General features: G+C 71.0%; 54 protein-coding genes, 1 tRNA gene, 1 pseudogene and 1 riboswitch. Of the genes and pseudogenes, 42 read left to right on the forward strand and 14 right to left on the reverse strand.

Features of this window, described 5'->3' with window-relative positions:
* A pseudogene (locus CF8_RS22260) lies at window positions 1-294 on the reverse strand (hypothetical protein); the annotation flags it as partial.
* Between the two features lie 435 nt (window positions 295-729).
* Here CF8_RS22260 and CF8_RS02830 point away from each other — a divergent pair.
* Window positions 730-1,140, forward strand: coding sequence for a VOC family protein (locus CF8_RS02830; protein WP_010831628.1), 411 nt, complete (start codon window positions 730-732; stop codon window positions 1,138-1,140).
* On the opposite strand, the gene CF8_RS02835 is transcribed toward CF8_RS02830, so the two are convergent.
* The gene (locus CF8_RS02835) at window positions 1,137-2,945 is read right to left on the reverse strand and encodes a glycoside hydrolase family 13 protein (RefSeq protein ID WP_010831629.1); all 1,809 of its coding nucleotides are present in this window, start codon (window positions 2,943-2,945) and stop codon (window positions 1,137-1,139) included. The genes CF8_RS02830 and CF8_RS02835 overlap by 4 nt on opposite strands.
* A gap of 53 nt (window positions 2,946-2,998) precedes the next feature.
* Here CF8_RS02835 and CF8_RS02840 point away from each other — a divergent pair.
* A tRNA-Thr gene (locus tag CF8_RS02840) sits at window positions 2,999-3,070 on the forward strand.
* Between the two features lie 31 nt (window positions 3,071-3,101).
* Window positions 3,102-3,503: an HNH endonuclease signature motif containing protein gene (locus tag CF8_RS02845; protein ID WP_010831630.1), complete on the forward strand. Its 402-nt coding sequence runs from the start codon at window positions 3,102-3,104 to the stop codon at window positions 3,501-3,503.
* Window positions 3,504-3,507: 4 nt separating this feature from the next.
* Here the strand turns inward: CF8_RS02845 and pdxY are convergent, their stop codons facing one another.
* The gene (gene pdxY / locus CF8_RS02850) at window positions 3,508-4,350 is read right to left on the reverse strand and encodes a pyridoxal kinase PdxY (RefSeq protein WP_010831631.1); all 843 of its coding nucleotides are present in this window, start codon (window positions 4,348-4,350) and stop codon (window positions 3,508-3,510) included.
* A gap of 140 nt (window positions 4,351-4,490) precedes the next feature.
* Here pdxY and CF8_RS02855 point away from each other — a divergent pair, with 140 nt between their 5' ends.
* A complete protein-coding gene (locus CF8_RS02855) occupies window positions 4,491-6,119 on the forward strand; it encodes a GMC family oxidoreductase (protein WP_010831632.1) in 1,629 nt (542 codons plus the stop codon).
* Between the two features lie 4 nt (window positions 6,120-6,123).
* Window positions 6,124-7,677 carry a succinic semialdehyde dehydrogenase gene (locus tag CF8_RS02860; protein ID WP_010831633.1) on the forward strand — a complete coding sequence of 518 codons (1,554 nt, stop codon included), beginning with the start codon at window positions 6,124-6,126 and terminating at the stop codon, window positions 7,675-7,677.
* 28 nt (window positions 7,678-7,705) lie between these two features.
* Here CF8_RS02860 and CF8_RS02865 read toward each other — a convergent pair whose 3' ends face one another.
* The 3 genes from CF8_RS02865 to CF8_RS02875 form a co-directional block, all read right to left on the reverse strand.
* Window positions 7,706-8,479: a dioxygenase family protein gene (locus CF8_RS02865; protein ID WP_010831634.1), complete on the reverse strand. Its 774-nt coding sequence runs from the start codon at window positions 8,477-8,479 to the stop codon at window positions 7,706-7,708.
* A 102-nt stretch (window positions 8,480-8,581) separates the two neighbouring features.
* Entirely contained in the window at window positions 8,582-9,271 is a 690-nt protein-coding gene (locus CF8_RS02870) for a uracil-DNA glycosylase (protein ID WP_051204351.1), read from the reverse strand.
* 44 nt (window positions 9,272-9,315) lie between these two features.
* A complete protein-coding gene (locus tag CF8_RS02875) occupies window positions 9,316-10,521 on the reverse strand; it encodes an alpha/beta fold hydrolase (RefSeq protein WP_036490040.1) in 1,206 nt (401 codons plus the stop codon).
* 75 nt (window positions 10,522-10,596) lie between these two features.
* Here CF8_RS02875 and CF8_RS02880 point away from each other — a divergent pair, with 75 nt between their 5' ends.
* Entirely contained in the window at window positions 10,597-12,135 is a 1,539-nt protein-coding gene (locus CF8_RS02880) for an FMN-binding glutamate synthase family protein (protein ID WP_010831637.1), read from the forward strand.
* A 13-nt stretch (window positions 12,136-12,148) separates the two neighbouring features.
* Here CF8_RS02880 and CF8_RS02885 read toward each other — a convergent pair whose 3' ends face one another.
* A complete protein-coding gene (locus CF8_RS02885) occupies window positions 12,149-13,603 on the reverse strand; it encodes an alpha,alpha-trehalose-phosphate synthase (UDP-forming) (RefSeq protein WP_010831638.1) in 1,455 nt (484 codons plus the stop codon).
* Between the two features lie 137 nt (window positions 13,604-13,740).
* On the opposite strand from CF8_RS02885, the gene CF8_RS02890 reads away from it, so the two are divergent.
* The 6 genes from CF8_RS02890 (at window position 13,741) to CF8_RS02915 (ending at window position 18,161) form a co-directional block, all read left to right on the forward strand.
* The gene (locus tag CF8_RS02890) at window positions 13,741-14,037 is read left to right on the forward strand and encodes a DUF3263 domain-containing protein (protein WP_010831639.1); all 297 of its coding nucleotides are present in this window, start codon (window positions 13,741-13,743) and stop codon (window positions 14,035-14,037) included.
* 47 nt (window positions 14,038-14,084) lie between these two features.
* On the forward strand, window positions 14,085-14,588 hold the full coding sequence (locus CF8_RS02895; RefSeq protein ID WP_036492033.1) for a LytR C-terminal domain-containing protein: 504 nt from the start codon (window positions 14,085-14,087) through the stop codon (window positions 14,586-14,588).
* A gap of 55 nt (window positions 14,589-14,643) precedes the next feature.
* Window positions 14,644-15,480: a trehalose-phosphatase gene (otsB, locus tag CF8_RS02900; RefSeq protein ID WP_010831641.1), complete on the forward strand. Its 837-nt coding sequence runs from the start codon at window positions 14,644-14,646 to the stop codon at window positions 15,478-15,480.
* A gap of 3 nt (window positions 15,481-15,483) precedes the next feature.
* Window positions 15,484-16,389: a cation diffusion facilitator family transporter gene (locus tag CF8_RS02905; RefSeq protein ID WP_010831642.1), complete on the forward strand. Its 906-nt coding sequence runs from the start codon at window positions 15,484-15,486 to the stop codon at window positions 16,387-16,389.
* A 64-nt stretch (window positions 16,390-16,453) separates the two neighbouring features.
* Window positions 16,454-16,591: riboswitch (SAM riboswitch) on the forward strand.
* 13 nt (window positions 16,592-16,604) lie between these two features.
* Entirely contained in the window at window positions 16,605-17,876 is a 1,272-nt protein-coding gene (gene thrC, locus CF8_RS02910) for a threonine synthase (protein ID WP_036490042.1), read from the forward strand.
* A 9-nt stretch (window positions 17,877-17,885) separates the two neighbouring features.
* Window positions 17,886-18,161 (forward strand): MoaD/ThiS family protein, encoded by a 276-nt coding sequence (locus tag CF8_RS02915; protein ID WP_010831645.1) that lies wholly within the window; start codon window positions 17,886-17,888, stop codon window positions 18,159-18,161.
* A gap of 18 nt (window positions 18,162-18,179) precedes the next feature.
* On the opposite strand, the gene CF8_RS20620 is transcribed toward CF8_RS02915, so the two are convergent.
* Window positions 18,180-18,650, reverse strand: a complete 471-nt coding sequence (locus CF8_RS20620; RefSeq protein ID WP_010831646.1) for a GDYXXLXY domain-containing protein — start codon at window positions 18,648-18,650, stop codon at window positions 18,180-18,182.
* Window positions 18,647-19,861, reverse strand: a complete 1,215-nt coding sequence (locus CF8_RS02925) for a DUF2157 domain-containing protein (protein ID WP_156887130.1) — start codon at window positions 19,859-19,861, stop codon at window positions 18,647-18,649. The genes CF8_RS20620 and CF8_RS02925 overlap by 4 nt, the downstream gene beginning before the upstream one ends.
* A gap of 165 nt (window positions 19,862-20,026) precedes the next feature.
* On the opposite strand from CF8_RS02925, the gene CF8_RS02930 reads away from it, so the two are divergent.
* The 24 genes from CF8_RS02930 (at window position 20,027) to CF8_RS03040 (ending at window position 43,683) form a co-directional block, all read left to right on the forward strand.
* Window positions 20,027-21,172, forward strand: coding sequence for a ferredoxin reductase (locus CF8_RS02930; protein WP_010831648.1), 1,146 nt, complete (start codon window positions 20,027-20,029; stop codon window positions 21,170-21,172).
* Window positions 21,169-21,870: a fatty acid desaturase family protein gene (locus CF8_RS22900; RefSeq protein ID WP_232211565.1), complete on the forward strand. Its 702-nt coding sequence runs from the start codon at window positions 21,169-21,171 to the stop codon at window positions 21,868-21,870. The genes CF8_RS02930 and CF8_RS22900 overlap by 4 nt, the downstream gene beginning before the upstream one ends.
* On the forward strand, window positions 21,837-22,373 hold the full coding sequence (locus CF8_RS22905; protein ID WP_010831650.1) for a fatty acid desaturase family protein: 537 nt from the start codon (window positions 21,837-21,839) through the stop codon (window positions 22,371-22,373). Before CF8_RS22900 ends, CF8_RS22905 begins: the two co-directional genes overlap by 34 nt.
* 54 nt (window positions 22,374-22,427) lie before the next feature.
* Entirely contained in the window at window positions 22,428-23,258 is an 831-nt protein-coding gene (locus CF8_RS02940; protein WP_010831651.1) for an SGNH/GDSL hydrolase family protein, read from the forward strand.
* A gap of 42 nt (window positions 23,259-23,300) precedes the next feature.
* Window positions 23,301-23,906 carry a LysE/ArgO family amino acid transporter gene (locus CF8_RS02945; RefSeq protein WP_010831652.1) on the forward strand — a complete coding sequence of 202 codons (606 nt, stop codon included), beginning with the start codon at window positions 23,301-23,303 and terminating at the stop codon, window positions 23,904-23,906.
* Between the two features lie 21 nt (window positions 23,907-23,927).
* Window positions 23,928-25,172 carry a low temperature requirement protein A gene (locus CF8_RS22265; protein WP_010831653.1) on the forward strand — a complete coding sequence of 415 codons (1,245 nt, stop codon included), beginning with the start codon at window positions 23,928-23,930 and terminating at the stop codon, window positions 25,170-25,172.
* A 9-nt stretch (window positions 25,173-25,181) separates the two neighbouring features.
* The gene (locus CF8_RS22270) at window positions 25,182-26,003 is read left to right on the forward strand and encodes a hypothetical protein (RefSeq protein WP_198016936.1); all 822 of its coding nucleotides are present in this window, start codon (window positions 25,182-25,184) and stop codon (window positions 26,001-26,003) included.
* A complete protein-coding gene (locus CF8_RS02960; RefSeq protein ID WP_010831655.1) occupies window positions 26,000-26,860 on the forward strand; it encodes an ATP-grasp domain-containing protein in 861 nt (286 codons plus the stop codon). Before CF8_RS22270 ends, CF8_RS02960 begins: the two co-directional genes overlap by 4 nt.
* Before the next feature lie 112 nt (window positions 26,861-26,972).
* Complete coding sequence (locus tag CF8_RS02965; RefSeq protein ID WP_036490045.1) at window positions 26,973-27,488, forward strand: SigE family RNA polymerase sigma factor; 516 nt, start codon at window positions 26,973-26,975, stop codon at window positions 27,486-27,488.
* Window positions 27,485-28,642 (forward strand): hypothetical protein, encoded by a 1,158-nt coding sequence (locus CF8_RS02970; protein WP_010831657.1) that lies wholly within the window; start codon window positions 27,485-27,487, stop codon window positions 28,640-28,642. The genes CF8_RS02965 and CF8_RS02970 overlap by 4 nt, the downstream gene beginning before the upstream one ends.
* Before the next feature lie 193 nt (window positions 28,643-28,835).
* Complete coding sequence (gene groL / locus CF8_RS02975) at window positions 28,836-30,473, forward strand: chaperonin GroEL (RefSeq protein WP_036490046.1); 1,638 nt, start codon at window positions 28,836-28,838, stop codon at window positions 30,471-30,473.
* Window positions 30,474-30,696: 223 nt separating this feature from the next.
* A complete protein-coding gene (locus CF8_RS02980) occupies window positions 30,697-31,209 on the forward strand; it encodes an SRPBCC family protein (protein ID WP_036490047.1) in 513 nt (170 codons plus the stop codon).
* The gene (locus CF8_RS02985; protein WP_010831660.1) at window positions 31,206-31,736 is read left to right on the forward strand and encodes a nucleotidyltransferase family protein; all 531 of its coding nucleotides are present in this window, start codon (window positions 31,206-31,208) and stop codon (window positions 31,734-31,736) included. Before CF8_RS02980 ends, CF8_RS02985 begins: the two co-directional genes overlap by 4 nt.
* A 54-nt stretch (window positions 31,737-31,790) precedes the next feature.
* Entirely contained in the window at window positions 31,791-32,672 is an 882-nt protein-coding gene (locus tag CF8_RS02990) for an AAA family ATPase (RefSeq protein WP_010831661.1), read from the forward strand.
* Entirely contained in the window at window positions 32,669-33,781 is a 1,113-nt protein-coding gene (locus tag CF8_RS02995) for a vWA domain-containing protein (RefSeq protein ID WP_010831662.1), read from the forward strand. Before CF8_RS02990 ends, CF8_RS02995 begins: the two co-directional genes overlap by 4 nt.
* The gene (locus tag CF8_RS03000) at window positions 33,774-34,907 is read left to right on the forward strand and encodes an XdhC family protein (protein ID WP_010831663.1); all 1,134 of its coding nucleotides are present in this window, start codon (window positions 33,774-33,776) and stop codon (window positions 34,905-34,907) included. Before CF8_RS02995 ends, CF8_RS03000 begins: the two co-directional genes overlap by 8 nt.
* A 53-nt stretch (window positions 34,908-34,960) precedes the next feature.
* A complete protein-coding gene (locus CF8_RS03005; RefSeq protein WP_010831664.1) occupies window positions 34,961-36,190 on the forward strand; it encodes a transcriptional regulator in 1,230 nt (409 codons plus the stop codon).
* An 82-nt stretch (window positions 36,191-36,272) separates the two neighbouring features.
* A complete protein-coding gene (locus CF8_RS03010) occupies window positions 36,273-36,737 on the forward strand; it encodes a (2Fe-2S)-binding protein (RefSeq protein WP_010831665.1) in 465 nt (154 codons plus the stop codon).
* Window positions 36,734-39,205: a xanthine dehydrogenase family protein molybdopterin-binding subunit gene (locus CF8_RS03015; protein WP_010831666.1), complete on the forward strand. Its 2,472-nt coding sequence runs from the start codon at window positions 36,734-36,736 to the stop codon at window positions 39,203-39,205. The genes CF8_RS03010 and CF8_RS03015 overlap by 4 nt, the downstream gene beginning before the upstream one ends.
* On the forward strand, window positions 39,202-40,056 hold the full coding sequence (locus CF8_RS03020; protein ID WP_010831667.1) for an FAD binding domain-containing protein: 855 nt from the start codon (window positions 39,202-39,204) through the stop codon (window positions 40,054-40,056). Before CF8_RS03015 ends, CF8_RS03020 begins: the two co-directional genes overlap by 4 nt.
* A gap of 4 nt (window positions 40,057-40,060) precedes the next feature.
* Entirely contained in the window at window positions 40,061-40,741 is a 681-nt protein-coding gene (locus CF8_RS03025; RefSeq protein WP_010831668.1) for an SRPBCC family protein, read from the forward strand.
* Between the two features lie 78 nt (window positions 40,742-40,819).
* Window positions 40,820-41,275, forward strand: coding sequence for a hypothetical protein (locus CF8_RS03030; protein WP_036490049.1), 456 nt, complete (start codon window positions 40,820-40,822; stop codon window positions 41,273-41,275).
* A 28-nt stretch (window positions 41,276-41,303) separates the two neighbouring features.
* Window positions 41,304-43,064: a DUF2207 domain-containing protein gene (locus tag CF8_RS03035; protein ID WP_010831670.1), complete on the forward strand. Its 1,761-nt coding sequence runs from the start codon at window positions 41,304-41,306 to the stop codon at window positions 43,062-43,064.
* Between the two features lie 46 nt (window positions 43,065-43,110).
* Entirely contained in the window at window positions 43,111-43,683 is a 573-nt protein-coding gene (locus CF8_RS03040) for a LemA family protein (RefSeq protein WP_010831671.1), read from the forward strand.
* 3 nt (window positions 43,684-43,686) lie between these two features.
* Here CF8_RS03040 and CF8_RS03045 read toward each other — a convergent pair whose 3' ends face one another.
* Window positions 43,687-44,310 carry an alpha-ketoglutarate-dependent dioxygenase AlkB gene (locus CF8_RS03045; protein ID WP_010831672.1) on the reverse strand — a complete coding sequence of 208 codons (624 nt, stop codon included), beginning with the start codon at window positions 44,308-44,310 and terminating at the stop codon, window positions 43,687-43,689.
* Between the two features lie 100 nt (window positions 44,311-44,410).
* Between CF8_RS03045 and CF8_RS03050 the strand changes: the two genes are divergently transcribed.
* The 3 genes from CF8_RS03050 to CF8_RS03060 all read left to right on the forward strand — a co-directional run bounded on the left by CF8_RS03050 (window position 44,411) and on the right by CF8_RS03060 (window position 48,533).
* Window positions 44,411-45,193, forward strand: a complete 783-nt coding sequence (locus CF8_RS03050) for an ABC transporter ATP-binding protein (protein WP_198016937.1) — start codon at window positions 44,411-44,413, stop codon at window positions 45,191-45,193.
* Entirely contained in the window at window positions 45,193-47,727 is a 2,535-nt protein-coding gene (locus CF8_RS03055) for an ABC transporter permease (RefSeq protein ID WP_010831674.1), read from the forward strand. Before CF8_RS03050 ends, CF8_RS03055 begins: the two co-directional genes overlap by 1 nt.
* Window positions 47,728-47,810: 83 nt before the next feature.
* On the forward strand, window positions 47,811-48,533 hold the full coding sequence (locus CF8_RS03060) for a GntR family transcriptional regulator (protein WP_010831675.1): 723 nt from the start codon (window positions 47,811-47,813) through the stop codon (window positions 48,531-48,533).
* Here the strand turns inward: CF8_RS03060 and CF8_RS03065 are convergent.
* The 4 genes from CF8_RS03065 to CF8_RS03080 are packed head-to-tail and all read right to left on the reverse strand — an operon-like array spanning window position 48,530 to window position 53,356.
* Window positions 48,530-49,141, reverse strand: a complete 612-nt coding sequence (locus CF8_RS03065; RefSeq protein WP_010831676.1) for an HD domain-containing protein — start codon at window positions 49,139-49,141, stop codon at window positions 48,530-48,532. The genes CF8_RS03060 and CF8_RS03065 overlap by 4 nt on opposite strands.
* Window positions 49,113-50,759: a DNA repair helicase XPB gene (locus CF8_RS03070; RefSeq protein ID WP_010831677.1), complete on the reverse strand. Its 1,647-nt coding sequence runs from the start codon at window positions 50,757-50,759 to the stop codon at window positions 49,113-49,115. Before CF8_RS03070 ends, CF8_RS03065 begins: the two co-directional genes overlap by 29 nt.
* Window positions 50,756-51,280, reverse strand: a complete 525-nt coding sequence (locus CF8_RS03075; protein WP_010831678.1) for a CGNR zinc finger domain-containing protein — start codon at window positions 51,278-51,280, stop codon at window positions 50,756-50,758. Before CF8_RS03075 ends, CF8_RS03070 begins: the two co-directional genes overlap by 4 nt.
* A gap of 9 nt (window positions 51,281-51,289) precedes the next feature.
* Complete coding sequence (locus CF8_RS03080) at window positions 51,290-53,356, reverse strand: helicase-associated domain-containing protein (RefSeq protein WP_010831679.1); 2,067 nt, start codon at window positions 53,354-53,356, stop codon at window positions 51,290-51,292.
* Between the two features lie 282 nt (window positions 53,357-53,638).
* Here CF8_RS03080 and CF8_RS03085 point away from each other — a divergent pair, with 282 nt between their 5' ends.
* The 3 genes from CF8_RS03085 to CF8_RS20625 all read left to right on the forward strand — a co-directional run.
* A complete protein-coding gene (locus CF8_RS03085) occupies window positions 53,639-54,457 on the forward strand; it encodes a PP2C family protein-serine/threonine phosphatase (RefSeq protein ID WP_010831681.1) in 819 nt (272 codons plus the stop codon).
* Window positions 54,454-55,575 carry an FHA domain-containing protein gene (locus CF8_RS22275; RefSeq protein WP_010831682.1) on the forward strand — a complete coding sequence of 374 codons (1,122 nt, stop codon included), beginning with the start codon at window positions 54,454-54,456 and terminating at the stop codon, window positions 55,573-55,575. The genes CF8_RS03085 and CF8_RS22275 overlap by 4 nt, the downstream gene beginning before the upstream one ends.
* A 17-nt stretch (window positions 55,576-55,592) precedes the next feature.
* A partial coding sequence (locus tag CF8_RS20625; RefSeq protein WP_010831683.1) for an RDD family protein occupies window positions 55,593-56,380 on the forward strand: 788 nt, incomplete at its 3' end.

Below are 56,380 nucleotides of genomic sequence, written 5' to 3' on the forward strand. Positions count from 1 at the left end.
GCACCATGCGGTTTGCTGGTCCACGAACGTTGCTGCTTCGGGGGTGAGTCCGACGGTGGTCTGAGCGATCCGTCGTGCCCGCCACGGGGTGACATCACCGGCCAGCACGCCGGCCCACAGTTGCGGGAGTCGGTAGCGGAGCTCGATCACGTCGGTGAGGTAGGACCCGACCGCATCGCAGGTCTGGCCGAGCATGGTCGCGACATCGGGAATGGTGAACTCGTCGATGGCCGGTGACCCGTCGCCGGCGAGTGTCTTCGGGGACTGGAAGCACGGCGCCCGGATCAGACGCATCGAGCACGGGGTGCAGCGCGACCCAGTGGGCTGCAAGCTGCATCGAGCGGATCTCGGAGGCGTGGCGCTGGTCCTGTTCGGCCCGCAGCGCGACCAGCACCTGCGCCGGGGTCTCCGGCAGGGTGTCGGTGCTGCTGTGGGTCGTGGTCGCCATACGAAAATCCAAGGGGACCACCGACAACCAGAGCCCGAAAACAGCCGATTCCGGGGGTCTGGGGAAAAGAATCTCAGAAAGTTTTCGGGCCGCCCCGACCACCGAGGCAACCTCTGTCCTGGGCCTTGATGACGTCGTCGACTCTCGCCGCGGTGCTCGAGGCTGCAGGGGCCGCCGAGCTGGCGTCAGGTCATGGTCTTCATGGTCGTGACCTTCGTTGGGGCGGGGTGACACCTGCTTGACGAGCGCGACGCGCGAGTCGTGACAGCTAGGATCGCCGGGTGCTGAGACTCACCGATTTCATCATCGACTGCCCCGACACGATGAAGTTGGCGGCGTTCTACTCCGAGGTGACGGGCCTCCCGGTCAAGGCTGGCAGCAACGAGCACTGGGCCGGCATTCAGCTCGCCGAGATCGAGCTGGCCTTCATCCAGGTGGAGGTCTACCGCGCGCCGCAGTGGCCCGACAATGAGCACCCCAAGCAGTTCCACCTCGACTTCGAGGTCGACGACATCGAGGCCGAGCAGCGCCGTGTCCTGGCCCTCGGCGCGACCGTGCAGCGGGACAGCACGGATCCCGACGGCTACGGCTTCCGCGTCTACACCGACCCGGTCGGTCACCCCTTCTGCCTGTGCCGCAACAAGGGCGTCGTGTGGACCGATGGCAGCCCCGTCTGGCCCACGCGCGACTAGTCGATCGCCCAGATGTCCAAGCGGGCGCCGGCGGCCTCGGGGACCGTAGATCCATCCGCACCGAGATCTCCGGGTTCTGTCCCCAGCAGATGCCTACCGAGCGTCAGCGGGAGAGAGAACGCCGGGCCCGCCGCGCGCCGCGCGACGACCAGAACGGATCCGTCGGAGTGCTCGCGCACGAACGCGATGGTGTCGTCGTCGACGTACGCCCATCGCTGTCCGCCGCGGCGGAGGGCGGCGCGACTGCGGCGCACGCGCGCGAGCGATGCATAGACGTCGAGGGTTGCCCGGTCCCACGACGACGAGGACGACCACGGCATCGGGCGACGCGAGTCCTCACCGTTGACGCCCTCCAGGCCGAGCTCGTCGCCGGCGAAGAGCATCGGCACGCCGGGCATCGTGAACTGCAGCCCGGCCGCCACGCGGTGCAGCGAGGGCGAGCCGACCATCGTGCGGATGCGGGCGGAGTCGTGGGAGCCGAGGATGTTCCAGCTCGCGGTCGTGGCCTGCCAGCCGAGGGCGCCCTGCCAGGCGCGGAACGTGTCCACGACGGCCGGCCCAGACCGCCGGGCGACCTGGACAGGTCGCCCGAACGCTCGCGCGGGCGTGTCCGGGGACCGCAGCCACGACCACACCGGCCACGAGAAGCCGGAGTAGTTCATGGTGCCGTGCCAGCCGTCACCGTCGACGTCGCCTGACGCGTCGTGGTTGTGCTCGCCGATGACGAGCGGGTCCTCGCGGAGCGAGTCCGCCGTGCGGCGTACGGCGCGGGCGACCTCGTGAGCGACATCGAGCGCGCCGAGGCGTCCGGTCATGTTGGCGACGTCGATGCGCCAGCCGTCGACGTCGAAGGGCGGCTGCAGCCAGCGCCCGACGATCGAGTCGGGCCCCTCGACCATCGCCGCGCGCAGGTCGGGATCACCGTGGTTGACCTTCGGCAGCGTGCCGTGGCCCATCCAGTTGGCGTAGGAACCGTCGTCCTCGAAGTAGTAGTAGGTCCGGGTCGCCGACTCCGGGTCGGCCTGCGCCGAGCGGAACCACTCGTGCGTGTCGCCCGTGTGGTTGGTCGTCAGGTCGCCGAGGATGCGCCAGCCGCGCGCGTGCACCGCGCTGCTGAGTCGTTCGTACGCCGCGTCGCCGCCCAGCAACGGATCGACCTCGCTGAACGTGGTGGCGTTGTAGCGGTGGTTGCTCTCGCCGGGGAAGACCGGAGTCGTGTAGACGATGTCGGCGCCCACCCGCTCGACGTGGTCGAGGTGGTTGGTGATGCCGTCGAGGTCGCCGCCGAAGAACTGCACCGGGGTGCGCGGATCCGAGCCCTCGAAGACGACGGTGTCGTCCCAGGCCGCCGGGACCGCCCAGGCGGGCGTCGGGCGCTCGTCGGCGGCCGCCGAGCGGGCGAAGCGGTCGGGGAAGATCTGGTAGACGACGCCGTCGCGGGCCCAGTCCGGGGCGGGGGCGTAGGACGTGAGCTTGAAGTCCGCCGCGTCGGGCGCATCGATGTCCACCAGGCCGTTGCCCGCCAGCCACTCCTGCCCGTCCGGGCGCGCGATCAGGAAGCGGTAGTGCGTCACCGGGTTGTGCACGAGCAGCGCGCACTCCCACCACACGGCCTCGCCCTCGGTGGTGCGCGTCGCCGGCACGTAGACCGGCTCCGCGTCGTACGTCGTGCGCAGCCAGACACCCTCGATCGGGTCCTCGACGTGGCTGCACATCCGCACCGTGACGGTGTCTCCGAGCCGGGGCGCCTCGTCGTCGACGTAGGTCGGCGAGCCGTCGTGGTGGGGTTGGTGGAGCAGGGTCATGGGTCAAGTCTCGCAGCCGCTCCGACTAGGATTGCGCCGCTGCTTGCAGCGCCGCCGCGTTAGCTCAGGGGTAGAGCACCAATCTTGTAAATTGGGTTGCGAGAGTTCGAATCTCTCACGCGGCTCGATGTCGGTGCGCCGCCGTACCTTCCCGGCATGACATGTCTCGGATGCGGTGTCGAGCTGACGAAGCGACACCAGAAGGTCTTCTGCAGCAATCGCTGCCAGCGCGCGATGGAGCGATCCCAGAACGTCGCTCGCTGGCTCGCCACCGGGATCGGTACGCCGGCATCGGGGATCCGCCACTACATCCGGACCTACCTCCTGGCTGACCAGGGCGGCCGCTGCGCCATCTGCGCGGCCGGCACCGAGTGGAACAACCTCGAGCTGCGATTCGTCCTCGATCACATCGACGGCGACTCAGAGAACAACCATCGCGAGAACCTGAGACTCATCTGCCCCAATTGCGATTCTCAGCTCCCCACCTTCAAGGCGCGCAACCGGGGCAGAGGACGAGCCTCGCGTCGTCAGCGCTACGCAGAGGGCAAGTCCTACTGAATCCTCACCGCACCTGCCGGACCTCGAACTCGCACTCCGGGTGCGCGATCGCGTCCTGTGCGGCGATCAGGCGCAGCTCGCGCTCGCCCGACTCGAGCGTGGCCTTGAGCACCGCGAAGACGGACGACGCCGTGCGGGCCAGGGCGGAGGCAGCCGACCCGGTCTCGTGCAGGTGGGCGGTGAAGAGGGCGGCGGTGATGTCGCCGGAGCCGTTGGCCTTCATCGGCAGCCGTGGGGTCTCGACCAGCCACGCGCCGTCGCCGTCCACGGCCAGCATCCCGATGGAGCCCTCGGTGAAGAGGACCGACGTGACGAGCACGGTCGAGGGCCCCATCGCCAGTGCGAGGTCCGCCGACTCCAGCGTCGAGGCCAGCGACACCGGCGAGGTGTCGGTGAGGAACCCGAGCTCGAACTGGTTGGGCGTGATGATGTCCGCCCGCGGCACGACGAGCTCACGGATGATCGGCGGGATCGCCGGGTCCACGAAGCAGCCGGACGTCGCGTTGCCCATCACCGGATCACAGGTGTACGTCGCCGCGGGGTTCGCCGCCTTGACCTGCTCGACCGCGTCCAGGATCACGGACGCGATCCCGGCACCGCCCTGGTAGCCGGAGAGGACCGCGTCGCACGAGCCGAGCACGCCGCGCTCGGCGATCCCCGTGACCACCGCCGCGACGTCGTCCGGCGCGAGCAGCGGGCCGCGCCAGGCGCCGTACCCCGTGTGGTTGGAGAAGACCACGGTCGACACCGGCCAGACCTCGTGGCCCAGCCGCTGGAGCGGGAAGACGGCGGCGGAGTTGCCGACGTGGCCGTAGGCGACCGAGGACTGGATCGACAAGATCTTCACGGGCACAGGTTAGGCCGGGGTTTCGTGACGGCGCTGGCGCGCCTCCTCAACCGCCGGACCCCTTCCCGGCGAAACTAGAACGAGTTACAGTTTCGGTTGACGCACGCCCAGCCAGTGCCCGTAGTGAAGGTGGATCCGACATGGCCAAGTCCCAGCCGCAGGTCAGCGAGGCCGACTACGTCGTGGTGGGGGCGGGCAGCGCCGGGTGCGCGGTCGCGGGGCGGCTCGCGGACGCCGGTCACAGCGTGGTGCTGCTCGAGGCGGGTGGTCCGGACACGTCGATGATGTTCAAGACGCCCGGCATGATCGCGATGATCCACGCGGAGCCGAAGCTGAAGGCGAAGTTCGACTGGGGTTTCTACCACGTCCCTCAAGCCAACTTGAACAACCGCAAGGTGCCCGCTACGCGCGGTCGCCTGATGGGCGGCTCGTCCTCGGTCAACGGGATGATCTTCGTCCGCGGCAACCGTGCCGACTTCGACTCCTGGGCCGACGAGGGCAACAAGGGCTGGTCCTACGACGACGTGCTGGCGACGTACAAGAAGCTCGAGAACTGGGAGGGTGGGGCCAGCGACTACCGCGGCTCTGGCGGACCGGTGCAGGTGATCGAGAACCACCACATCACCGACGCGGCGAAGGCGTTCGTGACCGCCGGGCGAGAGGCGCTCGGTGTCGACCAGACGCCGGACTACAACGGCGCCGAGCAGTCCGGCATGCACGTCATCCAGGAGAACACCAGCAACGGTGTGCGCTTCTCCGCCAGCAGGGCCTACGTCACCGAGAACACCTCGCCCGGCCTCAGCGTCACGACCGGTGCGACCGCCGCCCGCGTCGTCATCGAGGGCGGCCGCGCGACCGGCGTGGAGGTGATCGAGGGCGGCGCCCGGCGCACGATCCGCGCCACCAAGGAGGTCATCGTCAGTGCCGGTGCCTACGGCTCGCCGCACCTCCTCCAGCTCTCCGGGATCGGCCACCCCGACCACCTCGGCCAGTTCGGGATCACCGTGCACGCCGACCTGCCCGTCGGCGACAACCTCCACGACCACCTCTTCGTGCCGACGACCTGGCACGTCGACAACTCGCCCAACAAGGGCAACGCCTTCTACTTCGGCAAGGGCATCGTCAAGGAGCGGCTCCAGAAAGGGCGCACCTTCATGGCCCACTCGGTCTTCGAGTCGGGTGCGTTCGTGAGTACGTCGCACGCGCCGGCCGGGCTCCCGGACATGCAGCTGCTCGCGCTGCCCTGGAGCTATCCGGCTCCCAACCAGGACGCGCCGGTGCGGATGAAGTCCGACCAGCGCCCGTCGTGGTCGGTCTTCTCGACGCTGATCCAGCCGAAGTCGCGCGGCACGCTGCGGCTGGCGAGCGCCGACCCCATGGTCGCGCCGCTGATCGACCCGCAGTTCCTCGCCGAGCCCGACGACCTGGCCGTGCTCCGCGAGGGCCTCGACATGATCCGCGAGACGATGAGCCACCCCTCGATCGCCCGTCACGTGAAGGGCGAGTACGAGCCCGGCCCGGCCTACTCCGGTGACCGGCTCACCGACGAGATCCGCAACCGCGCGACCACCGTCTACCACCCCGTCGGGTCCTGCCGGATGGGCGTCGACGAGCGCGCGGTGGTCGACCCCGAGCTCAAGGTGCGCGGCATCGACGGCCTCCGCGTCGCCGACGCCAGCATCATGCCGACGATCATCCGCGGCAACACCAACGCACCCTCGATCATGATCGGCGAGAAGTGCGCCGAGCTGATCCTCCAGAAGGACTGATCCCATGCGTCCCGCTTCGCTGACCGACGACTTCCTGCAGGGCCTCGTGGCGCGCGTGCCGTCCACCAGCGGCGGCACCTGGAAGCTCACCGAGGTCTACACCGGCGAGCTGCTCGTCGAGCTCCCGCAGTCGACGCCGGAGGACATCGCGGCGGCGTTCGGCCGGGCCCGCGCCGTACAGGCCGAGTGGTCGCAGTGGCCGTTGCGCAAGCGGCTCAAGGTGTTCAAGAAGTTCCACTCGCTCGTGATCGACGCGCAGGAGCGGCTCGCCGACGTGATCCAGGCCGAGTCGGGCAAGAACCGCCGGATGGCCGTCGAGGAGACCTGCGACATCCCGATGGTGACCGCCCACTACCTCCGCCGCGCGCCCAAGCTGCTCGCCGACAAGTCGCGGCCGGGGCCGGTGCCGGTCATCTCCGGGTCGACGGAGATCCGCCAGCCCAAGGGCGTCGTCGGCATCATCGCGCCCTGGAACTTCCCCTTCGCCACCGCCATCTCCGATGCGATCCCCGCGCTCATCGCCGGCAACGGCGTCGTGGTCAAGCCCGACAACAAGACAGCTCTCTCCGGCCTGTACGGCGTCGAGCTGCTCGAGCAGGCCGGGCTGCCCGCCGGCCTCGTGCAGGTCGTGTGCGGCGAGGGCGCCGACGTCGGGCCGACGCTGATCGACAACGCCAACTACGTCATGTTCACCGGCTCGACCGCCACCGGACGGGTCGTCGGCGAGCGCGCCGGGCGCAACCTGATCGGCTGCTGCCTCGAGCTCGGCGGCAAGAACCCGATGATCGTGCTGCCCGACGCCGACCTCGACGACGTGGTCAAGGCGTCCCTGTTCGCCGCCTTCGGCAACACCGGCCAGATCTGCATGCACATCGAGCGGATGTACATCCACGACTCGTTGTACGACGCCTTCCGCGCGCGCTTCGTGGAGGCGACCGAGTCGCTGGTGATCGGCGCGACCTACGACTACACGCCCGAGCTCGGCTCGCTCGTCTCCGTCGACCACCTGGAGCGCGTGCGCTCCCACGTCGACGACGCGGTGGCCAAGGGCGCGACCGTGCTGACGGGCGGCCACCCGCTGCCCGACATCGGCCCCGCCTTCTTCGCGCCGACGATCCTCGAGGGCGTCACCGCCGACATGCTGACCGGCTCGTGCGAGACCTTCGGCCCGGTGGTCGCTCTGCACCGCTACTCCGACATCGAGGACGCGATCCGGCTCGCCAACGACACCGACTACGGCCTCAACGCGTCGGTGTGGGGGACCGACCTCGACGCCGCGATGGCAGTCGCACGCCGCATCCAGTCGGGCAACGTCAACATCAACGACATCCTCGCGACGGCCTATGCGTCCAAGGGCACGCCGTCGGGCGGGGTGAAGCAGTCCGGCGTCGGCGGGCGGCACGGCGACCAGGGGCTGCTGAAGTACACCGACTGCCAGAACATCGGGGTGCTCAAGAAGCAGGTCATGGGCCCGCAGCCCGGGCAGGACTACGCCGCCTACGCCAAGCAGACCCGGATCTCGCTGAAGATCATGCGGCGACTTCCCTTCGGCGGTTGAGGAGGCGCGCCAGCGCCGTCACGAAACCTCACGCGACTTGCAACGACCTCTTCGACAACCCCATCCAGAACCCGTCGATGACCTGGATCCCCGGCTCGTCGGGGGTGGTCGCCGCGCCCAGCGTGACGAACAGCGGGATGTAGTGCTCGACGGTCGGGTGCGCGTAGGGCATGCCGGGGGCACTGGCGGTGTAGTTGGCCAGCGCGTCGACATCGCCACGGGCCAGCGCCTCACCCGCCCAGGCGTCGAAGTCCTGGGACCAGCCCGGGGCCTTGGCGTTGATGCTCCAGTCCTTGAGGAACGGCAGTCCGTGGGTGAGGAAGCCGGACCCGATGATCAGCACACCCTCGTCGCGCAGCGGCTTGAGCCGCTCGCCGAGCTTCATCAGCTTGACCGGGTCGGAGGTGGGCAGCGACATCTGCAGCACCGGGATGTCGGCCCGGGGATACATGATCTTGAGCGGCACCCATGCGCCGTGGTCGAGGCCGCGGCTGGTGTGCTGGTGGACGGGCTCGTCCTTCGGCATCATCGCGGCGACCCGTTGCGCGAGCGCGGAGGCGTCGGGGGTCTCGTAGGTCATCTGGTAGTACTTCGGCGCGAAACCGCCGAAGTCGTAGACCAACGGTGCGTAGTTCGCGGTCAGGCTGACCGGCGCCGACTCCCAGTGGGCGCTGACGATCAGGATCGCCTTGGGCCTCGGTAGGTCCTTGGCCAACGTCGCCAGCTGTCCCGACCACACCGGGTCGTCGAGCAGTGGCGGCGCGCCGTGGCCGATGTAGAGGGCAGGCATTCGGTCGGTCATGCCACGAGAATAGTTGAATCCCGGACTATTCTCAAGGTCGGCCATCTGCGGGCGGTAGTTGAGTGCGACTTTGTGGAGATCTGGCCGTCAGCCGACAAGTTCTCACTCAACTACCGGGGGGAGGGGAGGAGAGGGGGCCGCCGGTGGGAGCGACCAGTCGACCGGGGGCGCGCCCTGGTCGGCGAGCAGCTTGTTCACGCGGGAGAACGGCCGGGATCCGAAGAAGCCGCGCGACGCCGAGAGCGGGGAGGGGTGGGCCGACTCGACCCACGGTATCGGGCCGAGCATCGGCTTGAGGGACTGCGCGTCGCGGCCCCAGAGGATCGCCGCGCACGGCCCTCCGCGCTCGGCGAGGGCGGTGATCGCGCACTCGGTGACGGCCTCCCAGCCGCGGCCGCGGTGCGACGCCGCGGCACCCGGGGCGACCGTGAGCACCCGGTTGAGCAGCATCACGCCCTGGTCGGCCCAGGCCGACAGGTCGCCGTGGGCGACCGGCGCCAGGCCGAGGTCCGAGCTGAGCTCGGCATAGATGTTGGCCAGCGACCGCGGCACCGGTCGCACGTCCGGCGCGACCGCGAACGACAGCCCGATCGGGTGTCCCGGGGTCGGATAGGGGTCCTGCCCGACGATCAGCACGCGTACGTCGCCCAGTGGCCGCGCGAAGGCCCGCATCACGTGGTCCCCGGCCGGGAGGTAGTCCCGCCCGGCGGCGATCTCGGCCCGCAGGAACTGCCCGAGCACCGCGATCCTGTCGTCCACCGGCGCCAGTGCCGCCGCCCAGTCGGGCGCCATCAGCCCGCGCTCGACCAGGCCCTGCAGAGCACTCACGGCGGCGGTCAGCGACCGAGCGAGCGCGAGCCGGCGGACCCGTAGCGACGGTGGGGGTTGGCCCCGATCGCGTCAGGGTCGGCCGTCTTCTTCTTCTTCGCGGTGGCGGCCTTCTTGCTCGCGGGGGCCTTCCGGGTCGGGGTGGACCACTGCTCGATCCACTCGTCCAGCACCCGCCACGTGGTGCCCCGGGCGGCTCGGCCGGTGAGCATCCCGAGGTGGCCACCGGGGACGATCTCGAAGCGGACGTCGACCGATCCGGTGAGGAGCGCGACAACGGGCTTGACCGCCTTGACCGGTGCGATGCCGTCGGTCGCGCCGCCGAACACCAGCACCGGCGCCGTGATCGAGGAGAGCTCGATCGTCCGGTCGCCGAAGGGCATCGAGCCCCTGGCGAGCGCGTTGCCCTTGACCATCCGGTGGTAGAGCTGGCCGAAGGTGCGGCCCGGGTAGGCGATCATGTTGGCCGAGAAGCGGTCCACCGCCTCGATCTGCGCGAGGAAGTCGGCGTCGTCGAGGTTGGTCAGCAGGGCGAGCGGCTTGGTGATGACCTTCTGCGCGGAGGCGGCCGTGAAAGCCCAGTTGACGAGCGGCTTCGGGATGCCGCCCATCGCTTGGTAGCCGCGGGTGACGAGGCCGTTGCCCTCCATGAAGTTGAGGTTGAGCAGGGGCCGCACCGGCGCCATCAGCGGCACCTTCTTCACGTCGACCGGCGAACCGACGACCGTGAGCGAGGCGATCGGCAGCGCGGGCTGGTCGGCCGCGGTCAGCAGCGCGAAGATGCCGCCGAGGCTCCAGCCGATCACGTGCACCGGGCGTCCGCCGGCGTGCTCGGAGACAGCCTTGATCGCCTCGGGCAGCACCTCGTCGACCCAGTGCTCCATGCCGAGGTTGCGGTTCTTGAACGACACCTCGCCGTACTCCACGAGGTAGGTCCGGCGCCCCTCGGTGACGAGGTGCTCGACGAGCGAGCAACCGCGGCGCAGGTCGAAGCAGATGGCGGGCGCGGCCAGCGGCGTCACCAGCAGGACCGGATCGCCCGTCTCGACGACTCCCGCGGCCGGCCGGTAGTGGTAGACCTCGCGCAGCTCCCCGTCGTCGATCAGCGTGCGCGGCATCGGCCTCAGGTCCGCCAGTCCGCCGTAGAACACCTTGTGGGCGACGTTGCTGGCAGCCGAGACCACTTGAGCAGGCTTGGGAGGCAGGAGATCCATGTGCCTGAAGATACGCCCGCCCGACTCGGGCCGAGCAGGTTGCTTGGAGGTCGGACGCAGGACTAGACACGACCCATGAAGAAGACGCTCGCCGCCCTCGGGGCGGCCGCTGTCGGTGCGCTCGCCGCTCACGACCTGCGCCAGAAGCAGCACGCCATCACCCGCAACTTCCCGGTCCTGGGCCACGCGCGCTTCGCGCTGGAGCGGATCGGCCCCGAGCTGCGGCAGTACATCGTGGCGGGCAACGACGAGGAGCGCCCCTTCAGCCGCGACCAGCGGCGCTGGGTCTATGCCAGCTCCAAGCTGCAGAACAACTACTTCGGCTTCGGCACCGACAACGACATCGAGGGCCACGTCGGCTACCCGATCATCAAGCAGCGCACCTTCGCCGACGTCGCGCCCTCGACCAGCGCCCACTCCGGCGAGGAGACCCCGCTGCCCTGCGCCAAGGTCGTCGGCCTGGCGCGCGGGAGGGCCAAGGCCTTCCGGCCGCAGTCGGTCGTGAACATCTCCGGCATGAGCTACGGCTCGCTGAGCAGCAACGCGATCACGGCGCTCAACCGTGGGGCCGAGCTCGCGGGCTGCCTGCAGAACACGGGGGAGGGCGCGCTGTCGCCGTACCACCGTGAAGGCGGCGACCTGGTCTTCCAGATCGGTACGTCGTACTTCGGCTGTCGCGACGAGGACGGGGTCTTCGACCTCGACCGCCTGGTCGCGCTGTGCGCCGGAGCGCCGGTGCGGATGATCGAGATCAAGCTGTCGCAGGGCGCCAAGCCCGGTCTCGGCGGGATGCTGCCGGGCGTCAAGGTCACCGACGAGATCGCGGAGATCCGGGGCATCCAGGCCGGCGTGGACTGCGCCTCCCCGAGCCGGCACGCGATGTTCAACGACGTGGACTCGCTGCTCGACTTCGTCGAGACCGTGGCGCAGGCGACCGGTCTGCCGGTCGGGATCAAGAGCGCCGTCGGCAACATGGACTTCTGGGACGACCTGATCGCGGCGATGTCCTCCGAGCGGATGGTCGACTTCGTCAACATCGACGGCGGCGAGGGCGGCACCGGCGCGGCACCGCTGGTCTTCGCCGACTCGGTGGCCTTCCCGTTCCGGGTGGGCTTCTCGAAGGTCTACAAGCGCTTCGCCGAGGCCGGCCTGACCGACGACATCACCTTCATCGGGGCCGGCAAGCTCGGCCTGCCCGACAATGCGCTGGTCGCCTTCGCGCTCGGCTGCGACATGGTCAACGTCGGTCGCGAGGCGATGCTCGCCATCGGCTGCATCCAGGCGCAGAAGTGCCACACCGACGAGTGCCCGACCGGCGTCGCCACCCAGCGGCCGTGGCTGATGCACGGGCTCGACCCGACGCTGAAGTCGGCGCGTGCCGCCAACTACGTCAAGACCCTGCGCCGCGACCTGCTCAAGGTCTCCGAGGCCGTCGGGGTCGCGCACCCCGCGCTGATCACCGCCGACGACATCGACCTGATCGACGGCCTGCTGTCCTCACGCCCGCTGCGCGACGTCTACGGCTACGGCCGCCACTGGGGCACGGTCGGGCCCGCCCTGGCCGAGGAGATCACCGCGATCATGGCCGAGCAGACGGCCGCCCACGGCGGCTGAGGGCGTACGGCGCTCAGCGCCGACGAGCGGGACGGACCGTCTTGTCGTGGTCGGGGCGGGTGTCGGCCAGCGCCGCGAGGAAGTTGTTGGCCCACGCGGTGACGTCGTTGTCGACGACCTGCTTGCGCATCGCCCGCATCCGGCGAGTCGTCTCCTTCGGCTCGGCGTGGAACGCCTCCATCAGCGCGGCCTTCATGCCGTTGATGTCGTAGGGGTTGACGAGGTAGGCCTGCCGGAGCTCGTCGGCGGCTCCGGCGAACTCGGAGAGCACCAGCGCTCCGTCGTCGTCGTAGCGGCAGGCGACGTACTCCTTGGCGACGAGGTTCATGCCGTCGCGGTAGGGCGTGACGACCATGATGTCGGCGGCGCGGTAGAGGGCGGCCATCTCCTCACGCGGGTAGGACGAGTGGAGGTAGGAGATGGCGGGTCGTCCGATGCGGCCGAGGTCGCCGTTGATCCGCCCGACCAGCCGGTCGATGTCGTCGCGGATGATGCGATATTGCTCGACCCGCTCGCGAGACGGCGTGGCGACCTGCACGAAGACGGCGTCCTCGACGTCGAGGAGGCCCTCGGCGATCAGCTCGGAGAAGGCGCGCAGCCGGGCGTAGATGCCCTTGGTGTAGTCGAGGCGGTCGATGCCGAGGAAGACCTTGCGCGGGTTGCCGAGCGCGGTGCGGATCTCGGTGGCTCGCTGCTGGACCGCCTCGGTGTGGGCGAGCTCGATGAAGCCGGCGGCGTCGATGGAGATGGGGAAGGCGGCCGCCTTCACGGTGCGGCCGTCGGGGAGGTAGACGAGGTCGCGGTGCGTCTTGTGGCCGACCCGCCCGCGGACCAGACGGACGAAGTTGGCGGCGCCGCCGGCGAGCTGGAAGCCGATCAGGTCGGCGCCGAGCATGCCCTCGAGGATCTGGCGGCGCCACGGCAGCTGGCTGAACAGCTCGGCGGGCGGGAACGGGATGTGGAGGTAGAAGCCGATGCGCAGGTCGGGTCGCAGCTCGCGCAGCATCTGCGGCACCAGCTGGAGCTGGTAGTCCTGCACCCACACCGTGGCGCCCTTGGCGGCGATCTCCGCGGCGCGCTCGGCGAAGCGCTGGTTGACCTGGACGTAGGAGTCCCACCACTCGCGGTGGAACTCCGGCTTGGCCACGAGGTCGTGGTAGAGCGGCCACAGGGTGCCGTTGGCGAAGCCCTCGTAGAACTCCTCGACCTCGTCCGCGGTCAGGTGGACCGGTACGAGCTGGAGGCCGTCCTCGACGAAGGGCTCGAGGTCGAGGTCGTCGGTCGAGCCGGGCCAGCCGATCCACGCGCCGTCGTTGGCTCGCATGACGGGCTCGAGGGCGGACACCAGGCCGCCCGGCGAGCGACGCCAGCCGGCGCTGCCGTCGGGCAGCGTCACCCGGTCGACGGGGAGCCGGTTGGCCACGATCACGAGGTCGGCCAGGTGGTCGGGCTGGCCTTGTGTGGTCACGGATCCACCCTAGCGGCCCCCATCGCCGTACAGCCCCGCGAGTGGTCCTTCCAACGCGACTCGCCGCAAGCGAATGACATGGGTGTTGTTCGTCGCCTACAGTGGGGCCCACAGGGACGCCGACTCAGGAGTTTGAAATGGACGCCGCGAACGCATTCGTCGCTCACGAGGGTGACGGCACACCCGGTCTGAGCCAGCGCGACCGCGACATCCTCGAGTTCGAGCGCCACTGGTGGAAGTTCGCCGGCGCCAAGGAGCAGGCGGTCCGCGAGAAGTTCGACATGGGCTCGACCCGCTACTACCAGGTCCTCAACGCCCTCATCGACCGTCCCGAGGCCCTCGAGGCCGACCCGCTGCTCGTGCGCCGCCTTCGCCGGCTGCGCGCCTCGCGCCAGCGTCAGCGGTCCGCGCGCCGTCTCGGCTTCGAAGTCTGATCCACGCCTTGTCCGCGCCTACTTCCCCCAGTGAGGCACCCATGAACATGTCGCGCACCCGCCGATCGCGCTCCGAGCGCGGCGTCGCCTTCCCGTCCCCGCTGGTGATGCTCAGCATCATCGCCGTCGCGATGGCCGGCTTCGCCTTCGTCGCCACCCGCGACGCCGACCTCGTCGAGCGCAAGGTCACCCCGGCCGCGGCGACCTCCACCCCGACCGTCGAGCCGACGGTGGTGGAGCCGACGAAGAAGCCCAAGCCGAAGCCCACGCTCAAGCGCGGCGAGGTCTACGTCGAGGTCTTCAACAACTCCGGCATCCAGGGCCTGGCCGCCTCGACCGCGGCCAAGGCCACACAGGTCGGCTGGCAGGTCGTGGGCGAGGACAACTGGGTCGGCTCCATCCCGACCACCACGGTCTACTACCCCGAGCGCCTCAAGGCCGCCGCCAAGCAGCTCGCGCTCGACCTCGGCGTCGGTCGCACCCAGCCGGCGGTCGAGCCGATGAAGATGGACCGCCTGACGATCATCCTCACCGCCGACGCGGTTTCGTGACGGCGCCGGGGCGCCTCCTCGACCGCCGATAACGTCCGCGTGGTTGGCTTTCCACATGGAGTTCACCTCCGCACGAGCCAGCCAGCGCTACGCCGAGGTCGTGGCGCGCGTCGATGAGGTCGTCGTCGGACTCGACTTCGACGGTGTCCTCTCGCCGATCGTCGAGGACCCCACCCAGGCGCTGATCCACGCCGACGCGCCCCAGGTGCTCATCGACCTCAGCGACCTGGTGCGAGCCGTCGCGGTCGTCACCGGTCGGCCCGCCCGGCAGGTCCTGGCCCTCGGTGGCCTGGACGAGGTCGGCGACGCGATCGGCGACCACGGCAAGGAGCTGTTCGTCTTCGGGCAGTACGGCAACGAGCGCTGGTCGTCCACGCAGCGGCGGGTCATCTCACCGCGCCCCCCGCACGGCCTGTCCACCTTCGAACGCGAGCTCCCCGCGTTGCTGCGGCGCAGTGGCGCGAGCGAGGCCTTCGTCGAGGAGAAGGGGCTGGCGGTCGCCGTACACACCCGACGGCTGCCGGACGCCAACGAGGCGTTCTCGCGACTGCTGGAGCCGATGTCGGAGCTCGCGCACGCCCATGGCCTGATCGTCGAGCCCGGGCGCAACGTGATCGAGGTCCGCTCCGACGGGCAGCACAAGGGCCATGCCGTGCAGACGCTGGTGAAGGAGCAGGCCGCCGGCGGCTTCGTGTTCGCCGGTGACGACCTCGGTGACATCGAGGCCTTCGAGGCGGTCGCCGAGCTGCGCGAGCAGGGGCTGGCGACGCTGCTGGTCTGCGCCGCCTCGGACGAGCAGTCGGCGCTGCTGCCGCTCGCCGACGTGATCGTGCCGGGCCCCGACGGAGTGCTCGACCTGCTGCGCCAGCTCACCGCCGACGCACGAGGCTGACCCATGGGCGCCGGTCACGGACACGGACACCCGCCCTCGCACCCGGGAGCGCGGCACCGCTGGCGCCTCGCGGTCGCGTGCGCACTGGTCGGCTCGTTCTTCGTCGTCGAGCTCGTCGTCGGCTGGCTGGCGCAGTCGCTGGCGCTGCTCTCGGACGCCGGCCACATGGCAGCCGACGTCGTCGCGCTCTCCTCGGCGCTGGTCGCGACCCGGATCGCCACCCGGGCCGACCGCACGGGCATGCGGACGTTCGGCTCCTACCGCGCCGAGGTCTTCGCCTCCGGCCTGACCGTGCTGCTCATGCTGGCCGCCGCGGCCTACGTCACGCTCGAGGCGCTGCGTCGCCTCGGCGACGCTCCCGACGTCGACGCGGGCCCGATGCTGCTCGTCGGTGCGCTCGGCCTCGTCGTCAACGTGGTCGCGCTGCTCCTCCTGCGCGGGGGAGCGGCCGAGAGCCTCAACGTCAAGGGCGCCTACCTCGAGGTGGTCGCCGACACCGTCGGCTCGGTCGGCGTCATCGTGGCCGGGGTGCTCGTCGCACGGACCGGCGACGGCTGGTGGGACACGGTCGTCGCGCTGGCGATCGCGGCGTTCGTCGCCGTACGCGCCCTGCTGCTCGGCCGCGAGGTCCTCGCCGTCCTCGGTCAGCACGCGCCGGCCGGGTTGTCGCCCGCGGCCCTCGAGACGTCGCTCCTCGGCGTGCCCGGGGTCGAGGGCGTCCACGACCTCCACGTCTGGACCCTCACCTCCGGCATGCACGTCGCCACCGCACACCTGCTGGCCGCCGAGGGGCAGGTGGGCGAGGTGCTCGCGACCGCGCGCGTGCTGCTGCGGGAGGAGTACGGCGTCGAGCACGCCACGCTCCAGGTCGAGTCACCGTCCTCGGCGTGCGACCAGACGTCCTGGTGAGACAGGTGCGTGCCAGCATGTGGACTCGATGTGCACATGCTGAGACGGCCTGTCTAACCTAGAGCCCTCATCACGAGGGACTGAGGGAACGGCCCGACGAAGTCCCGGCAACCGCCACGAACCTCCTTCTCGCTCTGCGGGAAGTCGCGGAAACGGTGCCAATTCCGTCCCGGAGCGAAAGTCGCGCCGGGGTAGATGAGAAGGAGGATTTCGACATGTCTGTTGTTGCAGAGAACGCGCCCGCGAAGACGCTTCGAGAGGGTGCCTTCGGTCATGCCCGTGTGCTCGTCTGTCGCGAGTGCAGCCACGAGGTCGAGCTCGGCCCGCACTACGCGTGCCCGGAGTGCTTCGGCCCGCTCGAGGTGGCCTACGACTTCCCGGTCGTGACGCGCGAGGAGATCGCCGCCGGCCCCGCCAACATCTGGCGCTACAAGGCCCTGCTGCCCGTGCCCAGCGACATCGAGCAGAGCCCCAACATGGAGCCCGGCTTCACCCGCCTCCTGAAGGCCCACAACCTGGGTCGCGAGCTCGGCATCGACAACCTGTGGGTCAAGGACGACTCGACCAACCCCACCAACTCCTTCAAGGACCGCGTCGTCGCCTGCGCGCTCAGCGCTGCCCGCGAGCTCGACGCCAAGGTCTTCGCCTGCCCCTCGACCGGCAACCTCGCCAACGCGGTCGCCGCGGCCGGTGCTCGGGCCGGGATCAAGACCGTGGTCTTCATCCCGAGCAACCTCGAGCAGCCCAAGCAGGTCAACTCGGCCATCTTCACCGACCGGCTGGTCGCCGTGAACGGCAACTACGACGACGTCAACAAGCTCGCCTCCGAGATCGCCGGCGAGGAGGAGGGCTGGGCGTTCGTCAACGTCAACGTCCGCCCGTTCTACGCCGAGGGCTCCAAGACGCTGGGCTACGAGATCGCCGAGCAGCTCGGCTGGCGCCTGCCCGACCAGATCGTCATCCCGGTCGCCTCCGGCTCCCAGCTGACGAAGGTCGACAAGTCGTTCCAGGAGCTGATCAAGCTCGGCCTCGTCGAGGACAAGCCCTACAAGGTCTTCGGCGCGCAGGCGACCGGCTGCTCGCCGGTCAGCGTCGCCTACAAGGCCAACACCGACGCGATCCGACCGGTGAAGCCCGACACGATCGCCAAGAGCCTCGCGATCGGCAACCCCGCCGACGGCATCTACGTCCTCGACGTCTGCCGCCGCACCGGTGGTGCCGTCGAGGACATCACCGACGACGAGGTCCGCGAGGGCATCGTCCTGCTTGCCCGCACCGAGGGCATCTTCACCGAGACCGCCGGTGGCACGACCGTCGGCGTCCTGAAGAAGCTCGTCGAGACGGGCCAGCTCGACACCTCCCTCGAGACGGTGGTCATCAACACCGGCCACGGCCTCAAGACGCTCGATGCCATCTCCGACCAGGTGGGCGCCGCCGCGACCATCGAGCCGACCTACTCTGCTTTCACTGCCGCCAACCTCGTCTAAGGAACTTCCATGAGCGTCTCGGTCCGCATCCCGACCATCCTGCGCACCTACACCAACGGTGAGTCCGAGGTGAGCGCCAGCGGCGCGACCCTGGCTGCCGTGCTCGACGACCTCGACGCCAACTACGCCGGCATCAAGGGTCGTGTCCTCGACGACGCGGGCAACCTGCGCCGGTTCGTCAACGTCTACGTCGGCAACGACGACGTGCGCTTCCTGGACAACCTGGAGACCGCGACGCCCGACGGCACCCAGATCTCGGTCATCCCCGCCGTCGCCGGCGGCTGATCACCCTCGCCTGACGCCTCACTCGGGAGCGCGTACGTCGATGAGCGCGGCGTGTCCGCGCCCGTCGATCTTCACCTCGGCGATCGCTCCGTCGCGCAGCATGTCCTCCATGGCCGCGGCCTCGTCCTGCGGCAGGAAGAAGCTGTCGATCCCGCACTCGACGCTCCAGTCCCGGTCGTCGCAGGCGAGGTAGGGCTGCTCGCCCGAGGGCCGCTCGCGCAGGAACTCGTCGGCGACCATGACACCGCTCTCGTCGACCAGGGTGATGTAGAGCGGTCCGCCGTCGCTGAGGGAACCCCGGTCGTGCTGGAGGTCGGGGTAGTCGAGCGTGACGTAGGCCCCGCGGAACGGGTCGATCGGATCGAGCGGGGCGACCCGCAGCTGATAGGTGTCGCCGGTGGCCCGGGCCGAGAGCTGGGGTGCCACCGCGACGCCCACGAGTGCTGCCTGGGCGACCACCACGGCCGCGAGGGTGACGAGCCTGTTCATCGTCCCGCTCCTTCCTGGTCGGTGTCCGCATGGTCCTCGAGCGAGGCCGCGATCTCGCGCCTGGCGCGGTCGAAGAGGAAGCCGGTCGCGAGGAAGATCAGGCCGAGCACGAGGAACAGCCAGGCCCCCTGCACGATCGCGGCGAACACCGCGAAGCTCTGGAAGGTCGTGAAGGCGACCAGCCCGACCATCGCGAGCGCGGTCAGCACGGGGTTGTCGCGCAGCGTGCCGATCGCGACGAGTGCCACCGCGAGGGCGACGAAGGCGACCACGCCCACGGCCGCATGGGCCCAGTCGGCGAGGTCGACCTGCGAGGTGTCGGTGCCGGTGTCCCAGCGGACCATCAGGGCGGCGACGGCGAGCACCCCGACGGCGACGACGGGTTCGAGGCGGGCCCGGCCCCGTGCGACGACCAGCGCTGCGGCGGCGGCCACCGTGGCGACGACCAGCGAGGCGACCAGCCAACCGTCCCACTCGAAGGCGTCGGTGTTCGTGTAGGGCACGGCGGCGATGAACAGGCTGACCATCCCGAGCAGGGCGCCGACCGAGCGCCACACCTGGCCGAAGCGGGTGAGCCCGCGGTCGTGGATGACGGCCAGTGAGATCGCGGCGACCCCCGCCGTACCGAACCCGACGACCGCACCGGCGACGCTGCCGTCGTCCCAGAGCGGCTGCGCGATCCACCAGCCGACCCCGGTGACGACACCGACCACGAGCGGCATCAGCGCCCGGAACCCGTAGGCGTGGGCGAGAGCGCCGGCCGCCCACAGTCCGATCAGCGCGGGCGAGAAGGCGGGCACCTGGAGGGACTGCGCCGCCTGGAAGATCACAGCGCCGAAGGCCAGCGACGCCATCAGGCGCAGGGCTCCTCGTACGGCGCCTGCCGCCCGCGACAGCTCGGCCCCCGCCATCAGGGCCAGCCAGATCGCGGCGACGGCGGCGAAGCGCAGCAGGGGCGGCAGCTGGTCGAGGTTGGCGGCCACCAGCCAGATCAGCCCGACCCCGACGAACGCGGCGCCGAGGACGAGGAGGATCCGGCCGAGCGAGACGCGGCGGTGAGCCTCGACGCCGCGGTAACGGGAGCCGATCGCCGCCGCCTGCGCGGCATCGACGAGGCCAGCGCGCTGCCAGTCGTCGAGCTCACGGCGCAGCCAGGCGGCGCGTTCCTCGGGGATGGGGCTGGGGCCTGCGCTGTCGATCGAGGCGTTCATCTGCACAGCGTGCACCCGTCCGGCAGCCCGGCGAGTGAGTATTCGCGCTCAACCGCCATGGTTACGCCGGCGTAACCCACCCTGCCGGTCCTCGTTGTCGGGTGTGGCCCACCTCACGTGTGGGCAACGCCCGGGCCGCGAGGCCCTGTCGGAAAGGCTCAGTCCGTGGTGGAACGCGCAGCCAGACCCCAGATCTCCCAGGTGCGGAGGACGCTCGTCAAGGTGGGGCGCACGCTGACCACACCGCTGGTGCCCGACGACTACCTCGAGCTGCTCAACCCCCGGTGGTCGATGCGCGAGCTGCGCGGGCACGTCGTCTCGATCACCCCCGAGACGCCCAGCTGCAGCACCATCGCCATCCGGCCCTCCGCTCCCTGGCGCGGGCACCGCTCCGGGCAGTACCTGCGTGTGGGCGTCGAGATCGACGGCATCCGGCACTGGCGCGCCTACACACTGACCTCGGACCCGGACCACCCCGACGGGCTGCTCTCGATCACCGTCAAGCACGTCGACGAGGGCGCGGTGTCCCCGTGGTTCACCGAGCTGTGCCAGCCCGGCGAGATCGTCTTCCTGGGTGACGCGGAGGGGAGCTTCGCGGTCCCGGAGCCGGTGCCCGCCAAGCTGCTGATGATCACCGCCGGCAGCGGGATCACCCCGGTGTGGAGCCTCCTGCGGGGACTGGCGGCGCGCGACGGGCTGGGCGACGTGGTGCACGTGCACTGCTGCCACGACGAGGACGACTTCATCTTCGGCCGCGCCCTGACGGCCGCGGACGAGCGGGAGCCGGGCTACACCTTGGTGACCCACTACCGCCGCGACCACGACCGCCTGGCGCCCGACGACCTGGATCGGCTGTGCCCCGACTGGCGCGAGCGGACGACGTTCCTGTCCGGCCCGGGCGAGCTCATCGACACCTTCGTCGCCCACTGGGACGAGCACGGCGACCGCGACCTGCTCCACCTCGAGCGGTTCCAGCCGGTCATCGGCGGGGACGCGACGGTGGCCGCCGGGGAGGGAGGCGTCATCCGGTTCCGGGTGACCGACTTCGAGGCCACGAGCGACGGCCGCACCTCCATCCTCGAGGCGGGGGAGCAGGCCGGCGGCACACTGCCCCACGGCTGCCGCATGGGCGTGTGCCACACGTGCAAGTGCACGTTGATCCACGGTCGCGTGCGCGACCTCCGCACCGGCGAGGTGAGCGGCATCCCCGGCGAGTCGATCCGCACCTGCATCAACGCACCCGAAGGTCCCATCGAGCTGGACGAGGGCCACGTGGTCATCAAGGGAACCAACGCGAGGAGTCAACGATGAATCCCACCCCGGTCGCTGCCGACAAGCAAGGCACGATGGAGGACCCGAACCATCCGCTCAACCGGCTCACGCCCGAGCAGGTGGAGGAGCTGGGCCGCGAGCTGCAGGCCATCCACGACGAGGTGTTCGCCGAGCTGGGCGCCACCGACGCCGCCTACATCCGGCGCCTCGTCAAGGTGCACCGACGCCTGGCGGCGCTGTCGCGGATCGCGCTGATGAACTCCCGCTTCACCCCGATGCTGGTCGCGGGCACCGCGGGCCTCTCGGTGGCGAAGATCCTCGAGAACATGGAGCTGGGCCACAACATCCTGCACGGCCAGTGGGACTGGATGAACGACCCCAAGATCCACTCCTCGACCTGGGACTGGGACAACGTCACGCCCTCGAGCGCGTGGAAGCACTCCCACAACTTCGTGCACCACACCTACACCAACGTCCTGGGCAAGGACCGCGACGTCGGCTACGACACGATCCGCATCGACCACCGCCAGCGGTGGAAGCCTGCTTACCTCGCCCAGCCGGCGTACAACGTGCTGCTCGCGATGTTCTTCGAGTGGGGCATCGCGATCTACGACCTCGACTTCCCCGCGGTCAGAAGGGGCGCAAGTCCAAGGAGCAGCTCCACGACGAGGTGCGTGCCATCGGCCGCAAGGCCGGTCGGCAGGTGTTCAAGGACTACATCGCCTTCCCGCTGCTGAGCGGGCGCGGCTGGAAGCGCACCCTGGCGGCCAACTTCACCGCCAACGTGGCGCGCAACGTCTGGACCAACGCGATCATCTACTGCGGTCACTTCCCCGACCAGGCCTACGTCTTCACCAAGTCCGAGGCCGAGGACGAGTCGCAGGGTGCGTGGTACCTCCGCCAGCTCATCGGAGCGGCCAACATCGAGGGCAGCGACCTGTTCCACCTGATGAGCGGCAACCTCAGCTTCCAGGTCGAGCACCACCTGTTCCCCGACATGCCCTCCTCGCGCTACAAGGAGATCGCGCCGCGGGTCAAGGAGATCTGCGAGGCCTACGAGCTGCCCTACAACACGGGGCCGTTCCTCCAGCAGTGGTGGTCGGTGCAGCGCAAGATCCTGCGACTCGCGCTGCCGGGCGGTGGCCCGAGGCCCAAGCCGGGCCCCTATGTCGCGCCGCCGGTGCCGGCGCACGCGTCGGGCGGTGACGCCCTGCGGGCGCCCTTCCCCTCGGCCGTCTGACTCCGGCCACCTCCTGTTGGCCCGCGGTTCCGATGGGTGTGGTTGAAAGCGCCCATGGACGCGAAGGTGTGGGCACGACTGGGAGTGGCAGCAGGAGTGCTGGGCGGGATCTCCGGCGCTTCGGCGTACGGCGCCCGGGAGATGCTGAGCCGACAGGCGGCGGTCGCCCGGAGCCGGATCGGCGACCCGCTCGGGCACGTCGCGCCGAGCGCGGACAAGACCTACAAGAAGCGCTACGGCAACCCCGTCGAGCTCGTGGTGCTGGGTGACTCCATCGCCGCGGGCCTGGGGGCCGACCATCCCAAGCACACCCTCGGCGGCGGCCTGGCGCGGCGCGTCGCGAAGCGCACCGGCCGGGCCGTGCGGCTGCGGACGGCCGCCGTCGTGGGCTCCGAGTCGAGCGTGCTGGCCGAGCAGATCGAGGGGTTGCAGGCGACGTACAGGCCGGACGTCGCCGTCATCGTCGTCGGCGGCAACGACGTGACCCACCGGATCCCGACGGCCGACTCGATCCGGCACCTCACGGAGGCGATCGGCGCCCTGCAGGAGCTCGGCGCCGAGGTCGTGGTGGGCACGTGTCCCGACCTCGGTGCGCTGCGTCCGGTGCCCCAGCCGTTGCGGGCACTGGGGTCGCGGGCCTCACGCCAGCTGGCCGCCGCGCAGCGCGAGGCCGCGCTGAGCCACGGCGCGCGTGCGGTCTCGCTGGCGCACGTCGTCGGGCCGTTCTTCATCACCAACCCCGACGAGATGTTCAGCCTCGACCGCTTCCACCCCAGCACCCACGGCTACAAGCGCACGGCGAAGGCGATGCTGCCGTCGGTCCTCGCCGCGCTGGGGTACGCCGACGACCTGCCCTTCGGCCACCACGCGCCGTCGGCAGGGTGACCTCAGGCCGCCGCGGCCAGCAGCGACCCCTAGCCTCGGGTCGTGCCCACCACCCTGCTCGCCGGCTTGGGCAGCGGTCTCTCGCTGATCATCGCCATCGGCGCGCAGAACGCGTTCGTGCTCCGCCAGGGCATCCGGCGCGAGCACGTCGGCGCGGTCGCGCTGCTGTGCGCCCTCGCCGACGCGTTGCTGATCGGGGCCGGGGTGCTCGGGATCGGCACCCTCGTCGAGCAGGCGCCGGTCGTGCTGGAGGTCGTCAAGTGGGGCGGGGTGGCCTTCCTGCTCTGCTATGCCGTGCTCGCGCTGCGCCGCGCCGTACACCCCGAGACGCTGCGGGCCGGGGAGACGGCGACCGGGGCGTCGCTCAGGGCGGCGCTGACCACCGCCGCTGCCCTGACCTTCCTCAACCCGCACGTCTACCTCGACACCGTGCTGCTGCTCGGCTCGATCGCCAACCAGCACGGCGCCGACGGCCGCTGGGTGTTCGCGGTCGGCGCCACGCTGGGCAGCTTCGTGTGGTTCTTCGCCCTGGCGTACGGCGCCCGCCGGCTCGCGCCACTGTTCGCGAAGCCGATGGCGTGGCGGGTCCTCGACGGGTCGATCGCGGTCGTGATGACCCTGATCGCGCTCAGCCTCGCCCTCGACTGATCGCCCCTAGACTCGTCGGCTGTGACCCAGGACGAAGCGCACCGTGTGACGCGGATGAGCGGACGCGACCCGCACGAGACCCACCGCACCGCGACCCCGCTCGAGCTGCTCTACGACCTGACGTTCGTGATCGCCTTCGGGCTCGCGGCCGACGAGCTGGCGCACGCACTGGCGGCCGACCACCTCGCCGTCGGGTTGGGCGGCTTCGCCTTCGCGATGTTCGCGGTCACGTGGGCCTGGATCCAGTACACGTGGTTCGCCAGCGCCTACGACACCGACGACTGGTTGTGCCGGTTGATGGTGCTGGTGCAGATGCTCGGCGTCCTGGTCCTCGCACTCGGGCTGCCCGCGATGTTCGCCTCGCTCGAGCACGGCGAGCACCTCGACAACCGGGTGATGGTGCTCGGCTACGTCGTCATGCGCGTGCCGATGGTGGCGATGTGGCTGCGCGCCCACCGGGGCGACGCCTCGCGCTCCCGCGCGCCCCTCGTCTACGTCGCCACGATCGTGGTCTCGCAGCTCATCTGGTGCTGGATCGCGCTCGCCGACCTGAGCATCCGCGAGACCCTGGTCGCGATGGTCGTGCCGTTGCTGATCGAGCTCGGTGGCCCGGTCTTCGGGGAGCGGCTCGCGACCCAGCACCGCATCCCGTGGCACGCCCACCACCTGGCCGAGCGCTACGGCCTGCTCGTCATCATCGCGCTCGGCGAGGGACTGCTCGGCACGGTCGCTGCGCTGAGCGCGATCGTCGGGCCGGACGGGCCGGGCTGGACGTGGGACGTCGCGGTGCTGGGCTTCGCAGGCGTCGCGATGACCTTCGGCATGTGGTGGATCTATTTCGTGCTGCCCAACGGCGAGCTGCTCCACCGGCACCGCGAGCGGGCGCTGCCGTGGGCCTACAGCCACTTCGCCATCATGGCCGCCCTCGTCGCCGTGGGTGCCGGGCTGCACGTGGCGGCCTTCTTCGTCGAGCACCACAGCGAGCTCGGCAGCTTCGCGACCGTCCTCACGGTGGCGGTGCCGCTGGCGGCGTACGTCCTGGGCACCTTCGGCCTCTACACGCTGCTCACGCGCACCTTCGAGCCCTTCCACGTGGTGCTGCTCGGCGGGACCACAGGCGTGGTGGTCGCCGCCGTGCTGATGGCCCGCTCCGGTGTCCCGCTCGAGTGGTGCCTGCTCGTGCTCGCGGCCACGCCGTGGGTCACGGTCGTCGGCTACGAGACCATCGGCCACCGCCGCACGGAGGACGTCCTGGCCGCGGGCTAGGGTTCCCCGGTGACTCTTCGCCACTCCGCTTCCTCCGTCGTACGCCGCGTGGCGGGCCGCGTCCGGACCGTGGAGGACGCTCCTGCCGCCGACCCGAAGGCGGAGCGCCGGCAGCGGCTGATGGGCCTCGACCTCACCGAGCTGGCCGTCGAGTTCGGCACCGACAAGTGGGGCGTGCACCGCTACACCCCGCACTACCAGCGCCACCTCGAGCACCTGCGCCAGCAGAAGTTCGTGCTGCTTGAGATCGGCATCGGCGGCTACACCCGCAAGCGCCGCAGTGGCGCCTCGCTGAAGATGTGGCGCTGGTTCTTCCCGAGGGCGCGGATCGTCGGCCTGGACATCGAGGACAAGTCGTTCCTCGACGGCGGCCACATCCAGACCTACCTCGGCGACCAGACCGACCCCGGGATCCTGCAGCGCATCATCGCCGAGGAGGGCGCCCCGCTCGTCGTGATCGACGACGGCAGCCACATCCCCGAGCACGTGCGGGCCACCTTCGCGATCCTCTTCCCGTTGCTGCCCGACGGCGCGATCTACTGCATCGAGGACATCCAGACGTCCTACTGGCCGGCCTGGGGTGGCGCCGTCGATCCGCGTGCGACGGGCACCTCGATGGATCTCGTCAAGAGCCTCGTCGACGGGCTGAACCACGAGGAGCTCCTCGTCGAGGACTACGAGTCGAGCTACACCGACAAGCATGTGAGGGCCGTTCACTGCTACCACAACCTCGTCGTCATCGAGAAGGGTGACAACGTCGAGGGCAGCAACCGCGACACCGCGGCGCACACCTTCCACGGCAGCAACGACGACCCTGCGGAGACCCCTTGACCGTCCTGATCGCGACCTTCGCCGGCATGCCCGAGGGCGAGCCCGGCTTCGAGGCCCTCGACAAGGCGCTGGTCGCCCGCGGGGTCGACTTCGCGTGGGCGGTGTGGGACGACCCGTCGGTCGACTGGGCCGCGGCCGACCTCGTGGTGGTCCGGTCCACGTGGGACTACGCCGTGCGCGCCGGGGAGTTCCTGGCCTGGGCCAGGTCGCTCGACCAGTCGCGCCTGCTCAACGGCGCCGACGTCTTCGAGTGGAACCACGACAAGTCCTACCTCCTGGAGCTCGGCCCCCTCCCGACCGTGCCCACCCGCCTCGCGGCGACCTCGGCCGAGTTCGGCTCCGCGATCGCCGAGTTCGGCACGGCCGTGGTCAAGCCCCGCGTCAGCGCCGGCGGTGCCGGGCTGATCGTCGTCAGCGACCCCCTCGACGGGCGGCTCGGCCAGACGCTGCGCAGCCACCCGACGTACCCACCCGTCGGCGGCCCCTGGATCGCGCAGCCGCTCGTGGAGTCGGTGCGCACCCGCGGCGAGGTGTCGGTGTTCGTGCTCGCCGGACAGGTGATCTCGCAGGTCGACAAGCTGCCGGTGGGCGACGAGGTGCGCGTGCACGAGCAGTTCGGCGGCGGCTCGCTGCCGGTGCCGATCGACGAGACGATCGCGGCCGTCGCGCTGGCGGCCAACGACTGGCTGACCGGGCGCTTCGGGCGCGAGCTCGACTACGTCCGCGTCGACCTCTTGTCGTACGGCGACCAGTGGGTCGTGTCCGAGCTTGAGCTGATCGAGCCGGGGCTCTACCTCGACATCGTCCCCGGCAACGCCGAGCCGTTCGCCGACCTGATCGCCTCGCGGCTGTCGTGACGCGACTTGAGCGGCCATATGGACGCTCAACACGCGGCATTCGGCGCGCCCACCGTCCAAATACCTGCTCAGGTGCTCCAACCTTTCGTTGCACGATGGCGTTGAGGTGGACATGGAACAACAACCGGACGATCGCGAGTCGTTCACGGCCTGGGCGACGACTCGTCGGCCACGGCTGCTGCGCACCGCGACCTTCCTGACCGGCGACCGCGGCCGCGCCGAGGACCTCGTCCAGGAGGCGCTGACCAAGGTCGCGCAGCGCTGGCCGCGGTTGCGCGACGGCAGTCCCGACGCCTACGCCCGCCAGATCCTCGTGCGCGACAACATCTCCTGGTGGCGCCGCAACCGGCTCCAGCTCGTCTCCGACGTCCCCGATCCGGGTCGTACGGCGCCGGGTGACACCGGGGTCGAGCGCCGGCTCCTGCTCCTCGATGCCCTGCGTCGACTGACCGAACGGCAGCGGGCCGTGCTGGTGCTGCGCTACTTCGACGACCTCTCCGAGGCCGAGATCGCGCTCGTCCTCGGCGTCTCCGCCGGCACCGTCAAGAGCACCGCCCACCTGGCCCTGCGCCGGCTGCGCGAGCTCGCGCCCGAGCTCAGCGACCTGCTCTCCCTGGAGACCTCATGACCGACTCCGCCCTCCGCGACCTCTTCCACGACGCGGCTCCCTCGTTGGATGGACCCGGCCCCGCCGCCATCGACCGCGCCTGGCGGGACGGAACCCGCCGCCGCGTCGGTGCTCGGGTTGCCGTGGTCGGCTCGGTCGCGGCGACCGTTGCCGTCGTCACCGGCGTGGCGCTGGTCGGCGGGTCCGACGGTCGGGTCGCTCCGGACCCGTCTGTGGACGCGCCGACGTCGACTCCCACCCCGCCGGTGACGGGGCCGCCGGTGGCCGAACAGGTCGGGAAGTACGCCGGCGCGGACGTGTGGTGGGCTCCGTCGGTGACGGACGAGTCGTCCCTGCCGCCGCTGTCCGTCGCGCAGCTTCCGCCGGTTGTCGACCTCGACGCGGCGCAGGAGGAAGCGGTCGGCGAGCCCGTGGTCGGGCTGTTCTCCGGCCGGGGTGAGCGGGCATTCGCGCTCACCGCGAGCCAGCGCGTCATCGAGATCGACACGTCCCGACTCGAGACGCTCACCGACGAGGCCGGGAATCGACGGAATCCGCTGTCCTCCTACTCACTGTCTGCAGACCGGCAGAGCGCGTTCTTCATCCAGAAGAGCTCGCTCGAGGTGCTCGACTTCGTGACGGGGGAGTGGACCACCATCGACACCCCGGACTGGCTGGCCGAGGAGGCGCGCTGGATGATGCCGGACCAGATCTGGCTGCCATCGCGATTGGGCGACGACTCTGGAGGGACCATCCATCCGGTGGGGCCCGGGGTGACGACGACGGCCACGATCGACTGGGTCCGCGGTTGGTCGGGCCCCGACGACCAGCCGTGGGGGCCGGTCGTCTTCGGACGAGGTGGCACCGCCCAGGCGGCGTTCGCCGGTCTCGACCTGGTCAGCCCCACCCGCTTCGCGGCACCGGAGGTCATCTTCGTGGACCAGCGCGGGGAGCGGAGCGTGCTGGCCTTCGACCGCGGCCCGGGCGAGGAGGGCACCCGCGTCAAGGGCTGCTGCATCCCGCGCGCCTGGATCGACGAGGACACGGTCCTCTTCTCGTCCGTGAGCACGGAAGGCCAACGGATCCTCGCCTGGGACGTCGGTACGCCGACCGTCCACCTCGTCAGCGACATCCGCGGACCGGCGAGCCTCACCGCGCTCGCGGACCTCTCCTGACGTTTGCACTCTCCTAGGCCGAGTGCTAAACATGAGGCTGGCACTCTCGGCATGAGAGTGACAACACGGCAGGTGACGCTGAGGTCGTCGGCGCTGACGGGAAGGGTCCGTCGGAGGCTGGGGATCGTCCGTCGCGGGCAGCCCACCAGCGCCGTACACAGACTCGACTCATGACGAAGGAAGCTCACGAGTTATGGCAAAGTTGATTGCTTTCAATGAGGAAGCCCGCCGCGGACTCGAGCGGGGAATGAACACCCTCGCCGACGCGGTGAAGGTGACCCTCGGTCCCAAGGGCCGCAATGTCGTCCTGGAGAAGAAGTGGGGCGCCCCCACGATCACCAACGATGGTGTGTCCATCGCCAAGGAGATCGACCTCGAGGACCCCTACGAGCGCATCGGCGCCGAGCTGGTCAAGGAGGTCGCGAAGAAGACCGACGACGTCGCCGGTGACGGAACCACCACCGCGACCGTGCTCGCCCAGGCGATGGTCCGCGAGGGCCTGCGCAACGTCGCCGCGGGTGCCAACCCGATGAGCCTCAAGCGCGGCATCGAGGCGGCTGTCTCGGCGCTGTCCGACCAGCTGCTCTCCATGGCCAAGGAGGTCGAGACGCGCGAGCAGATCGCCGCCACGGCCACGATCTCCGCCGGTGGCGACACCACCGTCGGTGACGCCATCGCCGAGGCGATGGACAAGGTCGGCAAGGAAGGCGTCATCACGGTCGAGGAGTCGAACACGTTCGGCATCGACCTCGAGCTGACCGAGGGCATGCGCTTCGACAAGGGCTACATCTCGGCCTACTTCGCCACCGACCTCGAGCGGATGGAAGCGGTCCTGGAGGACCCCTACATCCTGATCGCCAACTCGAAGGTCTCCACGGTCAAGGACCTCCTCCCGCTGCTGGAGAAGGTCATGCAGTCCGGCAAGCCCCTGCTGATCATCGCCGAGGACGTCGACGGCGAAGCGCTGTCGACCCTGGTCGTCAACAAGATCAAGGGCACCTTCAAGTCGGTCGCCGTCAAGGCTCCCGGCTTCGGTGACCGTCGCAAGGCCATGCTCCAGGACATCGCCATCCTCACGGGCGGCCAGGTCATCTCCGAGGAGGTCGGCCTCAAGCTCGAGTCGGCCGGCATCGAGCTCCTCGGCCAGGCCCGCAAGGTCGTCATCACCAAGGACGAGACCACCATCGTCGAGGGCGCTGGCGACCAGGGCCAGATCGAGGGCCGGGTCAACCAGATCCGCGCCGAGATCGAGAAGTCCGACTCCGACTACGACCGCGAGAAGCTGCAGGAGCGCCTGGCCAAGCTGGCCGGCGGCGTTGCGGTCATCAAGGTCGGCGCGGCCACCGAGGTCGAGCTCAAGGAGCGCAAGCACCGCATCGAGGACGCCGTTCGCAACGCGAAGGCTGCCGTCGAGGAGGGCATCGTCGCCGGAGGTGGCGTCGCGCTGGTCCAGGCCGGCACCGAGGCGTTCGCCAAGCTCGACCTCGAGGGTGACGAGGCCACGGGTGCCAACATCGTGCGCGTCGCGATCGAGGCCCCGCTCAAGCAGATCGCGATCAACGCCGGTCTCGAGGGTGGCGTCGTCTCCGAGAAGGTCCGCAACCTGACGCCCGGTCACGGGCTCAACGCGGCCACGGGCGACTACGTCGACATGATCGCCGAGGGCATCATCGACCCGGCCAAGGTCACGCGCTCTGCCCTGCAGAACGCTGCCTCGATCGCGGCGCTGTTCCTCACCACCGAGGCTGTCGTGGCCGACAAGCCCGAGAAGGCTGCGGCCATGGGCGGCGGCGACGGCGGCATGGGCGGCATGGGCGGCATGGACTTCTGATCCGCCCCGTTCCACCAGCACCATTCGGCAGGGCCCTCGTCTTCGGACGGGGGCCCTGCTCCATTTCCCGGGCGCCGCGGTCCGAATCGTCCGAGTGGACGAAGCTGCACGGGCGGTACGGCGCAGGGCCGGCGCTGCGACGTACCGAATCGTCCACGTGGACGGTCCTGCTCGGCAGCCCACGACCTCACCTAGTCTCGACCCACCGACCACGAGGAGACCGATGACCCGCGAGATGCAGGTGAGCGACAGCGTCGTCATCGACGCCGATGCCGAGACGATCTGGGCGCAGGTCGCCGATCCGACGCAGATGCCTCGGTGGAGCCGGGAGAACACCGGGGCGACGACGCCCGAGGCTGGTCGTCCGCTCACGGTCGACGAGCGGTTCGACGGCACCAACAAGCGTGGCCGGGCGCGCTGGATCACCGGGTGCGTGGTCACGGCCTCCGAGCCGGGGCGACGGTTCGCCTTCGACGTACGCAAGATCGGTGCGCGCACGCCGCGTCTCAAGAGCCGCATCGCCACCTGGGCCTACGACTTCGAAACGGTCGAGGGCGGCACCCGGGTCACCGAGACCTGGACCGACGGCCGTGGCGCCTGGCCCGATTGGATGGCCGGTGCCTTCGACCGCACCGTCACCGGCGGCAAGCTGTTCGCGGACTTCCAGCGCCGCAACATCCGGCGCACGCTGGCCGCGATGAAGGCCGACTTCGAGAGCGCCGACCGCACCTCGTGACGGGCACGACCGGACTCCTCCTCGCCGCCGGCGCCGGTCGGCGGATGGGCACCCCCAAGGCGCTGGTCGACGACTGGCTGCGCCGGTCGGTGCAGGTGCTCATCGAGGGCGGCTGCGACCGGGTGTACGTCGTGCTCGGTGCCGCGGCAGGAGAGGCGCGGACCCTGCTCGAGGGCCTGCCGGTCGAGGTCGTCGTCGCCGAGGACTGGGCCGACGGCATGGGCGCGAGCCTGCGCGCAGGACTCTCGCAGGTCCCGCTCGGGCGCGACGTGCTGATCACCCTCGTCGACCTGCCCGACGTCGGCGCGGACGTCGTGGCGCGGGTGCTGGCCACCGGAGCGGCGCTGGCGCGGGCGGCGTACGACGGCAGGCCCGGACATCCGGTGCTGATCGGCAGCGACCACGTCGGTCCCCTCGTCACGACGCTGCGCGGCGACGAGGGCGGACGGGCCTATCTCGGGGCGCACGACGTGACGATCGTCGAGTGCGGCGACCTCGCGACCGGCGCGGACGTCGACCGGCGCTGAGACCGACCAGGAAGCCAACGTCCGGCCAACGTCCCTGGTCGTAGCCTGACCAGCATGGACCCGGTCATGCACGATGCCGCCGACGTCGCAGCGCGCCTCGGCGCGACCGGCTACCTCGCCGACGACGAGCTGGCGACGGTGCTGTTCCTGACGATGCGGATGCAGCGCCCGCTGCTGCTCGAGGGCGAGCCCGGCACCGGCAAGACCGCGCTGGCCGAGGCGCTCGCCGAGTCGCTCGACCTGCCGCTGATCCGGCTGCAGTGCTACGAGGGCATCGATGCGACCCAGGCCCTCTACGACTGGGACTTCCCGCGCCAGATCCTGCACCTGCGTGCGCTGGAGGCCGCCGGCACCGATGCCACGGCGGAGGAGGCGGAGAAGAGCTTGTACGACGAGCGGTTCCTGCTCGCCCGGCCGGTGCTCGCCGCCCTGAAGCAGTCGCCGGCGGTGCTGCTCATCGACGAGGTCGATCGCGCCGACGACGAGTTCGAGGCGTTCCTGCTGGAGGTGCTCTCGACCTGGCAGGTCACGATCCCCGAGCTCGGGACGGTCAGCGCCGCGACGCCGCCGCACGTCGTGCTGACCTCCAACCGCACCCGCGAGCTGCACGACGCGCTCAAGCGGCGCTGCCTCTACCACTGGATCGACCACCCCGGCCTGGACCGCGAGGTCGCGATCGTCCGCTCCCGTGCCCCCGAGGTCGCCGAGGCGCTCGCGCGCCAGGTCGTGGGCGTCGTCCAGCAGCTGCGCGACCGCGACGACCTGCTCAAGCCACCGGGCGTGGCCGAGACGCTCGACTGGGCGCGGGCGCTGACCCACCTCGGCACCACCCACCTCGACCTCGCCACCGCTGCCGCCACCCTCGGTGCACTGGTGAAGTACCGCGAGGACGCCGACCGCGTGCGCCAGGCGCTGGACCGGATGCTCACCACATGACGCATGCAGCCATCGATCCGCTGCCGGTGCTGCTGGGGTTCACCCGGGCGCTGAAGGCGGCCGGCGTGCCCGTGACACCCGACCGCGCCCACGGGTTCGTCGAGGCGACGGCGCTCGTCGGGCTGGGCGACCAACAGGCGACGTACTGGGCCGGACGGGCGACGCTGTGCGCCGGTCCCGACGACCTCGCGCGCTACGACCAGGTCTTCGAGGCGTGGTTCGACCCGCGCGGGGAGCTGCCACGGCGCCGCGAGTCCGGCCTGCCGATGCCGGCGGCGCCCGCGCTGCCCACCGTCGACGCGCAGGAGGGCGGCGACGGCGGGGAGGAGGGCGAGGCGCTGCGTGCGGCCGCCACGACGACCGACGTGCTCCGGCACCGCGACGTCGCGAGCCTGGATGCGGGCGAACGGCAGCGACTGGCCGCGATGTTCGCCGGGCTGCGCCCGACCGCCCCGGTGCGGCGCACGGCCCGCCACGAGCGCTGGCACCGCGGCCGCCTCGACGCCTCCCGCACGATGCGCGACTCGCTGCGCCGGATGGGGGAGCCCGGCGAGCTGGCCTGGCGGCGCCGGCGGCTGCGTCCGCGCCGGGTGGTGCTGCTCGTCGACGTGAGCGGCTCGATGAGTGCGTACGCCGATGCGCTGCTGCGGCTCTCGCACCGGTTCGTCGCCACGCAGCCGAGGGCGGAGGTGTTCACGCTCGGCACCCGCCTGACCCACGTCACCCGCGCCCTGCGGCACCGCGACCCCGACCGGGCGCTCATCGCCGCGGGCGATGCGGTGCCGGACTGGTCGGGAGGAACCCGGCTCGGCGAGACGTTGCGCGTCTTCCTGGACCGGTGGGGCCAGCGCGGGATGGCCCGCGGCTCGGTCGTGGTCGTCTTCAGCGACGGGTGGGAGCGCGGCGACGCCGCACTGCTCGGCGAGCAGATGGCGCGGCTGCACCGCATCGCGCACCACGTCGTCTGGGTCAACCCGCACCGCGGGAAGCCCGGCTACGCGCCCGTGCAGCAGGGGATCGCGGCAGCGCTGCCGCACGTCGATGACTTTGTCGCAGGCCACTCGTTGGCCACGTTCGAGGAACTGGTGGAGGTGGTCGGGCGTGCGTGAGGTGCTGGACGAGCTGGTGGCGTGGTGGGAGGCCGGCGAGACCGTCGGTGTGGGGACCGTCGTGGCGACCTTCCAGTCGGCACCCCGACCGGCGGGCGCCTCGATGCTGGTCGGTCCCGACGGCACAGCCGTCGGCTCGGTCTCCGGCGGCTGCGTCGAGGGCGCCGTCTACGAGGAGGCCCAGGACGTCGTCGGCTCCGGGGAACCGGTGCTGCGCCGCTACGGCGTCTCCGACGACGACGCCTTCGCGGTCGGGCTGACCTGCGGCGGCATCCTCGACGTCTTCGTCGAGAAGGTGTCGCAGCAGACCTTCCCGCAGCTGGGCGAGGTCGCCGCCGACGTGCGGGAGGGCCGGCCCGTCGCCGTTGCCACCGTGATCGAGCACCCCGACCCCACCTGGCTGGGCCGCCGGATGGTCGTGCGGCCGGACGCCGACGCCGTCGGGTCGATCGGGTCGCCGCGCGCCGACGACGCGGTGCATGACGACGCGCTCGGCCTGCTCGCGACCGGCAGCAACGCGACTCTGACCTACGGCCCCGACGGCGAGCGCCGCGGCGAGGGGATGCGGGTGTTCGTCTGGGGGTTCGCGCCGAAGCCGCGGATGCTGGTCTTCGGCGCCATCGACTTCGCCGCCGCCGTCGCCCGGGTCGGCTCCTTCCTCGGTTACCACGTGACGGTGTGCGACGCCCGGCCCGTGTTCGCGACCACCAGCCGCTTCCCCGAGGCCGACGAGGTCGTCGTGGACTGGCCGCACCGCTACCTCCGCGCCGAGGTCGAGGGCGGCCGCCTCGACCGGCGCACCGTGCTGGCCGTGCTGACCCACGACCCCAAGTTCGACGTCCCTCTTCTCGAGGTCGCGCTGCGGCTGCCCGACGACGCCCGCCCTGCCTACATCGGCGCCATGGGCTCGCGCCGCACCCACGACGACCGGATGGCCCGGCTCCGCGAGGCCGGGCTGGCCGACGACGAGCTCGCGCTGCTGTCGTCGCCGATCGGGCTCGACCTCGGCGCGCGGACCCCCGAGGAGACGGCGATCTCGATCGCCGCCGAGATCATCGCCGGACGCTGGGGCGGGACCGGTGAGCGCCTCGCCGGCACCGCCGGGAAGATCCACCACGACCGCTGACGAAGCGGCCCCCGCGGGGCTACGGTGGGGCTCGACCCCTCTGGAGACCCCCGATGACCACCGACGACCTGCACTCGCGCCGCGTCGACGCCGTGCGCGCCTGGACCAGCTTCGTCACGCTCGGTGACGTCGCGGAGCCGACCGTCCGACCGGAGATCCGGCGCAGCTGGGAGCTCTCGGGAGTCGTCTCCCCGACCGTGACCCAGGCGCCGCTCGCCGACGAGGCGACCACCGCCGAGTTCTGGCGGGACTCACCGCTGCAGACCGCGGTCGCGCGGGTCCAGGACGAGCTGCGCCGCACCGCCGAGGACGGCGACCTCGTGATCGCGGTGACCGACGAGGAGACGCGCATCCTGTGGACGTACGGCGGTCGCGTCATGCGTCGCAAGGCCGAGTCGGTCAACTTCGTCCCGGGCGGGCGGTGGGACGAGGCAAGCGTCGGCACCAACGCGCTCGCCATCGCCGGGCGCACCGACGCGCCCTCGATGGTCTTCAGCGCGGAGCACTACGCCCAGGTGGTCCACAACTGGGTGTGCTGGGCGGCGCCGGTGCACGACCCGACCACGGGCCGACCGCTCGGGGTCATCGACCTCTCGACCACGTGGGACCGCACCCACCCGATCGGGCTCGCGACGGCCCGGGTCATGGCACGGCTGATCGAGACGGCCCTGCCGGCCTCGCGTCGCTCACCCGTGACCGGCATGGCGGCACCCGACGAGCCCGGGCTGACGCTGACCCTGCTGGGCACCGCCCAGGTGTGGCTCGACGGCGAGCGATTGCTCCTCAACCGTCGGCAGACCGAGATCCTCGCCCTCCTGGCGCTGCACCCCGCGGGGCTCTCGGTCGAGCAGCTGCACTCGCTGCTCTACGGCGACTCCTCGGTGACCACCTCCACGCTCAAGGCGGAGGTCTCGCACCTCCGCGCGGCTCTTCGGGGCCAGCTGTCGTCTCGCCCCTACCGCCTCACCCTGCCGGTCACCACCGACATCGACGAGGTGCAGCGACGGCTGCGCGTCGGTGACGTCCGTGAGGCGCTCGCGGCCTACGGCGGCGACCTGCTGCCCGGCACCGAGGCCCCCGCCCTGGTCGAGATGGCCGACTACCTCGCCGTCAGCGTGCGCGAGGCCCTGCTCGTCAACCCCGATCCCGATGCGGTGCTTCGCTACATCGAGCTGGCGCCGTACGACACCTATGTGATCGAGCGGTGCCTGGCCGAGCTCGGGCACCGCAGCCACCCCGCGGTGCCGCTCCTCAAGGGCCGGCTCGCCGCAGCGAGACCCTGAGCCGGCGACGCAACCTTTCGCCAACCACGCCTTCCTAGGGTGATCGCCATCACAGCGCCACTCCTACGCGAAGGCGGAACCGATGGCCAGGATCGAACTCACCGTCGACGGAGCAAAGGTCTCCGACGACGTCGAGCCCCGGATGCTGCTGGTGCAGTATCTCCGCGAGAAGCTCGGCAAGACCGGCACCGTGATCGGGTGCGACACCAGCAACTGCGGCGCGTGCACGGTGCACCTCGACGGTCGCAGCGTGAAGAGCTGCAACGTGCTCGCCGTGCAGGCCAACGGCCGCGAGGTGACCACGATCGAGGGGCTCGCCGACGGCGACCAGCTGCACCCGGTGCAGGAGGCGTTCCGCGAGTGCCACGGCCTCCAGTGCGGGTTCTGCACGCCCGGGATGATCATGCAGGCCGTCGACCTGCTGGGCGAGAACCCGAGCCCGACCGAGGCCGAGGTGCGTGAGGGCATGGAGGGCAACCTCTGCCGCTGCACCGGCTACCACAACATCGTCAAGTCCGTCCTGCACGCGGCGGGAGGTGCGAAATGACCGCCACGGCCGAGAAGCCCGACCTCGAGATCGGCCGCGACCGCCGCCGCAAGGAGGACCAGCGCCTCATCACCGGCCGCACCCGCTGGACCGACAACTTGACGCTGCCGGGGATGCTCCACCTCGCGATGGTCCGCAGCCCGTTCGCGCACGCCAGGATCGTCAGCATCGACACCGAGGCGGCCAAGCAGTCGCCCAACGTCGTCGGCGTCTTCACCGGCGCCGACCTGGGCGAGGCGCAGGGCGCGTGCATCAACGCCTGGGCCATCACGCCCGACCAGGTCACTCCGCCGCACGTGCCGATGCCGTCCGACCGGGTCGCCTTCGCCGGCGAGACCGTCGCGGTCGTCGTCGCCCGCACCGCGGCCGAGGCCCGCGACGCCGCCGAGCTCGTCGACGTGGAGTACGACGAGCTGCCGGCCGCGCTCGACCTCAAGGAATCGGCCGCGGACACCGTCCTCGCGCACCCCGACCTCGGGACCAACAAGAGCGCCCTGTGGGTCTTCGACTCCGCCGAGGCCGGCACCGGCTCCAGCGCCGACGAGGCGATCGAGAAGGCACGCGGCGACGGCATCGTGATCGAGCGCGAATATCGCCAGCAGCGCCTCATCCCGGCCTTCATGGAACCGCGCTCGACGGTCGTCGACCCGACCGGTGAGCAGATCACCGTGTGGAGCGCCACCCAGATCCCGCACATCCTGCGGTTCGCGATCGCCGCCACGACCGGGGTGCCGGAGTCGAAGATCCGCGTCATCGCCCCCGACGTCGGCGGCGGCTTCGGCGGCAAGCTGCAGCAGACGCCGGAGGAGATGATCACCTTCGCGGTGGCCCGCAAGCTCGGCAAGCCGGTGAAGTACACCGAGACCCGCTCCGAGTCGCTGATGACCGCCCACCACGGTCGCGACCAGTGGCAGAAGCTGACGCTCAGCGCGGAGAAGGACGGCACGGTCACCGGCCTCAAGGTCGGGCTGACGGCTGACCTGGGTGCCTACATCGCCATCGTCGGCGGCGGCGTGCCGGTGCTGGGCGCGTTCATGTTCAACGCGATCTACAAGTTCCCGGCCTACCACTTCTCCTGCCAGACGGTGCTCACCAACAAGACCTGGACCGACGCCTACCGCGGCGCCGGCCGGCCGGAGGCGACGTACGCCATCGAACGCCTCATGGACGAGCTCGCGATCGAGGTCGGCGTCGACCCGCTCGAGATCCGCGAGAAGAACTGGATCAAGCACGAGGAGTTCCCCTTCACCACGGTCGCCGGCCTGGAGTACGACTCCGGCAACTACGAGGCGGCCACGGCCAAGGCCAAGGCTGCCTTCGGGTACGACGAGCTGCGGGCCGAGCAGAAGCAGCGTCGGGAGTCCGGTGACCGCATCCAGCTCGGCATCGGCATCTCCACCTTCACCGAGATGTGCGGGCTCGCGCCGTCACGCGTGCTCGGCTCGCTCAACTACGGCGCCGGCGGCTGGGAGCACGCGAGCGTGCGGATGCTCGCGACCGGGAAGGTCGAGGTCATCACCGGCGCCTCTGCCCACGGCCAGGGCCACGAGACGGCGTTCAGCCAGATCGTCGCCGACCGGCTCGGCGTCGCCTTCGAGGACGTCGAGGTGCTGCACGGCGACACCCAGATCGCCCACAAGGGACTGGACACCTACGGCTCGCGCTCCCTCGTCGTCGGTGGCGAGGCGCTGGTCAAGGCTGCCGACAAGGTGATCGAGAAGGCCAAGCCGATCGCGGCGCACCTCCTCGAGGCGAGCGTCGACGACATCGAGTTCAGTGCGGGCCGCTTCAGCGTCCGCGGCACCGACCAGGGGCTGGCGATGGCCGAGATCGCGATGGCGACCTTCGCGGCCCACAACCTGCCCGACGGGATCGAGCCGAGCATCGACAGCGACGCGACGTACGACCCGGTCAACTTCAACTATCCGCACGGCACCCACCTGTGCGCGATGGAGGTCGACACCGAGACCGGCGGGGTGCTGATGCGCAAGTACGTCTGCGTCGATGACATCGGCAACATCATCAACCCGATGATCGTCGAGGGCCAGGTGCACGGTGGGCTGGCGCAGGGGATCGCGCAGGCGCTGTGGGAGGAAGCGGTCTACGACGACTCCGGGACCCTCGTCTCGGGCTCCTTCGTCGACTACCTGCTGCCCACCTCCGCCGACACGATCAGCTTCGAGGTCGACCACACCACGACCGCCTCGACGACCAACACGCTCGGAACGAAGGGCGTCGGCGAGGCCGGCACCATCGCCTCGACCCCGGCCGTCGTCAACGCGGTCGTCGACGCCGTACGCCAGTTCGGGGTCAACGACATCCAGATGCCCTGCACCCCGGAGCGTGTGTGGCGCGCGATCCACAGCGGTGACGGCGGCGACGAGACGGAAGGCGCCGCGGCGCCGCACTTCACGGAGGAGACCGGGATGCAAGGGCAGACCGACCGCACGGACGGGGCGAACCAGTGATCCCCGTCCAGTTCGACTACCTGGCGCCGACCAGCGTCGAGGAGGCGCTGGCCGCCCTGGCCGAGCACGGCGACGACGCCAAGGTCATCGCCGGCGGCCAGAGCTTGCTGCCGGTGCTGCGGATGCGCCTCAACGCCCCGGAGGTCGTCATCGACCTCGGTGGCATCGCCGAGCTGCGCGGCATCCGCGAGGACGGCGACTCGCTCGTGATCGGCGCGATGACCACCCACCACGACGTGCTCAACGACGCGCTGGTCAAGGAGCACGCGCTGCTCCTCGTGCGCGCCGAGCACCAGCTGGCCGACGCGCAGATCCGGCACCGCGGCACCTTCGGCGGCGCGCTCGCGCACGCAGATCCCGCGGGTGACCTCGGGGCCCCGGCGCTGGCGCTGGGCGCGGAGTTCGTCATCGCCGGTCCCGGTGGGTCGCGCACGGTGGCGGCCGACGACTTCTTCGTGGACCTCTTCGAGACCGCGATCGCCGAGGGCGAGCTGCTGACCGGGATCCGGGTGCCCAAGCACACGGGCTGGGGCGCGCACTACGAGAAGTTCGTCCGCGTCGCCCACCAGTGGCCGATCGTGGCCGTCGCAGCCGCGGTCAAGGTCGACGGCGGCACCATCAGCGAGGCCCGGGTCGGGCTGACCAACATGGGCTCCACCCCGATCCGCGCCCGTGCGGTCGAGGAGGCGCTGGTCGGCCAGCCCGCGACCGAGGACGCGGTGCGTACGGCGGCCGCGCTCGCGACCGAGGGCACCAACCCGCCCTCCGACCTCAACGGCGCGGCCGACTACCGCAGCCACCTCGCGCAGGTGCTGACCCGGCGGGCCGTGCTGGCCGCCGCGGGGGCGTGAGCGCATGGAGCTGAGCCACCGCTTCACCGTGCCGACCGGCGTCGAGGAGACCTGGGCCCACTTCGAGGACATCGCCTCGGTCGCCGAGTGCTTCCCGGGCGCCCAGGTGACCTCGGCCGAGGGCGACACCTTCGCCGGCACGGTCAAGGTCAAGCTCGGCCCGATCGCGCTGGTCTACAGCGGCAGCGGCACCTTCGTGGAGAAGGACGAGTCGGCCAAGCGCTTCGTCGTGGACGCCAAGGGCAAGGACAAGCGCGGCAACGGCACGGCCGGCGCGCACGTCACGGTCACCATGACCGACGCCGGTGGTTCGACCGACGTCTCGGTCGACACCGACCTCGCGATCACCGGCAAGCCGGCCCAGTTCGGTCGCGGCGTCATGCAGGACGTCTCGGACAAGCTGCTCGGCCAGTTCGTCGACTGCCTGGAGGCACGGCTGACCGGTCCCGCTGAGTCCGCGGGCGCCGTACCGGGCGGTGCGCCAGCAACCGTTCCCGACGGCGAGACGGTTGCAGAGCCACCGCCCGGGACGACGCCTCCCCGTCCGACGCCGATCCGCCCGCCCGAGCTGGAGGCGCTCGACCTCGGGAGCGCCGTGCTGCCGGTGCTGGCGAAGAGCTACTGGAAGCAGGCCCTCGGCGCACTCGCAGCCCTCGCCCTCGTGTGGCGACGCATCCGGCGCTGAGTGGAACTCGCCGGCGCCGCCGGGCGTCTGATCGGTTGTGGAACAGTTGGTTCCACACCCGATCGTGGAGGACCCACCATGTCTCGCTCGGCCAGCGCCGCAACCCTCGTCGTGACCGCCGTGCTGCTCGCCGGCTGCGGAGGCGGCGAGGCGACGGACGCGAGCGACGGCACGACGCCGACCGATGTTCCGAACATCGAGCTCACCGTCCCCGCGGCCCAGACCGGGCGCTGCATGCCACCCAACGTCGACAACCTGCGCGCCCAGGACACGGCCTTCGAGGGCGTCGTCGAAGAGGTCTCCGACGGCACCGCGACGTTGCAGGTCGTCGATGGCTACAAGGGCGTCCGCACCGGCACGGTCACGGTCTCGGCCCCCAGCGAGGACCTGCAGGCCCTGCTGCTCGCGGTCGACTTCCGGGTGGGCGAGACCTACCTCGTCAGCAGCCTCGACGGGCAGGTCTCCGTCTGTGGGCTGAGCGGGCCGAAGGACGACCTGCTCGCAGACCTCTACCAGCAGGCCTACACCGGCTGAACCGGATCTACCCCTAGGCTCCACGACCATGAAGCGACTGGTCGTCACGCTGCTCGCGCTCGGCCTGCTGGCCTTCTGCATCGTCACGCCCGCCCTCCTGTGGGACCGCACCACTGCCCAGGCCACCTACGAGCCGACGAGCATCTCGTCCTACCTCGCCGACTTCACCCTCGAGGAGGACGGCGATCTCAAGGTGATCGAGACGATCACCGTGGAGTTCCCGCTGTACGGCGACCGCCACGGCATCTTCCGGTTCTGGGACCGGCACGACGCGAACGCGCCGCGACTGCGCCGGGAGCCGCAGGACCTGAGCGTGCTGCGTGACGGCCGTGAGGAGCCGTTCGTCCTGGAGAGGCGGGAGCGCGGGCGCTTCGACGTGGCGCGGATCGGCTCGGCGTACGCCACGGTCCAGGGGCCGCACACCTACCAGATCTCCTACCTCATCGAGGACGCGCTGCTGCCCGCCGGCGAGGGGTCCCGCTTCTACTGGAACCTCGTCCCCGGTGGGTGGCTGCAGGACATCGCCAGCGCCCGGTTGCTGGTCCACCTGCCGGCCGAGGCCACCGGCGTGAGGTGCGCGCGCGGCAACGGTGAGACCGGTGGCTGCGAGGCGACGGGCGAGGGCACGCGCACGCTCCGCGTCGACGTCGACGACCTGCCGTCGCAGACGCCGATCACCATCTCGGCGGACCTGCCGATCGCGGCACCGACGCCGGACGACCAGCGGCTGTGGTCGCAGAAGTGGGACGCGGTCCTCGGCCCCCACATCCTGGGCGTGCTCCTCCTCCTTGGTGCCGGGCTCGCCTCCGCGCTCGTCGCGCTCCGTGCGGTCCGCAACGCGCACGAGCCGAAGCCGCCCTACCCGCTGCTCTACGCGCCGCCGCAAGGCGTCGGCCCGGCCCAGGGGCAGTACGTCCTGACCGAGCAGGTGCACGACACCGCCTTCGTCGCGACCCTGATGGAAGCGGCCGAGAAGGGCGCGATCGACCTGGACCGACGCGGCAACGGCTGGCAGATCCAGGGACGCGGCCCCGCCTCCACCTCACCGCTCGACGCGGTGACGACGGCGACGACCACGAGCTTGGGCGTCGCGGGCGACGGATCCTTCACCGCCGACCGCGACAGCATCGAGGCCGGCAAGGTGCTGCAGTCGGCCAAGGCCCAGTCGACGGCGAGCATCAAGGAGTGGGCGCGCAACGAGGGCCTGATGACCTCCGCAGGCCTCGGCAGCCTGGGTGGCTTCTCGGTGATCGCGGCGGCGGTGGTCACCGTCCTCGTCGTCGTCCTGAACCCGCTCGACATCTCCCTGCTCGCGCTCGTGCCCGGTGCGTACGCCGCCTGCGGACTGTGGCTGCTGACACCCGGCTCGGGCACCAAGCGCACCGCAAGCGGCCGCGAGCTCTGGTCGCAGCTCGGTGGCTTCCACCGGGTGCTGTCCACGCCCTCGAGCCAGCTGCGCTTCGACTTCTCCGGGCGCAAGGAGCTCTACACCGCCTACCTCCCGTGGGCAGTCGCCTTCGGGGTCGCCGACCAGTGGGCCGCCAAGTACCGCACCGAGATCGGCACCGAGCCGCCCGCGCCCGCCTACTTCGCGACCGGCTACACCGGCACGCACACCGGCAACCACGTCAACCAGATGGTCAACGACTTCGAACGCACTGTCGACGGCGCCATCTCCTCCTACCAGGCCAGCCAGCGTCCGCAGTCCTCCGGCAGCGGCGGCGGCTTCTCGGGCGGCGGCTTCTCCGGCGGTGGCGGCGGAGGCGGCGGCGGTGGTGGCTCGTGGTGACGCTCTGCGCCAGACTCCTCATGTCCTCCAACGAAAGGCCAGCCCCATGTCCCTCGCCCTGATCCTCGTCGCAGTGGTCCTCGCGGTCGCCGTGGCGCTCGTCGCCTTCGTGATCGCCGGCTTCAACAAGCTGCGTCGCGCCGACATCGCCGCCCAGGAGGCCATCGGCGGCATCGACGTGCAGCTCACCCGTCGCGCGGAGCTCGTGCCCAACCTCGTCGAGACGGTCAAGGGCTATGCCGCCCACGAGAAGGGCGTGCTGGAGGAGGTCACCCGGGCCCGGGCCGGGGTGCAGGCCGCTGCTGACGGCAACGACGTCGCAGCCAAGGCCGCCGCTGATGCCGCCCTGACCAGTGCGTTGGTGAAGCTGAACGCCGTGGCCGAGGCCTACCCCGACCTGAAGGCCAACGCCAACTTCCTCGACCTCCAGCGCCAGCTCGCCGAGATCGAGAACCAGCTGGCCTTCGCCCGGCAGTACTACAACGACGCGGTGGCGACCCTCAACAACCTCACCCAGACCATCCCGTGGATGTTCTTCACCGGCATCGCGGGCGTCAGCAAGCGTGAGTTCTACGACGCCCCGGAGGCCCAGGAGGCCGCACCGCGCGTCGAGTTCTAGGCCTCAGAACACGTTCAGCGGCCGGAACTGCACGCTGATCCGCGGGCCGGCCGCGGCGACCTTGGGGATGGCGTGCTCCCAGGTGCGCTGGCACGAGCCACCCATCACGACGAGGTCGCCGTGGCCCAGCGTCACGCCGATGGAGTCGCCCCCGCCGCGGGGTCGCAGCGCGAGCTTGCGCGGGTCGCCGAGCGACACGATCGCGACCATCGTGTCCTGCGTCCTGCCGCGCCCGATGGTGTCGCCGTGCCACGCCACCGAGTCCCGGCCGTCGCGGTAGTAGCAGCAGCCGGCGCTCACGAAGCGCTCGCCCAGCTCGGGGAGGTAGTGCGCGCTCAGGGCGTCGCGCGCGTCGTCGAGCGCCCGGTGGGGGAGGTCCTCGCCGAGGACGTAGGTGTGCACGAGGCGGGGTACGTCGACGATGCGGTCATACATCTGGCGGCGCTCCGCGCGCCACGGCACCTGCGCGACCATGGTGGCGAAGACGTCGTCGGCACCCGCCAGCCAGTTGCGCTGGACGTCGAGCCAGGCGCCGTGCGCCAGCGTGGTCCGCTCCGGGGACAGGGGCGCGACGACCTCGTGACCGGCAGGGGTGTCGGGGGCGAAGAGGGTCGACTGGAAGTCCACGGTGCGAGCCTAGATCGAACACGCGTTCGACACAACCCTGAGGGGCGGACCAGGGTGGATCCCGGTGGCGGTGCTTGGTCACGTGCGGGAGTCTGGGCGCATGACGATGACTGACGGGGGAGCGGGCACGTCCGCGAGGGTGGCCGCGCGGGTGCGGGACCTGACGAAGACCTACGGCAAGGGCGATGCGATGGTGCGCGCGCTCGACGGTGTCAGCCTCGACCTGGTCGCCGGCGAGTTCACCGCGATCATGGGCCCGAGCGGGTCGGGCAAGTCGACGCTCATGCACTGCTGCGCGGCCCTCGACACCGCGACCTCGGGCGAGGTGTTCCTCGGGGATCGCGAGCTGGGCAGGCTCAAGGACAAGGAGCTGACCCGGCTGCGCCGTGACGAGATCGGCTTCGTGTTCCAGTCCTTCAACCTGGTCCCGACGCTCAGCGCCGAGGAGAACATCGTCCTCCCGCAGTCGATCGCGCGCCGCAAGCCCGACCGCGAGTGGTTCGACACCGTGATCGAGACCGTCGGCATCCGCGACCGCCTCTCCCACCGCCCCAACCAGCTCTCCGGCGGCCAGCAGCAGCGCGTCGCGATCGCCCGCGCGCTCGTCGGCCGGCCCGCGATCGTCTTCGCCGACGAGCCGACCGGCAACCTCGACTCCCAGTCGGGGGCGGAGGTGCTCGACCTGCTCCGTCGCAGCGCGGCCGACCATGGCCAGACCATCGTGATGGTCACGCACGACCCGGTGGCGGCGTCCTACACCGACCGAGTCGTGTTCCTCGCCGACGGCCGGATCGTCGACGAGCTGCGCCGCCCCGACCGCGAGGGCGTGCTCGAGGTGATGGCGCGCATGTCCGCGCCGCTCGCGGCAGACGCGGAGCGCTGATGTTCCGCGCCGCCCTCAAGAGCCTGCTCGGGCGCAAGGTGCGCCTGCTGATGAGCACGTTCGCGATCGTCATCGGGGTCTCGTTCGTCGTCGGCACCCTGGTCTTCAGCGACACCCTCAGTCGTAGCTTCACCGCGCTGATGGCCTCGACGGTCGGTGACGTCGTCGTACGACCCGAGAACACCGATGCCGCGGCCGAGCCGACCACCCGCACCGTCGACTCCGGGCTCGTCGACTCGCTCGAGGGCGTCGAGGGTGCGGCCCGGGTCGACGGCAACGTCACTGCGTTCGGCGTCTACGTCGTCGGCAAGGACGGCAAGCTGATCGGCGGCAGCGGCCCGCCCAGCATCGGTGGCAACTGGACCGAGGCGCCCGCGGGCCACGACCTCGAGGGCATGGACGTCATCGCCGGGCGCGCGCCGGAGAAGGCCGGCGAGGTGATGCTCGACTCGAACACCGCCGGCGAGGGTGGCTACGTCATCGGCCAGGACGTCACCATCGTCACCGCCACCGACCGTGGCAGCCTGACCGCCGAGCTGGTCGGGGTGATCGGCTTCCCGGAGGGCGGCTCCCTCAACGGTGCGACCTTCACCGCCTTCGACACGCGTACGGCGCAGGACCTCTTCCTCGACGGGAAGGACGCGTTCAGCGACATCTGGGTGACCGCCGAGCCCGGCACCAGCCAGGAGGACCTCGCCGCCGCGGTGGGCGAGGCGCTGCCCGACGGGGTCGAGGCCGTCACCGGCGACGAGGCGGCCGACGAGGCAGCCAGCGCCATCCAGGAGGCGGTCGGGTTCCTGACGACCTTCCTGCTCATCTTCGCCGGCATCTCGCTGGTGGTCGGCGCGTTCCTCATCGTCAACACGTTCTCGATCCTGGTCGCCCAGCGCAGCCGCGAGCTCGCCCTGCTGCGCGCCCTCGGCGCCAGCAAGAAGCAGGTCACCCGCTCGGTGCTGCTCGAGGCCCTGCTCCTCGGCCTGCTGGGCTCGACGATCGGGCTGGGGCTCGGCGTCCTGCTGGCCATCGGCATCCGCACGCTGTTCGCGCAGTTCGGCCTCGACCTCTCCGGCCAGCCGCTCATCATGGCCCCGAAGACGGTGCTGGCGGCCTACGCCGTGGGCGTGGTCGTGACGATGGGCGCGGCGTTCTTCCCGGCCCGCCGCACCTCCAAGATCGCGCCGGTCCAGGCGATGCGCGACGACATCGCGATGCCCGAGTCCTCGCTGCGGCGCAGGATGCTGATCGGGGTCGTGCTGATCGTCGGTGGCGGGGTCGCGCTGGCGGCCGGGCTCACCGATTCCGTCCCGCGTCCGCTCTACTTCGTCGGCGGCGGCATCCTCGCGATCCTGCTCGGCGTCGCCTCCGCCAGCCCGGTGATCAGCCACCCGCTGCTGGCCGCCGCGGCCTGGACCTACTCCCGCCTCTTCGGGTCGATCGGGACGCTGGCCGGGCAGAACTCGCTGCGCAACCCTCGCCGTACGACCGCGACGTCCTCGGCGCTGATGATCGGGCTGTCGCTGGCCTGCACGATGGCGATCGTGGGTGACTCGGCCAAGGCGAGCGTCGACAAGACCATCGAGGAGAACTTCGTCGGCGACTACGTCGTCAGCAGCCTCGTCGGGCAGAGCTTCTCGACGCAGGTGGGTCGGCAGATGGCCGAGGTGCCCGGGGTGGAGAGCGTGTGGGCGCAGCGGTTCGCGATCTCCCAGATGGGCGGGGAGGGGCAGGGCATCGGTGCGGCCGAGCCCGCGACGATGCGCGACGGCTTCGCCATCGACATGGTCGAGGGCGACGTCGCCGACCTCGTCGACGACACGGTCGTGGTGGACGAGTCCCATGCCGAGGAGGAGGACCTGTCGCTCGGCGAGGACGTCACCTTCAGGCTCGCCGACGGCGAGCACGAGATGGAGGTCGTCGGGATCTACGCCGAGAACCCCATCCTGTTCTTCCCGATCGTCACGACACCGCAGACCCTGGTCGACGCCGGCCACCAGGACTCCGACAACTTCCTGATCATCGACACCGATGACCGCGCGGGCGTGCAGGCCGCCCTGGACGCCGTGGTGGAGAAGTCGCCGGTGGTCACGGTCAAGGACCAGCGGGGCTTCGCCGCCGAGCAGCGCGAGCCGATCGACCAGCTCGTGCTGATGATCTTCGCGCTGCTGGGGCTGGCGCTGCTGATCGCCGTCCTGGGGATCGTCAACACGCTCGCCCTGTCGATCATCGAGCGCACCCGAGAGGTCGGGCTGCTGCGGGCGATCGGGGTGAGCCGGGCGCAGCTGCGGCGGATGGTGACGCTGGAGTCCGTGGTGATCGCGGTGCTCGGGGCGGTGCTCGGCGTGGTGCTGGGCATCGGGTTCGGGATCGCGCTGATGCACTCGCTGCGCGAGGAGGGACTGGAGGTGATCTCGGTGCCGGTCGGGCAGCTGGCGGTCTTCCTCGTGGTCTCCGTCGTGATCGGCGTCCTGGCTGCGCTGCTCCCCGCACGCCGGGCCGCGAAGCTCGACGTGCTGCGCGCCATCGGTGCTGAGTGATGTCACTGAATTGTGGATGTCCCTTTACCGTGCGCTTCGACAAAACCCGTACGCGACCCTGACACCCGACCTAGTCTCATGCCGTGGACACCGTGGACGTGAGGCTCGCCGAGAGCGGGCTCAAGCACGTTCAGGTCCGCGAATACGTCCGCTCGCTGCTGGCCGAGGCTCCTCCCGGTGCGGCCGCCCCGTCGGAGCGTGAGCTGGTCGCACGGTTCGGGGTCGCCCGGATGACGGTGCGCCAGGCGCTCGACGTGCTGGTCACCGAGGGGCTCCTCGAGCGGGTGCCCGGTCGTGGCACCTTCGTCGCGCACCCGCGTCGCCGGGTGGGTCGGCTGTCGTCGTACACCGAGGACATGAAGGTGCGCGGGCTGCTGCCGGAGTCGCAGACGCTGGTGGCCCGTCGCGAGCAGGCGGGCCCAGGTGTGGCCCGTGCCCTCGACATCTCGCCGGGTGACGCCGTCATCCACTGGAAGCGGCTGCGTCGTGCCGACCAGCAGGTCGTGTGCATCGAGGACGCCTACCTCAACGAGGTCCTGCTGCCGGGCTTCCTGCAGAGCGGGATGCCCACCAGCCTCTACGACGCCCTCGACGAGCGCGGCCTGCGCCCGACGTGGGCCGAGGACGCGATCTCCGCCGACGGCGCCACCGCCGACGAGGCGGCGTTGCTGGAGCTCCAGCCCGGTGCGCCCGTGCTCCACCTCTCCCGGCGCGCGCTGTGCGGCGACAAGGTCGTCAACGTCTCCCGGACCGCCTTCCGGCCCGACCGCTTCACGATGTTCGTCCAGCTCGGCGACCTGGTCTAGGTCTGCGGCCAGGCGCCGGTCAGCCGCTCGATCTCCGCGAGCACGTTGGCTCGCGCCCGGTCCTCCCACAGGTCCCGGCCCTGCGGGGTGCGGAAGAGCGACGGACCGGCCAGCAGGTCGGTCAGCACGGCCGCCCGCCCGGCCCGGAAGTCGGCGTCCGGGACGTGCGCATACTCGATGCGTACGTCGCTCGCGTAGCGCTCGTAGCGGTCCGGGTCGGCCGCGAGGATCGCGAGGTCGGCATCGCTCAGGGCCGCGGCGTTGAGGTCGTCGGGGAAGGCCTGGTGGTGCTCGGTCATCCGCACCAGCCGGGCGACCTCCGCCGCCGGTGGATCAGGCAGGGAGGCCGACGCGAGCAGCGCGGAGCGCTCCTCGGCCCCGGGCTGCCCGTCGTGGACCGCGTCGTGGAACCACGCCGCGAGCACGACCGGCACCTTGTCGAACGCGGCGCCCGCCCGGTCGAGGTCCTCGAGCCGGTCGAGGACCTCGCCCAGGTGTCGCAGGTCGTGGTAGCCCGGGCGGTCCCACGCGACCAGCAGGTCGTCGCGGACGTCGAGGAGCGCGCGCAGCGGCCAGCGCTCAGCGAGTGGTGTCGAGGTCGGCGGCATCGATGATCCGGTAGGCGTAGCCCTGCTCCGCGAGGAACCGCTGCCGGTTCTGGGCGAAGTCGGCGTCGACGGTGTCGCGCGAGACGACGGTGTAGAAGTGGGCGGACTTGCCCTCGCCCTTCGGTCGCAGCAGCCGGCCGAGGCGCTGCGCCTCTTCCTGGCGGGAGCCGAAGGAGCCGCTGACCTGGATCGCCACCTCCGCCGACGGGAGGTCGATGGAGAAGTTGGCGACCTTCGAGACCACGAGCAGGGGTTCCTCGCCGGAGCGGAAGGCGTCGAAGAGCCGCTGCCGCTCCTTGACGGGGGTCTCGCCCTTGATCACGGGCGCCCCCAGCAGCTCCGCGAGCTCGTCGAGCTGGTCGAGGTACTGGCCGATCACGAGCGTCGGCTGGCCCTCGTGCTGGTCCACCAGTCGCCGTACAACATCGATCTTGGCGTGCGTGCAGGACGCCAGCCGGTAGCGCTCCTCCGGCTCGGCGACGGCGTAGGCGAGGCGCTGCCCCTCGGGGAGGGTGACCCGGACCTCGACGCAGTCAGCGGGTGCGATCCAGCCCTGCGCCTCGATGTCCTTCCAGGGCGCGTCGTAGCGCTTGGGGCCGATCAGCGAGAAGACCTCGCCCTCGCGCCCGTCCTCGCGCACGAGCGTCGCGGTCAGGCCGATCCGGCGGCGGGCCTGGAGGTTGGCGGTCATCCGGAAGATCGGCGCCGGCAGCAGGTGCACCTCGTCGTAGACGATGAGGCCCCAGTCGCGGGCGTCGAGCAGCTCGAGGTGCGTGTAGACACCCTTGCGGCGGGTGGTGAGCACTTGGTACGTCGCGATGGTGACCGGTCGGACCTCCTTGACGGATCCGGAGTACTCCCCGATCTCGTCGGCGGTCAGGGACGTGCGCTTGACCAGCTCGTCCTTCCACTGCCGGGCGCTGACGGTGTTGGTGACGAGGATCAGTGTGGTCGCCTGGGCCTGGGCCATCGCGGCCGCGCCGACGATGGTCTTGCCCGCGCCACAGGGCAGGACGACGACGCCGGAGCCACCGTGCCAGAACGACTCGGCGGCCTCCTGCTGGTACTTCCTGAGCTCCCAGCCGTCCTGGTCGAGCGCGATCGGGTGGGCCTCGCCGTCGACGTAGCCCGCGAAGTCCTCCGCCGGCCAGCCGAGCTTGAGCAGCGCCTGCTTGAGGTTGCCGCGCTCGCTGGAGTGCACGACGACCGAGTCGTCGTCGATGCGGTTGCCGAGCATGCCCGCGATCTTCTTGGCGCGCAGCACCTCCTCGAGCACGGGGCGATCGGTGCTGCTGAGGACGAGGCCGTGGGTCGGGTGCTTCTCCAGCCGCAGCCGGCCGTAGCGGCCCATCGTCTCGGCGATGTCGACGAGCAGCGCGTGCGGCACGGCGTAGCGGCTGAACGACAGCAGCGCGTCGACCACCTGCTCGGCGTCGTGGCCCGCGGCGCGCGCGTTCCACAGCCCCAGCGGCGTGAGCCGGTAGGTGTGGATGTGCTCCGGCGAGCGCTCGAGCTCGGCGAAGGGCGCGATCGCCTTGCGGGCGTCGCTCGCGCGCGGGTGGTCGATCTCCAGCAGCAGGGTCTTGTCGCTCTGGACGATCAGGGGGCCGTCATTCACGAGGCAGCAGCCTTCTGCCGCGCGCGGTACGCCGCAACGTTGGCCCGCGAGGAACACCGCTCCGAGCAGTAGCGCCGCGACTGGTTGGGGGAGGTGTCGACGAAGACGTGGTCGCACTTCACGGCCTGGCAGATCCCGAGGCGGGTCGCGCCGAGGTCGCAGACGAGGTTGGCCAGGCCCATCAGCGACTCACTGATCAGCAGCTCGGAGACCGACGCGGCACGGTTGGCGACGTGCATGTGCAGGTCGTCCGGGTCGTGGTCGCTGATCATCGGCGTCACGGGGTGCTCGATCAGCAGCGCGTTGATGGTGGACACGACGGCGCCGACGTCACCGCGGTCGGAGGCCTCGAAGACCGGCCGCAGTGCCGACTGGAAGCCCTGCAACGCGTCCACGTCGTCCTCGACCACGGTCGGGTGCAGCCACTCACGCCGGGAGAGGTGGTCCAGCAGCGCGTCGACGTCGGGCATGTCGGCGTTGAGGAGCGCCGCCGCCGACTCGGCGTACCGGATGAAGTCCACCTGACCACCTTACGGTTGCGGTGCGGACAGCGGCGTGACGGTCGTGATGCGGTGTACGGCGAAGAGTCGCTCGTCGTCGCTGCGGTGGTCGTGCGCCATCAGCTGGCCACCCTCGAGCCGCAGCGGGTCGACCACGCGGTCGGAGCTGGCGCCGTGGTTGTCGACGTAGCCGATCACGACGGTCTCGCGGCTCTCGATCGCCTCGCGCAGCGCTGCGAGCGCGCTGGACGGGGTGGTGGCGATCGTGGGTGAGGTCGGCCGGCTCGCGGTCGCGCGGTCGCCGCTGCGGATGGCGGTGACGACGGAGGCGACGGTGGCCTGGGCGCGGGCCTGCGCGGCGCCGCGCGTGCGCGAGGAGCGTGGTCGTCGAGCGCGCAACAGGTCGCGGCGCGCGACGCGCACGGTCCCGTCGGGTGCCTCCACGACGGGGGTGGCGCCGAGCTCGCGCAGTCGCGGGAGGAGCACGTCGACGGGCACGCTCGAGATCAGCACCGTCGGCGCGATCCGGCGCAGCCCGAGGGTGCTGGCCTTCGGGTGGTGCAGCAGCTCGGTCAGCGCGGCCTCGTCGTCGGCGCGCAGGAACGCCTCGGCGTGCCCGACCCGGACCGTGCCGAAGGTCCGCGCCACGTCGTCGACGAGGTAGGTCAGCGGCTGGGGGATGGGGGTGCGCGACACCGACCCGACGAACTCGTGCACCTCGAGCGCCGACCAGCCGGCGTCGAAGGCGCGCCGCACCGAGCCGTTGGTGAAGCGGTAGACGGTCGCGCCGCCGCGGGACTCGACGTCGGCCAGGAGGTGGAGCGTGCGGGCGAGCTCGGTCTCCAGCGGCCCCGGGGCGACCGCGGTCAGGTCGGCCTGCAGGAGGACGTGGTCGACAGGGTGGGGCAGGTGCGGGGTGATCGCCGCCAGCGCCGCGTCGTGGTCGTGGGCGAGGACGGCCCGCCCGGCAGTCGACAGCCCGCCGGCCCCGACCAGGCCGAGCAGCCCGGCCTCGTGGACGGCTGCCGCGACGAGGTCGCGGTGCACGGAGGGACGCCGCGGACGCAGCCACGCCACGCGCTCGACGAGCGAGGGCACGCCTGTGCCGGTCGCCAGGACGAGCCCCGGCGCGAGGTCGGCCAGCTGGGCCAGCGCCAGGGCGCGCGCCTCGGGGGCCATCACGCTCGACAGGTCGGGAGCCAGCGCGTTCCAGGTCTTGCCGCCCGGGTCCTTGGCGCCGATCAGGCTCGGCAGCCGCGTGGTGTCGAGCCAGGCCAGGGCCAGCGTCGCCCACCGCTCACCGGTCGAGCCGGCGGCCCAGGTGTCGAAGGCGTCGGTCGGCAGCCAGACCTCGTTGCCGTCCGGGTCGGCGGCGGAGGTGAGCAGCCCGGCCGCCGACGCGACCTCGATGAGCAGCCCGGCCTCGGGCTCGCTGACCTGCAGCTCGGAGGCGGTCGCCTTCAGGTCGCGTACGGCGAGGCCGCCGCTGCGCAAGGTCGCCGGAGGCTCCAGGCCCCAGTGGTCGAGGAGCAGCTCCGTTCGCCGTACGACGTCGAAGGCGGCACCGCCGGCGGTCCGGTCGACCAGGGCGGCGTCGCGCTCGGTGGTCGCGAGCTCGGGCACCTCGTCGCGGGGCGTCGTCGTCGTGTGACCGCCGCGCAGCGCGATCCCGACCTCCCCGGGGAGGACCAGCACGCCGCCGTCGCGGGGGATGAGCAGCCGGTGGGCGATGAGCTCCTCGACCGGGGTCGCGGCGTCGGCGGCAGACACGGTGCGCCGGGCGTTGCCCGTGGTTCCCTCGCCGCCGTTGGCGAGCACGTGCTCGAGCAGGGCGCGGGCACGCGGACTGATTGCCGTCAGCCGCGCCGCCACCTCCTCGGGGGTCCCGGGGTCGGCCGACATCGGCCGCAGGCCGCTGACACCAGCGGACTCGTCGCCCCGCAGCGCCTCGCCGACACCGCTCAGCGGACGCAGTCCGCCGGGCGACTCCCAGACGAGGGCGAGGTCGACCAGCCGCTCGGTCGCGGCCTCGGTGGCAGCGGGATCGGCGTGCACGATCCGGAGAAGTTCGGACTGGGTGGTTTGGTTTGCAACCACGAGGGCATCAAGCACGGAGAGCTCGAGCCGGCTGAGGTTGTCGAGCGCCCTGAGGACGGACGAGCGAGTTGCGGCGCGAGACGCGAGCTGCGCGGAATCATGAGGTGCAGGAGTGGCGAGATCCGGACGCATCCGCAACAGCGCCGCCAGCCGCTCATCGGGCCATCGGCGCAATTGGTCTGCCAGCGTCCGCGGGGGCGCCTGCTCCTGGGTAGACATCCCTTCTACGCTACTCGCCGAGCCCTTGCCGCGGCTCATCGTCGACGAGCGTGAGGGCTGGGCATGAAGCCGGTTGATCTGCACCACGGGTCCGCCTCCGAGGTCGGGCACGTGCGCAAGATCAACGAGGACTCCTTCCTCGTCGCGCCGCCGGTGTTCGTGGTGGCCGACGGGATGGGCGGACACTCGGGAGGTGACGTCGCCAGCCGGATCGTGGTCGAGGAGTTCGCCCGGCTCGCCGAGGAGGGCTACGACCCGCAGCGCGGTGCCGAGGTCGTCGCCGAGACGCTCTCGCGCGCACAGGTCCGGATCCTGCAGTACGCCGAGGCGCAGCGCGGCACGCACCCGCGCTGGCACGCCGGCACGACCTGTGTCGCGGCCGTGCTCGTCGAGGACCAGCAGCACACCCTGTGGATGCTGGTGAACCTCGGCGACTCCCGGATCTACCGCTTCAACGACGGCACGCTCGACCAGGTCAGCGTCGACCACTCGGTGGTCCAGGAGCTGATCGAGGCGGGGGAGATCACCCCCGAGGAGGCCGCCGTCCACCCCGAGCGCCACGTCATCACCCGGGCGCTCGGGAGCCCCGACGGCGTTGCCCCCGACTTCTTCCTGCTGCCGCTCGCGGCGGCCGAACGACTCCTGCTGTGCAGCGACGGCATCAGCGGCATGATCGAGGACGCGGTGATCGAGGACATCCTCGAGCGCATCCACGACCCGCGCGATGCCGCCGACGCACTGGTGCAGGCCGCCCTCGACGCGGGGGGCCGCGACAACGCGACGGCCGTCGTCGTGGATGTGGTGGGATTGGTGCACGACGATTCCTACGACTCCGAGCGCCAGCTCGCGAGTCTCGAAGACAAGCTGGGGGCCCGACCGTGACCGAGGACGCCGCACACAAGAGGACTTTCGCCGCCGGTGACTGGTATGCCGTCGTGGGTGAGCAGGTCACGGTGCTGATCCCCGCCGACGCCCGGGCGCGGGTGGCCGGCCTGTGGGACCTCGCCGACAGCGGTGCCACCTTCGAGACGGTGCTCGACGGTCTCGTGGCCGACGGCCTGAGCGGTCTGTCCGGCTTCGCCCTGGTCGGCCACGGCGACCGCACCCGCGTGCTGGTCCGCGGCGACGTCACGGCCACCTTCCACACTCCGAGCGGCGAGGTCGCCGTCGCGCACGAGCCCGATCTGCTGTGGAGCGAGCGCACGCTCGACGGCGTCACGGGGGGCCGCATCAGCGTCGGCGCCACGAGCGAGCAGTCCGACCTCGCACTGGTCGCCGGTGTCGCCCGCGCCTCCGCGGTGCAGTTCGGCGAGGTCGGCGCCCAGAGCGCGCCCGTCGAGCCGGCGCAGGCCCTACCCGCCCCGGAACCGACACCCGAGCCGGAACCGACACCGGAGCCGACGCCCGAGCCGACGCCCGAGCGCGAGCCCGAGCCGGAGCCCGAGCCGGAACCGACTCCGGAGCCCCAGGAGCCCGCGCAGGCCCCTCTCACCTTCGGTGCCCCCAGCGGTGACGACCCCACCCCGACCGGCGAGCAGCCGGCCGTCGACCATGACGGGCAGACGACGATCGGCGTCCCGGTCCAGGAGTTCGAGCGGCCCCAGATCGGGATCCCCGGTCAGGAGGTGGCGCCGGCGGTCGTCGCTCGCCCCGTCGCCAAGCTGGTCTTCTCCACCGGCGACGTCGTCGACGTCGACCGCGTCATCCTGGTCGGACGGGCGCCGGAGGCTCGCCGCTTCGCATCCAGCGACCAGCCGCACCTCGTGACGGTGCCCAGCCCCCACCACGAGATCTCCTCGACCCACCTCGAGATCCGCCCCGGTGCGGGCGCCGACCACGGCATGGCCGTGGTCACCGACATGGGCTCGACCAACGGCACCGTGCTGGTGCAGCCCGGCCTGCCGCCCGAGGACCTCCAGGCCGGCATCGCCGTCTCCCTCATCCCGGGCGCGATCCTCGACCTCGGTGACGGGGTCACCATCCAGACGACCAACGCGTGAATGCAGCAGGACCGACGATGACCGAGCACCGGGCAGCCGAGATGTATCCGATCGCCGAGCTCGAGCGACGGTTCCATGCCTTCTTCATCGACCGGCTGATCGGCTGGGTCGTGGTGGGTGCGGCGGGTCTCGGCACGTGGGTGCTCGCCGACGACGGGTGGACGGCGGTGGGAGCGGGCGCCGTGGTGATGGCCCTCATGTGGGTCGCCGGCGCCGTCGTCCTCGGTGTCAGCGGCAACACGCCGGGCAAGGCGATGGTCGGCCTCCGGGTGGTCCACCACGGAACCGGCACCCCCATCGGTGTCGGTCGTGCCCTGCTGCGATCCCTCGTCCTCGCGGTCGCGTCCGTCCCGACGTTCGCCCTGGGCCTGGCGACGCTGGCCTGGACGGCCGTCGAGGACCGGGGCCGGCAGCGCCGCGGCTGGCACGACCACCTCGCGCACTCCGTCGTCGTGGACGTGCGCCCGGTCGATCCCTTCGTCGAGGAGGTGGACGAGGGCCCGCGCCACGTGGTCAACCTGACTGCCATGCGGTTGATCCCGGCCCCGCCGGTCGAGCCGCCGGCGCCCCCGCGCCGGGTCAACCCGGAGCTCTCCACGCGCCGCACGGCACTCCCGCCCCAGGTCCTGGCGCCCCAGGTCCCGGTGCAGCAGCCGCCGGCTCCGCCCGCTCCGCCTGCCCGACGCCCGCCCGCCCAGCGCCCGCCGGGCGACGACGGCCGCACGGCCGTCCGGACGATCCCGGGCGTCGCACCGGCCGGCCCGCGCTGGCGGGGCACCTTCGACAAAGGCGAGTCCTTCGTGGT

The sequence above is a fragment of the Nocardioides sp. CF8 genome, assembly GCF_000389985.1.
GTDB lineage: Bacteria > Actinomycetota > Actinomycetes > Propionibacteriales > Nocardioidaceae > Nocardioides > Nocardioides allogilvus.

What these genes read in the sequence shown, in the direction of transcription:
- CF8_RS02835 (WP_010831629.1), bottom strand. Translation starts at nt 2,945, where the DNA reads ATGACCCTGCTCCACCAACCCCACCACGACGGCTCGCCGACCTACGTC.
- CF8_RS02845 (WP_010831630.1), top strand. Translation starts at nt 3,102, where the DNA reads ATGACATGTCTCGGATGCGGTGTCGAGCTGACGAAGCGACACCAGAAG.
- CF8_RS02855 (WP_010831632.1), top strand. Translation starts at nt 4,491, where the DNA reads ATGGCCAAGTCCCAGCCGCAGGTCAGCGAGGCCGACTACGTCGTGGTG.
- CF8_RS02860 (WP_010831633.1), top strand. Translation starts at nt 6,124, where the DNA reads ATGCGTCCCGCTTCGCTGACCGACGACTTCCTGCAGGGCCTCGTGGCG.
- CF8_RS02865 (WP_010831634.1), bottom strand. Translation starts at nt 8,479, where the DNA reads ATGACCGACCGAATGCCTGCCCTCTACATCGGCCACGGCGCGCCGCCA.
- CF8_RS02870 (WP_051204351.1), bottom strand. Translation starts at nt 9,271, where the DNA reads ATGGCGCCCGACTGGGCGGCGGCACTGGCGCCGGTGGACGACAGGATC.
- CF8_RS02875 (WP_036490040.1), bottom strand. Translation starts at nt 10,521, where the DNA reads ATGGATCTCCTGCCTCCCAAGCCTGCTCAAGTGGTCTCGGCTGCCAGC.
- CF8_RS02880 (WP_010831637.1), top strand. Translation starts at nt 10,597, where the DNA reads ATGAAGAAGACGCTCGCCGCCCTCGGGGCGGCCGCTGTCGGTGCGCTC.
- CF8_RS02890 (WP_010831639.1), top strand. Translation starts at nt 13,741, where the DNA reads ATGGACGCCGCGAACGCATTCGTCGCTCACGAGGGTGACGGCACACCC.
- CF8_RS02895 (WP_036492033.1), top strand. Translation starts at nt 14,085, where the DNA reads ATGTCGCGCACCCGCCGATCGCGCTCCGAGCGCGGCGTCGCCTTCCCG.
- otsB (WP_010831641.1), top strand. Translation starts at nt 14,644, where the DNA reads ATGGAGTTCACCTCCGCACGAGCCAGCCAGCGCTACGCCGAGGTCGTG.
- CF8_RS02905 (WP_010831642.1), top strand. Translation starts at nt 15,484, where the DNA reads ATGGGCGCCGGTCACGGACACGGACACCCGCCCTCGCACCCGGGAGCG.
- thrC (WP_036490042.1), top strand. Translation starts at nt 16,605, where the DNA reads ATGTCTGTTGTTGCAGAGAACGCGCCCGCGAAGACGCTTCGAGAGGGT.
- CF8_RS02915 (WP_010831645.1), top strand. Translation starts at nt 17,886, where the DNA reads ATGAGCGTCTCGGTCCGCATCCCGACCATCCTGCGCACCTACACCAAC.
- CF8_RS20620 (WP_010831646.1), bottom strand. Translation starts at nt 18,650, where the DNA reads ATGAACAGGCTCGTCACCCTCGCGGCCGTGGTGGTCGCCCAGGCAGCA.
- CF8_RS02925 (WP_156887130.1), bottom strand. Translation starts at nt 19,861, where the DNA reads ATGAACGCCTCGATCGACAGCGCAGGCCCCAGCCCCATCCCCGAGGAA.
- CF8_RS22900 (WP_232211565.1), top strand. Translation starts at nt 21,169, where the DNA reads ATGAATCCCACCCCGGTCGCTGCCGACAAGCAAGGCACGATGGAGGAC.
- CF8_RS02940 (WP_010831651.1), top strand. Translation starts at nt 22,428, where the DNA reads ATGGACGCGAAGGTGTGGGCACGACTGGGAGTGGCAGCAGGAGTGCTG.
- CF8_RS02965 (WP_036490045.1), top strand. Translation starts at nt 26,973, where the DNA reads ATGGAACAACAACCGGACGATCGCGAGTCGTTCACGGCCTGGGCGACG.
- CF8_RS02970 (WP_010831657.1), top strand. Translation starts at nt 27,485, where the DNA reads ATGACCGACTCCGCCCTCCGCGACCTCTTCCACGACGCGGCTCCCTCG.
- groL (WP_036490046.1), top strand. Translation starts at nt 28,836, where the DNA reads ATGGCAAAGTTGATTGCTTTCAATGAGGAAGCCCGCCGCGGACTCGAG.
- CF8_RS02980 (WP_036490047.1), top strand. Translation starts at nt 30,697, where the DNA reads ATGACCCGCGAGATGCAGGTGAGCGACAGCGTCGTCATCGACGCCGAT.
- CF8_RS02990 (WP_010831661.1), top strand. Translation starts at nt 31,791, where the DNA reads ATGGACCCGGTCATGCACGATGCCGCCGACGTCGCAGCGCGCCTCGGC.
- CF8_RS02995 (WP_010831662.1), top strand. Translation starts at nt 32,669, where the DNA reads ATGACGCATGCAGCCATCGATCCGCTGCCGGTGCTGCTGGGGTTCACC.
- CF8_RS03005 (WP_010831664.1), top strand. Translation starts at nt 34,961, where the DNA reads ATGACCACCGACGACCTGCACTCGCGCCGCGTCGACGCCGTGCGCGCC.
- CF8_RS03010 (WP_010831665.1), top strand. Translation starts at nt 36,273, where the DNA reads ATGGCCAGGATCGAACTCACCGTCGACGGAGCAAAGGTCTCCGACGAC.
- CF8_RS03015 (WP_010831666.1), top strand. Translation starts at nt 36,734, where the DNA reads ATGACCGCCACGGCCGAGAAGCCCGACCTCGAGATCGGCCGCGACCGC.
- CF8_RS03025 (WP_010831668.1), top strand. Translation starts at nt 40,061, where the DNA reads ATGGAGCTGAGCCACCGCTTCACCGTGCCGACCGGCGTCGAGGAGACC.
- CF8_RS03030 (WP_036490049.1), top strand. Translation starts at nt 40,820, where the DNA reads ATGTCTCGCTCGGCCAGCGCCGCAACCCTCGTCGTGACCGCCGTGCTG.
- CF8_RS03035 (WP_010831670.1), top strand. Translation starts at nt 41,304, where the DNA reads ATGAAGCGACTGGTCGTCACGCTGCTCGCGCTCGGCCTGCTGGCCTTC.
- CF8_RS03040 (WP_010831671.1), top strand. Translation starts at nt 43,111, where the DNA reads ATGTCCCTCGCCCTGATCCTCGTCGCAGTGGTCCTCGCGGTCGCCGTG.
- CF8_RS03050 (WP_198016937.1), top strand. Translation starts at nt 44,411, where the DNA reads ATGACGATGACTGACGGGGGAGCGGGCACGTCCGCGAGGGTGGCCGCG.
- CF8_RS03055 (WP_010831674.1), top strand. Translation starts at nt 45,193, where the DNA reads ATGTTCCGCGCCGCCCTCAAGAGCCTGCTCGGGCGCAAGGTGCGCCTG.
- CF8_RS03065 (WP_010831676.1), bottom strand. Translation starts at nt 49,141, where the DNA reads ATGCCGCCGACCTCGACACCACTCGCTGAGCGCTGGCCGCTGCGCGCG.
- CF8_RS03085 (WP_010831681.1), top strand. Translation starts at nt 53,639, where the DNA reads ATGAAGCCGGTTGATCTGCACCACGGGTCCGCCTCCGAGGTCGGGCAC.